The sequence below is a fragment of the Streptomyces sp. NPDC044719 genome (assembly GCF_056433405.1).
This window is the reverse complement of sequence record NZ_JBWKHE010000005.1, coordinates 395843-452977: the sequence shown is the minus strand read 5'-3', so window position 1 is coordinate 452977 and position 57135 is coordinate 395843. Positions and strand designations below refer to the sequence as shown.

Annotated in this window: 53 protein-coding genes and 1 riboswitch (2 of these 54 only partly in view); of the genes, 35 read left to right on the top strand and 18 right to left on the bottom strand. The window is 72.0% G+C overall.

Going from position 1 to position 57135, the window contains the following annotated elements:
- The 4 genes from AC07DF_RS22230 to AC07DF_RS22215 all read left to right on the top strand — a co-directional run.
- On the top strand, positions 1-429 hold the 3' end of the coding sequence (locus AC07DF_RS22230) for an ArsA family ATPase (protein ID WP_478973879.1). Its footprint begins 741 nt before the window's first position; the window shows 429 of its 1170 coding nt (coding positions 742-1170); the start codon falls outside the window, past its left edge; the stop codon is at positions 427-429.
- 57 nt (positions 430-486) lie between these two features.
- Positions 487-987 carry a DUF5304 domain-containing protein gene (locus tag AC07DF_RS22225; RefSeq protein WP_478973876.1) on the top strand — a complete coding sequence of 167 codons (501 nt, stop codon included), beginning with the start codon at positions 487-489 and terminating at the stop codon, positions 985-987.
- Between the two features lie 71 nt (positions 988-1058).
- The gene (locus AC07DF_RS22220; RefSeq protein ID WP_478973873.1) at positions 1059-2012 is read left to right on the top strand and encodes an ROK family glucokinase; all 954 of its coding nucleotides are present in this window, start codon (positions 1059-1061) and stop codon (positions 2010-2012) included.
- Positions 2013-2139: 127 nt separating this feature from the next.
- A complete protein-coding gene (locus AC07DF_RS22215; RefSeq protein WP_478973869.1) occupies positions 2140-2886 on the top strand; it encodes an endonuclease/exonuclease/phosphatase family protein in 747 nt (248 codons plus the stop codon).
- On the opposite strand, the gene AC07DF_RS22210 is transcribed toward AC07DF_RS22215, so the two are convergent.
- Both AC07DF_RS22210 and AC07DF_RS22205 read right to left on the bottom strand, forming a co-directional pair.
- Positions 2883-3521, bottom strand: a complete 639-nt coding sequence (locus AC07DF_RS22210) for a hypothetical protein (protein ID WP_478973864.1) — start codon at positions 3519-3521, stop codon at positions 2883-2885. The genes AC07DF_RS22215 and AC07DF_RS22210 overlap by 4 nt on opposite strands.
- Positions 3514-4311, bottom strand: a complete 798-nt coding sequence (locus tag AC07DF_RS22205) for an alpha/beta hydrolase (RefSeq protein WP_478974639.1) — start codon at positions 4309-4311, stop codon at positions 3514-3516. The genes AC07DF_RS22210 and AC07DF_RS22205 overlap by 8 nt, the downstream gene beginning before the upstream one ends.
- A 201-nt stretch (positions 4312-4512) precedes the next feature.
- Between AC07DF_RS22205 and AC07DF_RS22200 the strand changes: the two genes are divergently transcribed.
- From AC07DF_RS22200 to AC07DF_RS22170, 7 genes are read left to right on the top strand one after another with little or no spacing between them, the layout of a single operon-like run.
- Positions 4513-5334 (top strand): lysophospholipid acyltransferase family protein, encoded by an 822-nt coding sequence (locus AC07DF_RS22200; protein ID WP_478974636.1) that lies wholly within the window; start codon positions 4513-4515, stop codon positions 5332-5334.
- A 27-nt stretch (positions 5335-5361) separates the two neighbouring features.
- The gene (gene macS / locus AC07DF_RS22195) at positions 5362-6588 is read left to right on the top strand and encodes a MacS family sensor histidine kinase (protein WP_478973861.1); all 1227 of its coding nucleotides are present in this window, start codon (positions 5362-5364) and stop codon (positions 6586-6588) included.
- The gene (locus tag AC07DF_RS22190) at positions 6585-7286 is read left to right on the top strand and encodes a response regulator (RefSeq protein WP_478973858.1); all 702 of its coding nucleotides are present in this window, start codon (positions 6585-6587) and stop codon (positions 7284-7286) included. Before macS ends, AC07DF_RS22190 begins: the two co-directional genes overlap by 4 nt.
- A 53-nt stretch (positions 7287-7339) precedes the next feature.
- Positions 7340-8368 carry a 6-phosphofructokinase gene (locus AC07DF_RS22185; RefSeq protein ID WP_478973855.1) on the top strand — a complete coding sequence of 343 codons (1029 nt, stop codon included), beginning with the start codon at positions 7340-7342 and terminating at the stop codon, positions 8366-8368.
- 32 nt (positions 8369-8400) lie between these two features.
- Positions 8401-12084 (top strand): CHAT domain-containing protein, encoded by a 3684-nt coding sequence (locus tag AC07DF_RS22180; protein ID WP_478973852.1) that lies wholly within the window; start codon positions 8401-8403, stop codon positions 12082-12084.
- 46 nt (positions 12085-12130) lie between these two features.
- Positions 12131-12523 carry a hypothetical protein gene (locus AC07DF_RS22175; RefSeq protein WP_478973849.1) on the top strand — a complete coding sequence of 131 codons (393 nt, stop codon included), beginning with the start codon at positions 12131-12133 and terminating at the stop codon, positions 12521-12523.
- A gap of 10 nt (positions 12524-12533) precedes the next feature.
- Positions 12534-13391 carry a hypothetical protein gene (locus AC07DF_RS22170; RefSeq protein ID WP_478973846.1) on the top strand — a complete coding sequence of 286 codons (858 nt, stop codon included), beginning with the start codon at positions 12534-12536 and terminating at the stop codon, positions 13389-13391.
- A gap of 8 nt (positions 13392-13399) precedes the next feature.
- On the opposite strand, the gene AC07DF_RS22165 is transcribed toward AC07DF_RS22170, so the two are convergent.
- Both AC07DF_RS22165 and AC07DF_RS22160 read right to left on the bottom strand, forming a co-directional pair.
- Positions 13400-15280, bottom strand: a complete 1881-nt coding sequence (locus AC07DF_RS22165) for an anthranilate synthase family protein (protein WP_478973843.1) — start codon at positions 15278-15280, stop codon at positions 13400-13402.
- A gap of 104 nt (positions 15281-15384) precedes the next feature.
- Positions 15385-15441, bottom strand: a complete 57-nt coding sequence (locus AC07DF_RS22160) for a trp operon leader peptide (RefSeq protein WP_082319877.1) — start codon at positions 15439-15441, stop codon at positions 15385-15387.
- Between the two features lie 96 nt (positions 15442-15537).
- Here AC07DF_RS22160 and AC07DF_RS22155 point away from each other — a divergent pair, with 96 nt between their 5' ends.
- Together AC07DF_RS22155 and AC07DF_RS22150 are read left to right on the top strand one after the other, a co-directional pair.
- Complete coding sequence (locus AC07DF_RS22155) at positions 15538-16890, top strand: class II 3-deoxy-7-phosphoheptulonate synthase (protein ID WP_478973840.1); 1353 nt, start codon at positions 15538-15540, stop codon at positions 16888-16890.
- 148 nt (positions 16891-17038) lie between these two features.
- Entirely contained in the window at positions 17039-17281 is a 243-nt protein-coding gene (locus tag AC07DF_RS22150; protein ID WP_399020723.1) for a (2Fe-2S)-binding protein, read from the top strand.
- A 7-nt stretch (positions 17282-17288) separates the two neighbouring features.
- On the opposite strand, the gene bfr is transcribed toward AC07DF_RS22150, so the two are convergent.
- Positions 17289-17765 carry a bacterioferritin gene (gene bfr / locus AC07DF_RS22145; protein WP_031107638.1) on the bottom strand — a complete coding sequence of 159 codons (477 nt, stop codon included), beginning with the start codon at positions 17763-17765 and terminating at the stop codon, positions 17289-17291.
- 175 nt (positions 17766-17940) lie between these two features.
- On the opposite strand from bfr, the gene AC07DF_RS22140 reads away from it, so the two are divergent.
- Positions 17941-18591, top strand: a complete 651-nt coding sequence (locus AC07DF_RS22140; protein WP_478973835.1) for a sulfite oxidase-like oxidoreductase — start codon at positions 17941-17943, stop codon at positions 18589-18591.
- Positions 18592-18626: 35 nt separating this feature from the next.
- Here AC07DF_RS22140 and AC07DF_RS22135 read toward each other — a convergent pair whose 3' ends face one another.
- The 5 genes from AC07DF_RS22135 to thiO form a co-directional block, all read right to left on the bottom strand.
- A complete protein-coding gene (locus AC07DF_RS22135) occupies positions 18627-19505 on the bottom strand; it encodes a deoxyribonuclease IV (RefSeq protein WP_478973832.1) in 879 nt (292 codons plus the stop codon).
- A gap of 59 nt (positions 19506-19564) precedes the next feature.
- Positions 19565-21499, bottom strand: coding sequence for a Stk1 family PASTA domain-containing Ser/Thr kinase (gene pknB, locus AC07DF_RS22130; protein WP_478973828.1), 1935 nt, complete (start codon positions 21497-21499; stop codon positions 19565-19567).
- A 250-nt stretch (positions 21500-21749) separates the two neighbouring features.
- Positions 21750-22547 (bottom strand): thiazole synthase, encoded by a 798-nt coding sequence (locus AC07DF_RS22125; protein WP_478973826.1) that lies wholly within the window; start codon positions 22545-22547, stop codon positions 21750-21752.
- A gap of 2 nt (positions 22548-22549) precedes the next feature.
- Positions 22550-22750 carry a sulfur carrier protein ThiS gene (gene thiS, locus AC07DF_RS22120; RefSeq protein ID WP_478973823.1) on the bottom strand — a complete coding sequence of 67 codons (201 nt, stop codon included), beginning with the start codon at positions 22748-22750 and terminating at the stop codon, positions 22550-22552.
- The gene (gene thiO / locus AC07DF_RS22115; protein ID WP_478973820.1) at positions 22747-23916 is read right to left on the bottom strand and encodes a glycine oxidase ThiO; all 1170 of its coding nucleotides are present in this window, start codon (positions 23914-23916) and stop codon (positions 22747-22749) included. The genes thiS and thiO overlap by 4 nt, the downstream gene beginning before the upstream one ends.
- A riboswitch (TPP riboswitch) is annotated at positions 23914-24025 on the bottom strand. It overlaps the preceding gene by 3 nt.
- 52 nt (positions 24026-24077) lie before the next feature.
- Between thiO and AC07DF_RS22110 the strand changes: the two genes are divergently transcribed.
- The 6 genes from AC07DF_RS22110 to AC07DF_RS22085 all read left to right on the top strand — a co-directional run bounded on the left by AC07DF_RS22110 (position 24078) and on the right by AC07DF_RS22085 (position 29251).
- Entirely contained in the window at positions 24078-24428 is a 351-nt protein-coding gene (locus AC07DF_RS22110; protein WP_478973817.1) for an avidin-fold protein, read from the top strand.
- 32 nt (positions 24429-24460) lie between these two features.
- Complete coding sequence (locus tag AC07DF_RS22105) at positions 24461-25702, top strand: NAD(P)/FAD-dependent oxidoreductase (protein WP_478973814.1); 1242 nt, start codon at positions 24461-24463, stop codon at positions 25700-25702.
- Between the two features lie 91 nt (positions 25703-25793).
- On the top strand, positions 25794-26159 hold the full coding sequence (locus tag AC07DF_RS22100; protein ID WP_031131943.1) for an Rv2175c family DNA-binding protein: 366 nt from the start codon (positions 25794-25796) through the stop codon (positions 26157-26159).
- Positions 26160-26551: 392 nt separating this feature from the next.
- On the top strand, positions 26552-27208 hold the full coding sequence (gene thiE / locus AC07DF_RS22095; RefSeq protein ID WP_478973810.1) for a thiamine phosphate synthase: 657 nt from the start codon (positions 26552-26554) through the stop codon (positions 27206-27208).
- 119 nt (positions 27209-27327) lie between these two features.
- Positions 27328-28251 (top strand): methylenetetrahydrofolate reductase [NAD(P)H], encoded by a 924-nt coding sequence (gene metF, locus AC07DF_RS22090; RefSeq protein ID WP_478973807.1) that lies wholly within the window; start codon positions 27328-27330, stop codon positions 28249-28251.
- Positions 28252-28306: 55 nt separating this feature from the next.
- A complete protein-coding gene (locus tag AC07DF_RS22085; protein WP_478973804.1) occupies positions 28307-29251 on the top strand; it encodes an SCO2102 family sporulation regulator in 945 nt (314 codons plus the stop codon).
- Positions 29252-29279: 28 nt separating this feature from the next.
- Here the strand turns inward: AC07DF_RS22085 and AC07DF_RS22080 are convergent, their stop codons facing one another.
- From AC07DF_RS22080 to AC07DF_RS22065, 4 genes are all read right to left on the bottom strand, one after another.
- Positions 29280-30782 (bottom strand): phytoene desaturase family protein, encoded by a 1503-nt coding sequence (locus tag AC07DF_RS22080; protein ID WP_478973801.1) that lies wholly within the window; start codon positions 30780-30782, stop codon positions 29280-29282.
- Positions 30783-31172: 390 nt separating this feature from the next.
- Positions 31173-31802: a TetR/AcrR family transcriptional regulator gene (locus tag AC07DF_RS22075; protein ID WP_478973798.1), complete on the bottom strand. Its 630-nt coding sequence runs from the start codon at positions 31800-31802 to the stop codon at positions 31173-31175.
- 47 nt (positions 31803-31849) lie between these two features.
- Complete coding sequence (locus tag AC07DF_RS22070) at positions 31850-33934, bottom strand: YhgE/Pip family protein (protein WP_478973795.1); 2085 nt, start codon at positions 33932-33934, stop codon at positions 31850-31852.
- Positions 33906-34712 carry an ATP-binding cassette domain-containing protein gene (locus AC07DF_RS22065; protein WP_478973792.1) on the bottom strand — a complete coding sequence of 269 codons (807 nt, stop codon included), beginning with the start codon at positions 34710-34712 and terminating at the stop codon, positions 33906-33908. The genes AC07DF_RS22070 and AC07DF_RS22065 overlap by 29 nt, the downstream gene beginning before the upstream one ends.
- A gap of 156 nt (positions 34713-34868) precedes the next feature.
- Here AC07DF_RS22065 and AC07DF_RS22060 point away from each other — a divergent pair, with 156 nt between their 5' ends.
- The 3 genes from AC07DF_RS22060 to AC07DF_RS22050 all read left to right on the top strand — a co-directional run bounded on the left by AC07DF_RS22060 (position 34869) and on the right by AC07DF_RS22050 (position 37173).
- Positions 34869-35432: an SAV_6107 family HEPN domain-containing protein gene (locus AC07DF_RS22060; protein ID WP_478973789.1), complete on the top strand. Its 564-nt coding sequence runs from the start codon at positions 34869-34871 to the stop codon at positions 35430-35432.
- A gap of 195 nt (positions 35433-35627) precedes the next feature.
- Complete coding sequence (locus AC07DF_RS22055) at positions 35628-36491, top strand: methyltransferase (RefSeq protein ID WP_478973786.1); 864 nt, start codon at positions 35628-35630, stop codon at positions 36489-36491.
- 280 nt (positions 36492-36771) lie between these two features.
- Positions 36772-37173: a DUF3040 domain-containing protein gene (locus AC07DF_RS22050; protein ID WP_184596525.1), complete on the top strand. Its 402-nt coding sequence runs from the start codon at positions 36772-36774 to the stop codon at positions 37171-37173.
- 133 nt (positions 37174-37306) lie between these two features.
- On the opposite strand, the gene AC07DF_RS22045 is transcribed toward AC07DF_RS22050, so the two are convergent.
- From AC07DF_RS22045 to AC07DF_RS22030, 4 genes are all read right to left on the bottom strand, one after another.
- On the bottom strand, positions 37307-39700 hold the full coding sequence (locus AC07DF_RS22045; protein WP_478973782.1) for a transglutaminase TgpA family protein: 2394 nt from the start codon (positions 39698-39700) through the stop codon (positions 37307-37309).
- Entirely contained in the window at positions 39700-41061 is a 1362-nt protein-coding gene (locus AC07DF_RS22040) for a DUF58 domain-containing protein (protein WP_478973779.1), read from the bottom strand. Before AC07DF_RS22040 ends, AC07DF_RS22045 begins: the two co-directional genes overlap by 1 nt.
- Positions 41061-42101: an AAA family ATPase gene (locus tag AC07DF_RS22035; RefSeq protein WP_478973776.1), complete on the bottom strand. Its 1041-nt coding sequence runs from the start codon at positions 42099-42101 to the stop codon at positions 41061-41063. The genes AC07DF_RS22040 and AC07DF_RS22035 overlap by 1 nt, the downstream gene beginning before the upstream one ends.
- Positions 42102-42392: 291 nt before the next feature.
- Positions 42393-43007, bottom strand: coding sequence for a beta-class carbonic anhydrase (locus AC07DF_RS22030; RefSeq protein WP_478973773.1), 615 nt, complete (start codon positions 43005-43007; stop codon positions 42393-42395).
- Between the two features lie 309 nt (positions 43008-43316).
- Here AC07DF_RS22030 and rsmH point away from each other — a divergent pair, with 309 nt between their 5' ends.
- The 12 genes from rsmH to ftsZ all read left to right on the top strand — a co-directional run.
- Positions 43317-44273, top strand: a complete 957-nt coding sequence (gene rsmH, locus AC07DF_RS22025) for a 16S rRNA (cytosine(1402)-N(4))-methyltransferase RsmH (RefSeq protein WP_478973770.1) — start codon at positions 43317-43319, stop codon at positions 44271-44273.
- Between the two features lie 45 nt (positions 44274-44318).
- Positions 44319-44768, top strand: a complete 450-nt coding sequence (gene ftsL, locus AC07DF_RS22020) for a cell division protein FtsL (protein WP_382499112.1) — start codon at positions 44319-44321, stop codon at positions 44766-44768.
- Between the two features lie 5 nt (positions 44769-44773).
- Positions 44774-45034: a hypothetical protein gene (locus AC07DF_RS22015; protein WP_478973767.1), complete on the top strand. Its 261-nt coding sequence runs from the start codon at positions 44774-44776 to the stop codon at positions 45032-45034.
- 5 nt (positions 45035-45039) lie between these two features.
- Positions 45040-46995, top strand: a complete 1956-nt coding sequence (locus AC07DF_RS22010) for a peptidoglycan D,D-transpeptidase FtsI family protein (protein ID WP_478973764.1) — start codon at positions 45040-45042, stop codon at positions 46993-46995.
- A gap of 187 nt (positions 46996-47182) precedes the next feature.
- A complete protein-coding gene (locus AC07DF_RS22005) occupies positions 47183-48703 on the top strand; it encodes a UDP-N-acetylmuramoyl-L-alanyl-D-glutamate--2,6-diaminopimelate ligase (protein WP_478973761.1) in 1521 nt (506 codons plus the stop codon).
- A 28-nt stretch (positions 48704-48731) separates the two neighbouring features.
- Positions 48732-50147, top strand: a complete 1416-nt coding sequence (locus AC07DF_RS22000) for a UDP-N-acetylmuramoyl-tripeptide--D-alanyl-D-alanine ligase (protein ID WP_478973758.1) — start codon at positions 48732-48734, stop codon at positions 50145-50147.
- Positions 50147-51238: a phospho-N-acetylmuramoyl-pentapeptide-transferase gene (gene mraY, locus AC07DF_RS21995; RefSeq protein WP_030248707.1), complete on the top strand. Its 1092-nt coding sequence runs from the start codon at positions 50147-50149 to the stop codon at positions 51236-51238. The genes AC07DF_RS22000 and mraY overlap by 1 nt, the downstream gene beginning before the upstream one ends.
- A complete protein-coding gene (gene murD, locus AC07DF_RS21990) occupies positions 51220-52668 on the top strand; it encodes a UDP-N-acetylmuramoyl-L-alanine--D-glutamate ligase (RefSeq protein WP_478973754.1) in 1449 nt (482 codons plus the stop codon). Before mraY ends, murD begins: the two co-directional genes overlap by 19 nt.
- 145 nt (positions 52669-52813) lie before the next feature.
- A complete protein-coding gene (gene ftsW / locus AC07DF_RS21985) occupies positions 52814-54178 on the top strand; it encodes a putative lipid II flippase FtsW (protein WP_478973751.1) in 1365 nt (454 codons plus the stop codon).
- Positions 54179-54184: 6 nt separating this feature from the next.
- Positions 54185-55282 carry an undecaprenyldiphospho-muramoylpentapeptide beta-N-acetylglucosaminyltransferase gene (murG, locus tag AC07DF_RS21980; RefSeq protein WP_382499101.1) on the top strand — a complete coding sequence of 366 codons (1098 nt, stop codon included), beginning with the start codon at positions 54185-54187 and terminating at the stop codon, positions 55280-55282.
- A gap of 26 nt (positions 55283-55308) precedes the next feature.
- Positions 55309-56103 carry a cell division protein FtsQ/DivIB gene (locus tag AC07DF_RS21975; protein ID WP_478973747.1) on the top strand — a complete coding sequence of 265 codons (795 nt, stop codon included), beginning with the start codon at positions 55309-55311 and terminating at the stop codon, positions 56101-56103.
- Between the two features lie 288 nt (positions 56104-56391).
- Positions 56392-57135: the 5' portion of a cell division protein FtsZ gene (gene ftsZ / locus AC07DF_RS21970; protein WP_189729071.1), read on the top strand. Its footprint extends 450 nt past the window's final position; the window shows 744 of its 1194 coding nt (coding positions 1-744); it begins with the start codon at positions 56392-56394; its stop codon lies off the right edge, out of view.

Genomic DNA, 57135 nt, shown 5'->3' with positions numbered 1-57135 from the left:
GCGTCCCCGGACGCCTGGCTCGCCGGGCCGGTCGCCCAGCAGCGCAAGACGCTGGAGGAGTGGCGGGAGGCGTACGACGTGCGCACCGTCGCCCACCTCGGACGCGACCCGCGCGGCGCCGACGACCTCACCGCCCTCGCGGTGCCCGGCGCCGGGCACACGGGCTCCCCGGTCGAATGGCCCGTGACCGACCGGCTCGGCGAGGACGGTGTGCTCGTCTGGCACATCCCGCTGCCCGGCGCCATACGTGAGGAACTCGACCTCGTCCGGCGGGGCGACGAACTGGTCGTTTCCGCGGGGCGGTTCCGCCGTATCGTCCCGCTGCCCTCCGCGCTGCGCCGCTGCACCGTCGACGGGGCCGCCCTGCGCGAGGGCGAGCTGCGCATCCGCTTCGCACCCGACCCGAAACTGTGGCCGCAGGCCCGGTGAGCGCGGTACGCCCGTTCGGGTAACGTCGTAGGGACGAACCGTAGTCAGGAGTCCGTCATGAGCGAAGAGCTCCCCCCGTCCGACGCCGCCCGCGAAGAGGCCGTGGACGAGGTACGGGCCACCGACGCCGACGCCTGGGCGACCGCGTGCGCCGAGGACCTCGAGGCGGAGAAGGCCCGCCGCCGTGCTCAGTACGGCCCGCCCCCTGCTTCCGCGGCCGAGGAACTGAAGAAGCTCGTCGACGCCGTCGCGGACAAGCTGTCCGGCCTCGAGTCCCCGCTGTTCGGCGCGGTCGCCGGGCCCGCCGCCCAGCAGGTCGTCCGGCAGGTCGTCCAGCAGGCCAAGGACGCCGTGGAACCCGTCATCGAGCGCAATCCGGACGTCTTCGACCACCTCGCGGCGGCCGGGAACGAACTCCTCGCCGCCTACCGCTCCGCCGTGCAGGCCCAGGAGCGGCGCTGGACCGGCCGCGACGACGACACCGACCCCCGTGACCTGGACGAACGCCGCGACCGGGGCGACGACGACGGCCCCGGGGAACGCATCGACCTGGACTGAGCCCCCGGCCGGGCCCCCGGTCTCTCGGGTACCGTTGGCCGTAGCGGGGCTCGACCGAAACTGAGGGATTCATGGGACTCACCATCGGCGTCGACATCGGCGGCACGAAGATCGCGGCCGGCGTGGTCGATGAGGAAGGCAACATCCTCTCGACCCACAAGGTGCCGACCCCGGGCACGGCCGAGGGCATCGTGGACGCCATCGCCTCGGCGGTGGATGGCGCCCGTGTCGGCCACGACATCGTCGGCGTGGGCATCGGCGCCGCCGGCTATGTGAACCGGCAGCGCTCCGAGGTCTACTTCGCGCCCAACATCCACTGGCGCAACGAGCCGCTCAAGGAGAAGGTCGAGGCCCGTGTGGGCCTTCCGGTGGTCGTCGAGAACGACGCCAACGCCGCGGCGTGGGGCGAGTACAAGTTCGGCGGCGGCAAGGGTCACCGCAACGTCATCTGCATCACCCTGGGCACCGGCCTCGGCGGCGGGATCATCATCGGCAACAAGCTGCGCCGCGGCCACTTCGGCGTGGCCGCCGAGTTCGGCCACATCCGCATGGTGCCCGACGGCCTGCTGTGCGGCTGCGGCTCACAGGGCTGCTGGGAGCAGTACGCCTCGGGACGCGCGCTCGTCAGGTACGCCAAGCAGCGAGCCAACGCCACCCCGGAGAACGCCGAGATCCTGCTCGGCCTCGGCGACGGCACGCCCGACGGCATCGAGGGCAAGCACATCTCCATGGCCGCCCGCCAGGGCGACCGTGTGGCCGTCGACTCCTACCGCGAGCTGGCCCGCTGGGTCGGCGCGGGCCTCGCCGACCTCGCCTCCCTCTTCGACCCCTCCGCGTTCATCGTGGGCGGCGGCCTCTCCGACGAGGGCGAACTGGTCCTCGGCCCGATCCGCAAGTCCTACAAGCGCTGGCTGGTCGGCGGCAACTGGCGCCCGGTGGCTGAGGTGAGGGCCGCCGAACTGGGCAACAAGGCAGGCCTGGTGGGAGCAGCGGACCTGGCGAGGGAACCCGACCCGATCATGTAGATACGTGCCTTTGGGGGCGCGGGGCTGTAACACGTGCGGCTCCGCCGCGCGGGCGCGATCAGCCACAGACGACCGGCACTCGCGCACAATCCTCGCGCCCCGAGCCATTGGGCGTAAATTGACCAACATGGCGCCGCTCCCCAACTCCCGTACCGAACCCGACGGTTCCGCAGTCATCAGGGTCCTCAGCTACAACATCCGCTCCATGCGCGACGACACCGACGCCCTGGCCCGTGTGATCCGCGCCTGCGAACCGGACCTGGTCCTCGTCCAGGAAGCCCCCCGCTTCTTCCGCTGGCGCAAGAATCTCGCCCGCCTGGCCCGTGCGGCCGACCTGGTGATCGTCACCGGCGGCGCCACCACCACGGGGCCCGCGATCCTCAGCTCGCTCCGGGCGGGTGTGGAACGCACCGAGGACATCCTCCTGCCCCCCACCCCCGGCCTGCACCGCCGCGGCTTCGCCACCGCCGTCGTCCGGTTCGCCGGCACCCGGCTCGGCGTCCTGAGCTGCCATCTGTCGCTGCAGAAGGACGAGCGCTACGAGCAGGGCGGCATGCTCCTCGACCGGCTCGCCGGGATGGGCGTGGAGCACGCGATCGCCGGCGGTGACCTGAACGAGCGCCCGGACGGCCGCACCTTCCGCCGGCTGACCGACGGTCTCACCGACTGCTGGGCCGCCGCGCCCTGGGGCGGCGAGCACACCTGGACCCCCGCCGACCCCTACCAGCGCATCGACGCGATCTTCGCGACCAAGGGAATCGAGGTGCTGGGCTGCGGAGTGCCGACCGGTCACCCCGGGGTGACCGGGGCAGACCTGAGGGCGGCCACTGACCACCTCCCGGTCCTGGCCGCCCTCAAGGTGCCGGCGGGTTAGACGACCGCCCCGCGCCCCGGATCCTCGTCGTCCTCGTCATCCGTGCGCATCCGCATGACCAGCGTCGCGAACCCGCCGAGGAAACCGCCGATCCCCGCCGTGGCCAGCCACCACGTCATCTCCCAGCCGAGCACCACGGCCAGCAGAAGCAGCACCGGACCGCCGAGCACGCCCAGCCAGGCGAACTTCGCGGTGACGTCGGCCTCGGGCAGCGGGGGCGGCTCCGGCGGCACGAAGTGGCCTTCGTCGTCCTCGTCGAAGTCCTCCTCGGCGGGCTCGGGCGCGGAGTAGTCACGCGGGCCGACGCCGGGCGCGAAGGAGACGGAGCCGCCCAGCGGCGTGGCCGGGGTTGGCGGCTTGACCGGCTTCTCCCCGGGCCCCTTGGCCTCCGGTCCCTCGGACTCGGCGGGCTTCGCCGCCTCTCCGGGCGCCCCGGCCGTGTCCACCCGGTCGTCGTTGGTCGGAGTCTCCAGCAGCGCCAGGTCCTCGATCGACTTGAAGGGCTTGGCGCCCGGCGGGTCCGGCGGCTCCTCGCCGTACGCGGCGACGATCGCGGCCCATGCGGCCTCCTCGTCGAACGGCACGCCCTGCTCGTCCGGCTCGCGGTCCTCGCGGTCCGAGTCGTGCTCAGCCACCTGCGGTCGTCCCTTCCTTGCCGAGACCGGGCTCCTTGCCGAGGCCGGACGCGAGCCGGCCGATGAACTCGACGCTCTCCTCGAAGATCCGGTCCGCGTCATGGTCCAACGTGGCGACGTGGTAGCTCTGTTCCAGGACGACCTCTTTCACATCCGTCGAGGAGATGCGGCTGAGGATGCGGGCGGAGTCGGCGGGCGGCACCACATGGTCCTGCGGGCTGCGCAGCAGCAGCACCGGCTGCGTGACCTGCGGCAGCTCGCTGTCGGTGATCTTGAAGAACTGGCGCAGGGAGTGCGCCGCGTGCAGGGGGACCCGGTCGTAGCCGAGCTCCCGGCTGTCCGGCTTGGCGATGTCGCTGGCGATGCCCTTCGTCGCGGGGACGAGGTGGCGGACCACCGGGAGCGCGTGCGCCGCCAGGCCGTGCACCTTGTTCGCGGGGTTGACGACCACCACGCCGCTGACGGCGTCGCCGTGCTTCGCGGCCAGCCGCAGGGCCAGGGCGCCGCCCATGGACAGACCGGCCACGAACACCTGCTCACGGCGCTCGCACAGGAGGCGCAGCTCGCGGTCCACCTCCGCGTACCAGTCCTGCCAGCCGGTGATCCGCAGGTCCTCCCAGCGGGTGCCGTGCCCGGGCAGCAGCGGCAGGGAGACGGTCAGGCCGCGCTCGGCGAGATGCTCCGCCCAGGGGCGCAGCGACTGCGGTGATCCGGTGAAACCGTGGCAGAGGAGGACGGCGACCTCCCCGCCCTCGTGGCGAAACGGCTCGGCTCCGGAAAGGACCGGCACCTCGGCCTCCTGGTCGTGAGAAGGGACTGACACGATCACGGAATGTCACGGAACGTCATGGAGGGGGTCGCACGTCGTTCGCGGGACCTTCACCGTACGCGACCGCACTGACACCGACCAGGGCCGTCGGCGCCTTTGACGGCGCTCCGGGTTAAGGTCTGACCGACACATACAGGAGGCACTCGGTTGTTGTACGGCGCGATGAAGGTCGCTGTTGGGGGACCGCTGAAGGTCGCCTTCAGGCCCTGGGTGGAAGGCCTGGAGAACGTTCCCGCAGAGGGCGCCGCGATCCTGGCGAGCAACCACCTGTCCTTCTCGGACTCGTTCTTCCTGCCCGCGGTGCTGGACCGCAAGGTCACGTTCATCGCGAAGGCCGAGTACTTCACCACGCCCGGGGTGAAGGGCCGGCTGACGGCCGCCTTCTTCAAGGGCGTCGGCCAGCTGCCCGTGGACCGCTCCGGCGCGCGCGGCGCGGGTGAGGCCGCCATCAAGAGCGGCATAGAGGTACTGGAGCGCGGCGAGCTGTTCGGCATCTACCCGGAGGGGACGCGCTCGCCCGACGGCCGGCTCTACCGGGGCAAGCCGGGCGGCCTCGCGCGTGTGGCCCTCGCGACCGGCGCGCCCGTCCTGCCCGTCGCCATGATCGACACGGAGAAGATCCAGCCGCCCGGCAAGGTCATGCCGAAGCTGATGCGCCCGGGTATCCGGATCGGCAAGCCCCTGGACTTCAGCCGCTACCAGGGCATGGAGCACGACCGTTTCGTGCTGCGCGCGGTGACCGACGAGGTCATGTACGAGATCATGAAGCTCTCCGGCCAGGAGTACGTCGACATGTACGCGACGGCCATGAAGCGGCAGATCGCGGACGCCGCGAAGGCGGAGAAGGAAGCCGAGAAGGCGGCGAAGGCCGCACTCGCGCGCGCGGAGAAGGAACAGGCCGCGAAGGAGAAGGCCGAGAGGGACCAGGCCGAGCGGGACCAGGCCGAGAAGGACCGGACGGAGCAGCGGCGGACCGAGCCCTAGAGGGGCTCGAAGCCGGGGGGCGGGGAGATGGCCAAGCGCGAGCGAGTCATGAGGATGTCGGTCGAGCAGCCCCTGTGGCGTGCCCTGACCGGCTACCGGGTGCTCACGATGCTGTACGCGGTGGGCCTGTTCGCCACCGCCTACGACGAGTTCGCCCGCCCCTGGGTCGCCGTCGCCTACTACGCCGTACTGGGCGTGTGGACCCTGGCCACACTGCCCCGGGTCGCGAACGCCGTCGGCTGCACCAAGCGGTTCCTCACCGCCGACCTCACCATCGCGATCGCCGGCATCCTGCTCACGCCCGTCGCCGACGCGCACGAGCGGGTGCAGGCCGGCGGCCCGACCCTGCCGTCGATCTGGACCGCGGGATCCGTCCTCGCCTTCGCCGTCAAGGGCGGCTGGCGCTGGGCGGCCGTCGCCTCCGGCCTCGTGGCCGTGGCCAACCTGGTCGAGCGCGGCACCCCGGCCCGCGATACCGTCCACAACGTCATCCTCGTCTGCATCGCCTCCATCGCCATCGGCTACGTCGTCGAGGTCGCCCGCGCCTCCGAGCGCACCCTCGCCCGTGCCCTGGAGATCGAGGCCGCCACCAGGGAACGGGAGCGGCTCGCCCGGGACATCCACGACAGCGTGCTCCAGGTGTTGGCGATGGTGCAGCGGCGCGGCGCGGTGATCGGCGGCGAGGCGGCCGAGCTGGGCCGGATGGCAGGCGAGCAGGAGGTCGCCCTGCGCACCCTGGTCTCGGGCGGGCTCGTGCCCGTCTCCCGGGTGTCGGAGGACGCCGCAGAGGGAGCGCTCGTCCGGTCCGTCGACGAGGAACCGGAGGACAGCGGTCCCGTCGACCTGCGCGCCCTGCTCGCGCCCTACGCCGGGGCCAAGGTCAGCCTCGCCGAGCCCGGCGCGCCCGTGCCGCTGGCGCCGGTCGCCGCCCGCGAGGTGGCCGCGGCCGTCGGGGCCGCCCTGGACAATGTCCGCAGGCATGCCGGGGAGCAGGCGCGCGCGTGGATCCTGGTCGAGGACGAACCGGACGAGGTGATCGTCACCGTCCGGGACGACGGCCCCGGCATCCCGGAGGGGCGGCTCGCCCAGGCCGAGGGCGAGGGGCGGCTCGGTGTCGCCCTGTCGATCCGCGGCCGGCTGCGCGACCTCGGCGGCAGCGCGGAACTGATCTCGGTGCCGGGCCAGGGCACGGAGGTCGAGCTGAAGGTACCGAAGGACGTGACCACAGCGCGGGGGAAGGCGGAGCGGCGATGACGGAGACCACGGAGAACCACCGGGACCCGGCCGAGGACCCGATCAAGGTCATGGTGGTCGACGACCACCCCATGTGGCGCGACGCCGTCGCCCGCGACCTGGCCGAGTCGGGCTTCGAGGTGGTCGCCACCGCGGGTGACGGCGACCAGGCCGTGCGCCGCGCCAAGGCCGCCGCACCCGACGTCCTCGTGCTCGACCTCAACCTGCCCGCCAAGCCCGGCGTCCAGGTCTGCAAGGAGGTCGTCGCCGCCAACCCCGCGCTGCGCGTCCTCGTGCTGTCCGCGAGCGGTGAGCACGCCGACGTCCTGGAGGCCGTGAAGTCCGGCGCGACCGGCTACCTGCTGAAATCGGCCTCCACCGGGGAACTCCAGGACGCGGTGCGCCGCACGGCCGTCGGCGACCCGGTCTTCACCCCGGGCCTCGCCGGGCTGGTCCTCGGCGAGTACCGCCGCCTGGCCTCCGAACCCGCCCCCGCGCCCGACACCGACGAACCGAAGGCGCCCCGGCTCACCGACCGCGAGACCGAGGTGCTGCGCCTGGTCGCCAAGGGCCTGAGCTACAAGCAGATCGCCGAACGCCTGGTCATCTCCCACCGCACGGTGCAGAACCACGTCCAGAACACCCTCGGCAAGCTCCAGCTGCACAATCGGGTCGAGCTGGTCAGGTACGCGATAGAGCGCGGCCTCGACGACGAGTGAGGCGCACGTCACACTGACCTTTCGTCAGGCACCTGCGGCGAAGGGACTGTTCCATGCGCGTCGGAGTACTGACCGGAGGCGGCGACTGCCCCGGCCTCAACGCCGTCATCCGGGCCATCGTCCGCAAGGGCGTGCAGGAGTACGGCTATGACTTCACCGGCTTCCGGGACGGCTGGCGAGGACCCCTGGAAGGCGACACCGTCCGACTCGACATCCCCGCCGTACGCGGCATCCTGCCCCGCGGCGGCACCATCCTCGGCTCCTCGCGGACCAACCCGCTGAAGGAGGAGAACGGCATCCGCCGTATCAAGGACAACCTCGCCGAACTGGAGGTCGAGGCGCTCATCGCCATCGGCGGCGAGGACACCCTGGGCGTGGCCGCCCGGCTGTCCGACGAGCACGGCGTGCCCTGCGTCGGCGTCCCGAAGACCATCGACAACGACCTGTCCGCCACCGACTACACCTTCGGCTTCGACACCGCGGTCGGCATCGCGACCGAGGCGATCGACCGGCTGCACACCACCGCCGAGTCCCATATGCGAGTCCTGGTCGTCGAGGTGATGGGCCGGCACGCCGGCTGGATCGCCCTCCACTCCGGCCTGGCCGGCGGCGCGAACGTCATCCTCATCCCCGAGCAGCGCTTCGACGTCGAGCAGGTCTGCGCCTGGGTGACCTCCCGCTTCAAGGCGTCGTACGCGCCGATCGTGGTCATCGCCGAAGGGTCGATGCCGAAGGACGGCGACATGGTCCTCAAGGACCAGTCGCTGGACTCCTTCGGGCACGTCCGCCTCTCCGGCGTCGGCGAGTGGCTCGCCAAGCAGATCGAGAAGCGCACGGGCAAGGAGGCCCGCACCACCGTCCTGGGCCACGTCCAGCGCGGCGGCACCCCCAGCGCCTTCGACCGCTGGCTCGCCACCCGCTTCGGCCTGCACGCCATCGACTGTGTCCGCGACGGCGACTTCGGCACGATGGTCGCCCTGCGCGGCACGGACATCGTCCGGGTCCCGATCGCCGACGCCACTGCCAGACTGAAGACCGTCGACCCGGAACTCTACGCGGAGGTCGGGGTGTTCTTCGGCTGACGGGTCGTCCGGCCGAACGGAACGGGGGAGTCATGGCGCGATGGTGGAGAGCGCTCGGCCTGCGCGCGCTGGTGGAGGCCAACGCGGACCTGCTCGGCGCGGTCTGGCCCGCCGTACGCGACGGCAGCGATCTGCCGGCCCCCGAGTCCGCGCGGGTGCGCTCACTGGCCGCGCTGTCCAGGGCGGTGTCCAAGGCGGCCTCGGGCGGGGAGGACCACCCGCCCGAGTTCGCGGTCGGCCTGCTCGCCGGCGCGGTGCTGCACCGCGCCGTGCCCCGGGCCGCGCCCGTCGCCCTGCTCGCGCTCGTCGACCCGGCGGCGGATGTCGACGCGGAGGCGGCCGCCGTCGGCGCGGCCGCGGCGGCCCGGTTCGCCGCCCGGGGCGGTTCCGACAAGACGCCCCAGTGGCTGCGCCGCTGGTGCCTGGAGGCCGCCCTGGTCTGCGGTACCCGCTGCCTCGACGGCCCGGCGCCCAGCAGCGCGGCACGCGGGGCGGTCCACGAACTCCTCGCGCACACGGCGGCACAACGCTTCAAGACCAGCGGCGACACGGCGGACGAGGACGTGGCGCTCGGCCGGGCCCGCGAGGCACTCGACGCGGCAGCGCCGCACGAACACCACGGCCGCGCCTTCCGCCTCGCCCAGCTGCTCACCTCCCGTTCCCTGCGGCTGCGGGACCCCGCCCTCCTGGAGAACGCCCCCGACCTGGCTCGCTCCGCGCTCGCCGTCCTGGATTTCGAGAGCCTCGCGTGGCTGGCGCAGGCCGGTCTGACCGTGAGCACGCTGCTCGCCCTCACCGCCAAGGAGACCAAGGCCGTCGAGGTGCTCGACGAGGCACTGGCCTTACAGCGCGCCATGAGCGGACATCCCCAGTACCACCTGGTCGGTGACGGCTACCGGTTCACGCACGCGGGCCTGCTGGCCCAGCGCTTCGCCCGCCGCCGCGACCCCGAGGTCCTGGACGAGGCCATCGAGCTCTACACGGAGCTGTACGCCGCCGAGCCGGGCAGACACGCCGCCGACCTCGGCCGGCACCTTCAGTACCGCTACCAGATGCACGGCGACACGGCGGACCGGCACCGCGCGCTGGAGCTGATGGCCGAGGGGCTGCCGGGAGAGGACACCGAGGCCGAGGCGATCACCTCGTACGGCACGGCCGTCCTGCACGAGTACCGCGAGTCGGGCCGCCCGGAGGTGGTCGCCCGCGCCCTGGCCACGGTCACCCGGCTGACCACCCCGCCGGCCGCCCACGCCGAGGACAGCCGTGTCCTCGGCACCCTCGCAGAGCTGCTGCTGGCCCACGGGGAGACGGCCCGACCACCCAGGTACGAGGCGGCCGAAGCAGCCGCCCGCCGCTCCCTCGCTCTGGCGGGCACCACCGAGCACCGTGCCCGCGCGCTGGCCCGGCTCGCCGAGATACTCGTGCGACGGTACCGGGCCACCTCCGAACTGGCCCTGCTGGACGAGGCCGTGGCCTGCTGCCGCGAGGGCTCCGCCGTCCTGACCCCGGACGACGAGGAGCCCGTCCAGCTGCCCGCCGTCCTCGTCATGGCCCTGGTCGAGCGGCACGCGCGCACCCGCCACCTCACCTCGTTGCGCGAGGCGATCGCCGCGGCGGAACAACTGGAGAAGGCGACTCCCGAATTCGGCGCGGAGTATCCCGCCGTCCTCGGCAACCTGGCCGGGCTGATCGTCGAGTACGCCCATCAGACGCAGGACCCCTCCGAACTCGACCGAGGGCAGCACCTGGTGGAACAGGCCCTCGCCGCCACGACCCCCGGCCATCACTGGCGCAGCCACCTGCTGAACGCCCTCGGCGGCGTCCTGCTCGCCCGGACCCGGCTGCCCGGAGCGGCCCCCGACGCCGCCGACACCGTCGTACGCCACTACGAAACCGCCCTGCGGGACACGCCGGACGACCCGCGCAGCAGCGCCGGACTGTACGGCAACTACGCGCACGCCCTGTGGGAACGCCACTGGCGCGGCGGGGAGCGTGCCGACCTCGACCGGGCGCTGGAGGCGGCCCGTACGGCCGTCCGCATGCTGCCGCCCGGCGAGCCACGCCGCGGCGCCGCCCTCACCGTGCTGTCCCGGATCCTCACCCGGACCGCACGCGCCGACGGCTACGACGCCGTACGCGACGAGGCGCTGGCCGTCAACGCCGAACTGGCCGCCGACCCCGCGCAGTCCGGTCCGGTGAGGGCTGGAGCCGCCTTGGAGCTGGCCACCTTCGCACGGGAGTCCGGCGACACAGAAGGGGCGCTGACCGCCGCCCGTGCGGCGATCGACACGCTGCCGCTGCTCGCCTGGCGCGGCGTCGACCGGTCCGACCAGGAGGAGATGCTCGGCGGTATGGCGCGGGCCGGGGCGTTCGCCGGGCTGCTCGCGCTGGCCGCCGGACGGCCCGCCGAGGCGCTGGAGCTGCTGGAGGCGGGGCGCGGGGTGCTCGCCGCCCAGGCCCTCGAACTGCGTACCGAGACCGACGAACTGGCGGCCGCGGAGCCGGCGTTGGCGGCCCGGCTGGAAACCCTGCGCCAGGAGCTCGACCGGGGTGCCGCCGACGGCATGTCGGGGGAGGAGGCGGACCGGCGGCACCGGCTGGCCCGTGAGTGGCAGGAGACTCTCGACGAGATCCGCTCCCGCGACGGCTTCCGGGACTTCCTGCGCCCGCCCCGAGCCGGGCAACTGCTGAGGGCCGGGGAGCAGGGGCCGGTCGTCGTGGTTGTCGGCGGCCCGGGCCGTGGGGGCTACGCGGTGCTGATCGACGGCCCCGAGCTCAAGGCCATGTCGCTGCCGGACTTCTCCGAGACCGAGGCCAGGGAGCGGAGCGAGGTGCTGTTCCACGCGGCCGCCGCTGCCGCCCGCTCCGGCCTGGCCCGCGCCTTCGCCGAACAGGCCGTCGCCGACCTGCTCGACTGGCTGTGGCGCACGGTTGCCGAGCCGGTCCTCGACACCCTCGGCATCACGGGCCCGCCCGCACCCGGCGAGGACCCGCCCCGCCTGTGGTGGTGCTGCTCGGGGGCGCTGTCCTTCCTGCCGCTGCACGCGGCGGGCGGGCTCCCCGACCGGGTTGTCTCCTCCTACACCCCGAGCGTCGCCGCCCTCCTGCGGGCCCGGGCGAAGAAGGCCGCCCAGGCACGCCCGCTCATCGTCGCCGTTCCCGAACTCGACAGCCATGCCCCGCTGCCCGGCGCCCGGCGCGAAGCGGGCCTCGCGCACACCGCCGTCGGCGGCACGCTGCTCGACGGGGACGCGGCCCACATCGACGCCGTACGGTCCGCGCTCGCCGCACACTCCTGGGCGCACTTCGCCTGCCACGGCGTGCAGGACCCCGGGCAGCCCTCGCAGGGGCGGCTGTTGCTGCCGGGCGGCGCGCTGTCGGTGCTGGACGTCTCCCGCCTCGATCTGCCGCACGCCGAGTTCGCCTACCTCTCGGCGTGCGAGACAGCCGTCGGGGGCACCCGCCTCCCGGACGAGGCGCTGCACCTGGCCGGCTCCCTCCAACTCGCCGGCTTCCGCCAGGTGATCGGCACCCTGTGGCGGGTCGACGACGAGTCGTCGGCCGAGATCGCCCAGGACGTCTACGACACCCTGGCCGCAGCCGCCCCCGGCACCCCACCCGCGGCCCACGCCCTGCACCACGCGGTCCGCCGACTGCGCGAGCGCCATCCCGGCCGGCCGCTGAGCTGGGCGGCACACGTGCACACGGGAGCGTGAGCGGATTCCCCCCGGGCACCGGTCCTGTCGCCTCTACGATCGTCGCGTGGAAGCCGATGACGATCTGCATGGCGAGTTCTGCCGGGAGTTGGCGACGCTGCGCCTGCTGAGCGGGCCCCGGCGTGCGGCCCTCGAACAGGCGGTGCGGCGGCTGCGGGAGGGTGCCGACGTCGGCGAGGTGCTGGCCTCGCTCGATGTCACGCTCACCGCCCCCCTGCTCGGCCGCTACGGCGGTCCTGTGTCGGCCGGTCCCGGTGCACCGGGCGAGGCCGTTCCGCGCGGCGGCCCCACCCCGGTCGGCCCACCCGGCCCGCCCGTGCGGGGACAGTACGTCTGCCCGGCCGCCGTCTGCCGCCGGGTCGAGCTGCGCCGCGCCGGGCAGGGCCCGCCGGAGTGCCTGGTGCACGAGCGTGTCCTGACCTTCGTGGCGGACGGCTGAGGGCCGCCCGGTGACGGGATTCCTCGCCGAGCTCGGCCGGAAGCTGGCCGAACGATGGTTCGCGCTGCTGGTCCTGCCGGGCCTGGCCTACCTGCTCATCGCCGCCACCGCCGTACGGCTCGGTCACGGCGGCTGGGACGACTGGCGCGGGCTGTGGGAGGGCTTCGCCGCGCTGACCGAGGGCGAGCCGGGGCGGCAGAACGCGCTCGCCGTCCGGGCTGTCCTGATCGTCCTCGCCGCCGTCCCCGTTTCGGCCGGTCTCGGCATGCTCGCGCAGGCCCTCGCCGTACCGGTCGAACGCGCCCTGTGCGGTGAGTGGCCGCGCCCCTTCACCGCCCCGGCCGCCCGGCTGACCGCCCGCCGCGCCGCCGCCTGGCAGGCGGCCGACGACGCCTACCACCAGGACGGCGCGGCCGAACAGGCCGCCCGGCGCAACGCGCTGTCCCTCATCCCGCCGGAGCGCCCCACCTGGCTCGGTGACCGGCTGCGCGCCCCCGTCGTACGGCTCGGACAGGAGTACGGCGTCGACCTCGCCACCGTCTGGCCCCGCCTGTGGCTGCTGCTGCCCCTGCCCACCCGCGACATCCTCACCACGGCACGCGCCCGTCTCGACGGCGCGTTCGCCCTGGGCGGCTGGGCGGTGCTGTACCTCCCGCTCGCCGCCTGGTGGTGGCCGGCCGCGCTGATCGCCATGACCGCGGCGTTCGTGGCCCGGCGCAGAGCCGCCCTCGCCGCCGAGGCCTACGCCGAACTCGTCGAGTCCGCCGTGGATCTGCACCTCGACCGTCTCCTCACCCGCCTCGCCGAGCCACGCCCGGCCCCGCAGCAGGGGAGGGCACTGACGGAACGGCTGCGCAGGGGGCTGTGAGCCGGTCCCTACACGGTCGGCCGCTCAGCCGGGAGGGTGCCCGTGCCCCGCAGCTGGCCCACCAGCTCCCGCACGATCGCGGCACCGTTCAGGGTCAGCACCGACTCGGGGTGGAACTGCACTCCGGCGAAGCCCTGCCCGCGCAGCGCGTGTACCTCCCCGTCGGCGGCCCGGCTGACCTCGACGCCGTGCGCGGCCAGCTCTTGGTGGGCCTCTTCGTCGCAGCGCGCCACGAAGCTGTTGTAGAAGCCGACGGTCTCCCGCCGCCCGAACAGCTCGATCTCCGTCTGCGCGCCCTGGTGCGGCACGTCCTTCCGTGCGATCTCCAGCCCCAGCTCGGCCGCGATCAGCTCGTGCCCGAGGCAGACGCCGAGCACGCCGTGCTTCTCGGCCCGGATCACCTCGGCCGTCAGGGCGCGCAGGAACCGCATCTTCGGGTCGGCCAGGTCGGACGGATCGCCCGGGCCGGGCCCCAGCACCACCGGCCCCTCGTGCGCGAGCACCGCCTCCCGCAGCCCTGCCTCGTCGTAGCGCCGGACGGTCACCTCCAGACCGCTCGAGCGCAGCACATGCGCGAGCATCGCCGTGAAGGTGTCCTCGCCGTCGACGACCAGGGCGTGCCCGGTGAGCTCCTCGGAGCGCTCCTGCATCCGCAGCCAGAACGGCGCCAGCGACGCCCGGCGCCCGTCGAGCGCGGCACGCACGCGTGGATCCTCGGCGAGCCTCGGCCGCACGGACTCCGCGCGCGGCCTGCCCGGCCGTACGCCCAGGGCCGCCAGCACCCCCGCCGCCTTCGCATGGGTCTCCGCGACCTCGCTCTCGGGGTCCGAGCCGCGCACGAGCGTGGCGCCCACCGGCACCCGCAGCTCACCGTCCGCGTCGATGTCGGCCGTACGGATGAGGATGGGGGAGTCCAGGGTCTGCGCCCCGCCGGAATCCCGCCCGAGCAGGGCCAGCGCCCCGGCATAGTAGCCACGCCCCCCGGCCTCGTGCCGCTCGATCACCCGGCAGGCGTTCTGCACCGGCGAGCCGGTGACGGTCGCCGCGAACATGGTCTCCTTCAGCACCTCCCGCACATCCAGCGAGGACTTCCCGCGCAGCTCGTACTCGGTGTGCGCGAGGTGCGCCATCTCCTTCAGCCGCGGCCCGATCACGACGCCGCCCATGTCGCCGACGGTGCACATCATCTTGAGCTCCTCGTCGACGACCATCGACAGCTCCTCGATCTCCTTGCCGTCGGCGAGGAAGCCGAGCAGATGCTCCGGGGTCGGCCCCTCGGCGGGGTAGCGGTAGGTACCGCTGATCGGGTTCATGACGACGGTGCCGCCGGACATCCGGACGTGCACCTCCGGGCTCGCCCCGACCAGCGTCCGGTCCCCGGTGTGCACGACGAACGTCCAGTACGCGCCCCGCTCGCCCTCCAGCAGCCGCCGGAACAGCGCCAGCGCGTCGGCCCGGCCGAACCCGGGGATCCCACCCTCGTACGTCCGCCGGATCACGAAGTTCGCGCCCTCGCCCCGCCCGATCTCCTCCCGCAGCACCCGCCCGACGATCTCCGCGTACTCGTCGTCGCCGACGTCGAAGCCACCGCCCTCGACCCGCACGTCATGACCCGGGAGCTGTTCCAGGACGTCGGCCAGCGGGATCTCGTACGACTCCTCGGGCGTCAGCACCGCCAGGGGTGTGCCGTCGTCGCGGACGTCGAAGCCGCGCTCGCGGATCTGCCGGAAGGGGACGAGCGCGAGGCCCTCGCCGGGGAGGTCGGCGAGACGGTCGTACGTGGCGACCGGTCCGATCAGGACCTCGACCTGATCATGGTCCTGGCCCGGGGTGCGGCGGCGCAGCAGGGCGAACGGGCGCGGATCGTGAAGGAGCTGTGCCAGGTCCATGGTTCCTCTTCCGTCGATGTCGATCGATGCCGGTGAGGAACGGACCCCGGAAACACCGAAGGCCGCCCCTCGGGCGGCCTTCGCGAAGTCTGTCGTACGCGCAGTCAGTGGGCCGCCGGATGAGCGGTCCACCACCAGGTCTGGATCGAGTGCGCGAACATGCGACGCACCCTATCCCATGTCCGAGGGGTGTACCCGGTGTCTCAATTGCTGGGCATGGGTCAGGACGTCCGACACGACCCCGTAATGTTGAGGTCGTGACCGTGAACGCTAAGACCAGCACCAGTGCTGGCAACACCTGGCGAGACCTGCCCGCGGCGCAGCAGCCCGAGTACCCCGACACCGAGGCTCTGCGCGCAGTCGTTGCGGACCTCGAGTCGTATCCGCCGCTCGTCTTCGCGGGCGAGTGCGACCAGCTGCGTGCCCGGATGGCGGCCGTCGCCAAGGGAGAGGCGTTCCTCCTCCAGGGCGGCGACTGCGCCGAGGCCTTCGACGCGGTGTCCGCGGACCACATCCGCAACAAGCTGAAGACACTGCTCCAGATGGGCGCCGTGCTCACGTACGCCGCGTCCGTGCCCGTGGTCAAGGTCGGCCGGATCGCCGGCCAGTACTCCAAGCCGCGCTCCAAGCCGACCGAGACCCGCGACGGCGTGACGCTGCCGACCTACCGCGGCGACTCCGTCAACGGCTTCGACTTCACCGAAGCGGCCCGGATCCCGGACCCCGAGCGCCTGAAGCGGATGTACCACGCGTCCGCCTCCACGCTGAACCTGGTGCGCGCCTTCACCACCGGCGGCTACGCCGACCTGCGCCAGGTGCACGCCTGGAACCAGGACTTCGTGAAGTCGTCCCCGTCGGGGCAGCGCTACGAGCAGCTCGCCCGCGAGATCGATCAGGCGCTGAACTTCATGCACGCCTGCGGGGCAGACCCGGAGGAGTTCAAGACGGTCGAGTTCTACGCCTCGCACGAGGCGCTGCTGCTCGACTACGAGTCCGCCCTGACCCGGGTCGACTCGCGCACCGGGCAGCTGTACGACGTCTCCGGGCACATGGTGTGGATCGGTGAGCGCACCCGGCAGCTGGACCACGCGCACATCGAGTTCGCCTCGAAGATCCGCAACCCGATCGGCATCAAGCTGGGCCCGACGACCACCGCCGAGGACGCGCTGCAGTACATCGAGCGCCTCGACCCCGAGCGTGAGCCGGGCCGGCTGACCTTCATCGTCCGGATGGGCGCCGACAAGGTCCGCGACAAGCTCCCCGAGCTGGTCGAGAAGGTCACCGCCTCGGGCGCCACCGTGGCCTGGGTGACCGACCCGATGCACGGCAACACCTTCGAGGCGGCCTCCGGGCACAAGACCCGCCGCTTCGACGACGTGCTCGACGAGGTCAAGGGCTTCTTCGAGGTCCACAAGGCGCTCGGCACCCACCCGGGCGGCATCCACGTGGAGCTCACCGGCGACGACGTCACCGAGTGCGTGGGCGGCGGCGACGAGATCTTCGTCGACGATCTGCACCAGCGCTACGAGACGGCCTGCGACCCGCGGCTCAACCGCAGCCAGTCGCTCGACCTGGCGTTCCTCGTGGCCGAGATGTACAGGGACCAGTAACGGGCTCGCCTGTTACCCGGGCATGGACTGGGGCGCGGATCACAGGATCCGCGCCCCTCTCCACTTTTGTGGCTCCGGCCCGACGGGTAAGGTTAGGTTAGCCTCACCGATTAACGGGGACGGCGCCAAGAAACGAACCCGCCGGGAGGTGAGCCGCGTGTACATCTGCAGTTGCTTCGGGATCACCGAGCAGCAGGTCAAGCAGCACGCGGACAGCGGCGCCTGCACCCCCCGCCAGATAGCCTCCGCCTGCAAGGCGGGTACGGACTGCGGGTCGTGCGTACGCCGAATCCAGGCGATCCTCGGCAGGGGCGCGTGTCCTCGCCGGGACATGGCCGACCGGGGTGAACCGGTGCTCTCGGACCTGTCGGATCTGGAAGACGCCGCCTAGGCAGGCCCTAGCTGGGCTGCTCGATCTGCTGCGCGATGTACAGCGCCTCGCCGAGCTTCTCGATGAGCTCGAGCTGCGTGTCCAGATAGTCGATGTGGTGCTCCTCGTCCTCGAGGATCGACTCGAAGAGGTTCGCGGACGTGATGTCGCCCTTGGTGCGCATCACCTCGATGCCACGCTTGAGACGATCGATCGCCTCGACCTCGACCTGCCGGTCGGCCTGGAACATCTCGGTGACCGTCTGGCCGACCCGGACATGGAAGAGCCGCTGGTAGTTGGGCAGACCGTCCAGCATGAGGATGCGCTCGGTGATCTTGTCCGCGTGCTTCATCTCATCGATGGACTCTTCACGCGTGTACTTGGCGAGCTTGGTCCAGCCTTTGTTGTCCTGGATCCGGTAGTGCAGCCAGTACTGGTTGATCGCCGTCAGCTCGCCGGTCAACTGCTCGTTCAGGAATTCGAGGACCTCGGGGTCGCCCTGCATCGCAGAGGCTCCTTCCACGCGTAAGAACTGGCAGGTTGCGCCGCATGATTCCACCGCGGAAGAAGATCGTCCAGTAAGTCTTCACTTAGTAAGTAAGGGCATGCTTAGTTCGGAATGCCCCGTTTTGGAATGGCCCGGGTCAGGGGCATCACCCGAGGTCTGTCAGGATGGACACATGGGTCAGCCGGTGGGACGCGAATCGGGAGAAGGGCGCGATTCAGCAGGAGCGACGCAGCCCGGGCTTCCGCCGGGACAGCGATTGCAGCGCGGCTGGCCGGTCACGCACTACGGGCCCGTCCCCAAGTTCCGGCCCGAGCGCTGGGAGTTCAGGGTCTTCGGCGCCACCGCCGGCGGCGGCAAGCAATGCTGGACCCACGAGGAGTTCACGGCCCTGCCGTACACCACCGTCGTGGCCGATCTGCACTGCGTCACGAAGTTCAGCATGCTGGGCGCCGAGTGGGGCGGGGTCCCCGCGCGCACCATCCTCGACATCGCTCCGCCCGCGGACGACGTCACCCATGTGATGGTGTGGGCCGAGTACGGATTCAGCTCCAACCTCCGGCTGTCCGACTTCGCCTCCGAGCAGGCCCTGTTCGCCACCCACAAGGACGGCGAACTCCTCACCGCGGAGCACGGCTTCCCGCTGCGCCTGATCGTGCCCCACCTGTACGCCTGGAAGGGCCCCAAGTGGGTGCGCGGCGTGGAGTACATGACCGCCGACCGGCGCGGATTCTGGGAGGAGCGCGGCTACCACAACGTCGGCGACCCGTGGCAGGAGCAGCGCTACTCGTACCAGGAGGAGCCCGGGGACGGCCCCGACCTCTGATCTGAAGCTCCCTCTGATCTGAAGCTCTGAAGCCGTCAGCAGTCGCGCAGCTTCTTCAGCCGCTCCACGTCCGCCGCGTGCCCCTCCTTGCCGCCCGGCGTCTCGATGATCAGCGGCACGCCCTCGGTCGCGGGGTGCGTCATCAGGGCCCGGAACGGGTCCTCGCCGATGTGGCCCACGCCGATGTTCTCGTGCCGGTCCTTGTGCGCGCCCACGACGTCCTTGGAGTCGTTGGCGTGGATCAGCTTCAGCCGGCCCTCGCCGACCGTGTCCACCAGCAGGTCCAGCGTCTGGTGCATGCCGCTCGGCCCGGTCAGGTCGTGCCCGGCGGCGAAGATGTGGCAGGTGTCCAGGCACACGCCGAGCATCGGGTGGGCGTCCAGCGCCTCGAAGTACGGGCCGAAGTCCCAGGTCCGCGAGCACAGCGAGGCGCCCTGGCCGGCGGTGGATTCCAGCAGCAGAAACGGGTCGTCGTCATGGGTCAGCTCGTCCAGCAGTGGCAGCAGGTGCTCGCGCACCTGCTTCAGCGCCACGGACCGCTCCCGGCCGCCCGTCGCGCTGCCGGTGTGCACGACCACGCCCAGCGCCCCGATCTCCCGCCCGCGGCGCAGCGAGTGCCGCAGCGACTCCACCGACCGCTCCACCGTCGCCTCGGTGTGCGAGCCGAAGTTGATCAGGTAGGGGGCGTGGACGTACGCCGGGATCGACTCGGCCTCGCACGCCGCGCGGAACGCCTCGTCCTGCTTGGGGTTCCCGGCCGGTGTGGCCCAGCCGCGCGGGTTGGCGACGAAGACCTGGACGGTCTCCGCCTTCAGATCATGGGCGTACGACAGACCGACGGAGTGCAGCCCACCGGCCACGGGGACATGGCCGCCCACCGGATTGCGGGAGGGGCCGGACAGCTGATTGTTCACCCGTTCAGGGTGTCATGCGGCCGGCCCTGCCCCGTCCACGGGCTCCCTGCCCGCGCTCGTCACCTGATCTTGATGGTGATCGTCGAACCCTTGGGCGCGGTCTGGCCGCCCTCGACGGACTGCCCCTTGACCTCGTCGCCGAACAGCCCGAGCAGACCGCGGTCCTCGTCGACCTGGAACCCGGCGCCCTCCAGCGCCCGCGTGGCGTCGTCGACGCTGTCGCCGACCACGTCCGGGACCTCGATCATCTCGGGGCCCTTGGACAGCGTCAGCGTCACCGTGTCGCCCTCGGCCGCCCGGCCGCCGGGGTTCGGGGTCTGCTTGACGACCTGGCCCTTGTCGAACTCGGAGGAGTTGACCCGCTCGGTGGCGACCTTCACCTTGAGCCCGGCGTCCTGCAGCTGCGCCCGGGCGTCGGCTTCGTCCGCGCCGGTGACATCCGGGATGTCGATGGGGCTGCCCTTGCTGACGACCAGCGCGACGGCCGTGCCCGCGCGGACCTTCGTGCCGTCGGCGGGCCGCGCGGAGATCACCGAGCCCTTCGGCACGTCCTCGCTGAACTCCCGGGTGACCATGCCCGGCTCAAGACCGTCCTCCTTCAGCTGGGCCCGCGCCTTGGCCAGCTTCTGGCCCTCCAGGGCGGGCACCCGCACGGTCTCGGGGCCGTCGGACACGGTGATGCTCACCGAGTCGCTGCCACGGATGCGCGTCCCGGCCTTCGGGTCGGTGCTGATGATCTGGCCCCGCTCCACGGTGTCGCTGTAGGCGTGCTCGACCTTGCCGAGATCCAGCCCGGCGTCCTCCAGCCGGCTCTCGGCCTCGGTCTGGGTCTTCGCCAGCAGCGGGGGGACCTCGGTGAACTGGCCCGAGTTGATGTACCAGATGCCGCCGCCGAGGCCCAGCACCAGCAGCACGGCGACGACGATCGCCAGCGGACCGCGCCGGGAGCCCGGGCGGCGCCGGGACGGCGGGGGCGGCGGGGACTCGAAACGGCTGGTGCGGTTGAGCGCCGCCTCGGACGTCTCGTCGTCCTCGTTGACCGGCAGCGGGCGCAGTGTGGTCAGCGCGCGCGGGATCACGCTCGTACGGTCGTCGGCTCCGTCGTGCTCCGCGGAGAGCGCCTGCGGCGGCATCATGTCCAGCTGCTCCGCGCTCAGCCCGGCGCGCCCGTCGCGGACCTGCGCGAGCAGCGCCACCGCGTCGTGCGGGCGGATGTCCGGGGTGCGGGCGGTCGCCGAGGCGACCATCTCGTCCAGCTCGTAGGCCAGACCGGGCACGGCGGCCGACGGCGGCGGGACGTCCTCGTGCAGGTGCTTGTACAGGATCACGGCCGGGGAGTCCGCGTCGTGCGGCTTGTCGCCGGTCAGCATCTCGTACAGCATCACCCCGCACGCGTACACGTCGACGCGGGGATCCGCGGTGCCGTTCTCTATCTGCTCGGGCGCGAGATACGCGACCGTGCCGAGCACGGTCCCCGTGGTGTTCGTCACCGTGTCCACGGCACGGACGAGTCCGAAGTCGGCGACCTTCACCCGGCCGTCGTCCCCTATCAGGACGTTCTCGGGCTTCATGTCCCGGTGCACGAATCCGGCGCGGTGGGCGGCGCCCAGCGCGGCCAGCACCGGCTCCAGGATGTCCAGGGCGGCGCGCGGCTGCAGGGCCCCGCGCTCGCGCAGCACGTCCCGCAGGGTGCAGCCCGCGACGTACTCCATGGCGAGGTAGACGTAGGAGCCGTCGGTGCCCTGGTCGAAGACCTGCACCACGTTCGGATGGGCCAGTCGGGCGACGGACTTCGCCTCGCGGATGAACCGCTCGACGAACGAGCCGTCGACCGCGAGCGAGGGGTGCATCACCTTGAGCGCGAGAACGCGGTCCAGCCGGGTGTCCACAGCCCGGTAGACCGTCGCCATCCCGCCGACGGCGATCCGCGCGTCGATGCGATACCGGCCGTCGAGCACCTGCCCGACCAAGGGGTCCTGAAGGGTCGTGTCCACGGAGGCGAGTGTACGAGCCACGACCGACACCCCGCCGCCCCGGCTGTTTTCGGGGCGCGACTGCAGCCGACCTGTGACGTGTGCCCGCCCGCGCTGCGGGCATACGCACCGCCCAGCTGCGGGCATGCGTGCCGCTGGGGGCGGCACGGGTGGGCGGTGGGGGTCCCCCCGCTCGAGCGAAGCCGAGAGTGGGGGAGGCACCCCGCTACGCCGGGCTGCGCACCCACCCGCCCCAGCACACACGCCCGGCTCACTGAAAAGCAGGCCGCTCCGGATCAAGCACAGCCATCCCCTCACCCGGCGAAGACGCCTCCGCGAAGTGCCGCCGAGGAATACGCCCGGCCCGATACGCCAACCGCCCCGCTTCCACCCCGTTCCTCATGGCGGAAGCCATCAGCACCGGCTCCTGCGCCCGCGTCACCGCCGAGGCGAGCATCACACCCGCACACCCCAGCTCCATCGCCAGCGCCGCGTCCGACGCAGTCCCGGCCCCCGCGTCCAGAATCACCGGCACGCCCGCCCGCTCGACGATCAACTGGAAGTTGTGCGGGTTGCGGATACCGAGCCCGGACCCGATCGGCGACCCCAGCGGCATGATCGCCGCACAGCCCACGTCCTCCAGCTTCCGCGCCAGCACCGGGTCGTCATTGGTGTACGGCAGCACCGTGAACCCGTCGTCGACCAGCGTCTCGGCCGCCTCCAGCGTCTCGATCGGATCGGGCAGCAGTGTGCGCTCGTCGGCGATGACCTCCAGCTTCACCAGGTCGGTGCCCAGGGCTTCGCGCGCCAGTCGGGCCGTGAGGACGGCCTCTCCGGCGGTGAAGCAGCCCGCCGTGTTGGGCAGCACCCGGATGCCGAGCCGGTCCAGGACGGAGAGCACGGAGCCGTGCACCGAGGGGTTCACCCGGCGCATCGCGACCGTCGTCAGCTCCGTCCCGGACGCGACCAGCGAACGCTCCAGCACATCGAGGCTGGGCGCCCCGCCCGTACCCATGATCAGGCGGGACGTGAAGGACGTACCACCGAGGACAAACGGATCGTCGGCCATGGTCAGCCTCCTTGGACGGCGGTGAGGACTTCCACGCGGTCCCCCTCGGAGAGGGACGTGGCCGGCCACTGCGCGCGCGGGACGACGGTTTCGTTGAGGGCGGCGGCCACTCCGGAGGGTGCGGCGGTGAGCGACCTCACGACGGTGTCGAGAGCCGTGCCGGGCCGGACGTCGCGGGACTCCCCGTTGACGGAGATGTTCATACGGGCTGCTCCGTGAGTGCGGTGGCGGTACTGAAGCGCTTCGGGGTGAAGGGGCGGGCCTCCTCGGGGAGTTCGCCCGCCGTCAGGGCGTGTGCCAGGGCGTCGCCGGTCACCGGGGTGAGCAGGACACCGTTGCGGTAGTGCCCGGTGGCCAGCAGCAGCCCCTCGAGCCCGGTCGGGCCGAGCAGCGGCGCGTTGTCGGGGGAGCCGGGCCGCAGTCCGGCCCGGGTCTCCGTGAACGGCAGCTCGGTGATGCCCGGGACCAGCTCGTGCGCGTCCCGCAGCAGCTCGTACACCCCGCCCGCGGTCACGGTGGTGTCCCAGCCGAGCTCCTCGCTGGTCGCCCCGATGACCAGCTCGCCGCTCTCGCGCGGCACCAGGTAGACATGACTGCCGCGCACGACCGCGCGCACGGTCCGGCTCAGGAAGGGCCCGTGCCGCCCCGGCATAGTCAGCCGTACGACCTGCCCCTTCACCGGTCGCACGGGAGGCAGCACGTCCTCGGGGACGCCCGCGAGCCGTCCGCTGAGGCTGCCTCCGGCCAGCACCACCTGTCCGGCGTCCAGGGCGGTCCCGTCGGCCGTGACGACGCCCGCTGCCCGGTCCCGTACGACGGTGAGGCGCTCCGCCCACGCCCGGTGGAAGTCCACACCCGCCCGCTCGCACGCCGTCACCAGCGCCCCGGACAGCCGCCGCGGGTCGATCTGGTGGTCGCCGTCGACCCGCAGCCCGCCGCGCACGCCCGGCGCGAGCATCGGCTCCAGGCGACGGCACTCCCGCCCCGACAGCCACTGCGACTCGAGACCGGACTGCTGCTGCAGGGCGTGCAGTTCGCGCAGATGGGCCCGGTCGTCGGCGTCCAGGGCGACGGCGAGCGTGCCGCAGCGGCGGTAGCCGAGGTCGTGGCCCGTGAGGTCGGTGAGCTCGGCGGCGAAGTCCGGGTAGCGCCGGGCGGAGGCGAGATTCAGACCGAGCAGGGTCTGTTCGCCGTAGTGCAGTTCTGTGACGGCGGCCAGCATGCCGGCCGCCACCTGTGCGGCCCCGCCGCCCGGCTCGGGGTCCACCACGGCCGTGGCGAGCCCGCGTTGTGCGGCCCGCCACGCGGTGACCAGGCCGATGATGCCGCCCCCGATGACGAGGACGTCTGACGTTCGCGTACGCGACATGGGCGTCCAGCCCCTCCCTTCGCCGGCATGACCCGGATCAGGTTCTTACGGTCGGAGGCCGCCAGCCTCCCTCTCAGCCCGGTGCGTCCGGGCTCCCGCGAGTGCTCTACGTTGGCCACCCTAGCCCGATGCCGTATGTCGCAGTAAGGGAGCCTCCGTCCATGGCCCGATCCCTCGACGGTCTCCTCCTCGCCCCGGTCGCCGACCAGGCGCCGTGCCAGGTGGGGACCCGCACCCGGTTCACGTACCACGAGAAGGACGGCGAGATCTGGGCCGAGTACTCGGGCGGCGACGTCGTGCGCGGCCACCTCGTGGGTACCCGGGAGGGTGACCGGCTGGACTTCCGGTACGTACAGCTCAAGCAGGACGGAACCACCTCCTCGGGGCACTGTGTGTCGACGGTCGTGGAGCTGTCCGACGGGCGGGTGCGGCTGGAGGAGACCTGGGAGTGGGAGTCGCAGCGGGGCAGCGGTACGAGCGTTGTGGAGCAGGTCACTGCGCATGAGCGCTGACTGACAAAACGTCAGGTGTCTATGGTGATCAGGTGAGCGAGCAGACGCAGGAAGCAGGTCCGTCCGCCCCGAGGCGCGTGGTCGTGGCGGGTGCGGGCATGGCCGGTGTGCAGACCGCGGTAGCCCTGCGGGAGCAGGGCTTCACCGGCACCGTGATCCTCCTCGGCGCCGAGCCCCACCAGCCGTACGACCGGCCCCCGTTGTCCAAGGCCGTCCTGCTCGGCAAGGCCGAGGGCTCCGCCTTCGACCTCGACTTCGAGGCCCTCGGCATCGAACTGCGACTCGGCTGCGAGGTGCTGGGCCTGCGCCCCGGTGATCACGAGCTGGACACCGAGGACGGGCCGGTGCCGTACGACGCCCTCGTCGTCGCGACCGGCGCCGAACCGGTCCGGCTGCCCGGCTCGGAGGGCGTGCCTGGCGTGCATCTGCTGCGCACCCTGGACGACGCCGAGAGGCTGCGGCCCGTGCTGGCCCGCAAGCACGACATCGTGGTCGTAGGCGCGGGCTGGATCGGCGCGGAGTTCGCCACCGCCGCGCGCGAGGCGGGCTGCGCGGTGACCGTCGTGGAGGCCGCCGAACGGCCGCTCGCCGGGGCGCTGCCCGCCGAGGTCGCGGCCCCGATGGCCGGCTGGTACGCCGACGCGGGTGCGGTGCTGCGCACGCACGCGCGCGTGGAGCGCGTCGAGCCCGGGGCGGTGCTCCTCGACGACGGCACGCGGCTGCCGGCGGGCGCGGTCGTGGTCGGCATCGGCGCCCGCCCCGCCACGGCGTGGCTGGCCGGCTCCGGAGTGGAGCTCGGTGCCCAGCGCGAGATCGTGTGCGACCAGCACCTGCGGACGTCGGTGCGGGACGTGTACGCGGTCGGCGACTGCGCCTCCTTCCCCTCGGGGCGGTACGGCGAGCGCCTGCTGGTGCACCACTGGGACAACGCCCTCCAGGGGCCGCGCACGGTGGCCCTGAACATCGTCGGCCGGGCCTCGGGGGAGACCCCGGCGGTGTACGACCCGGTGCCGTACTTCTGGTCCGAGCAGTTCGGGCGGTTCGTGCAGTACGCCGGGCACCACGCCGGCGCCGACACGACCCTGTGGCGGGGCGACCCGGCGGGGCCGGCCTGGACGGTCTGCTGGCTCCGCGGGGACCGGCTGGTCGCCCTGCTGGCGGTGGGCCGGCCCCGGGACCTGGCGCAGGGGCGTCGCCTGATCGAGTCGGGCGCCGCCATGAATCCGGTGCTGCTGGAGGACCCGGCCAGGCCGCTGAAGGCGGCGACGGCGTAGCCGTCGGGGAAGCGGTCGGGGGAGCCCGTCGTCCGCCCAGGTGGGCCGGGCTGACTTCCGACTGTCAGTGGCGGATGGCAGGCTGGTTTCCGTGACCGAGATTGACGCAAAGATCGATGCTCTCGTCCCCGCCTGGCTCACCCTCCCCGACATCGCCGAACAGTTCGGTGTCGAGGTGACGCGTGTGCGGCAGCTGGTCAAGGACGGCCAGCTCATCGCCGTACGCCGAGGTGAGAACCGCGCGCTGCACGTCCCCGCCGCCTTCATCGACGGGGACAAGGTCGTCAAGGGCCTGTCCGGGACCCTGACGCTCCTGAGGGACGACGGCTTCACGGACGAGGAGATGCTGGAGTGGCTCTTCACCCCCGACCCGAGCCTGCCCGGCACCCCGGCGCAGGCACTGAGTGAGAATCGCGGCACGGAGGTGAAGCGCCGCGCCCAGGCGCTCGCGGTCTGACCCGACCTCGACGAGACACCGTCCGGTGCCGTGCGAGCGGTGCCGGACCTGAATGACTGCCCGGAGCACGGGCCGCGGTCCAGGGGGGCCACGGCCCCGGGGTGGCTCGCGCCCGCTCCGGGCGTGGGCCGCCGGGCCGGGCCCTGAGGGACCCCTGCCGGGGCCTTGGGCTGCCCGGACCGGGGCGGTCTCCGCTCCCCGGTCCGGGCTCGGCTGCCGCCCGGACCGGGTGAGAGACTCGGGACCTGCCCGGAGCCTGCCGAGGTCAGAGTGACCTCGCCACCCCGCCGGCACCGGCACGGGGCGCTTCGGCGCCCTGGTCGCACCCCGTACGCTCCGCCACCGGCACGGGTGTCCGCACCCGCCCGCCACCGACACCCAGGGGGACACGCATGCCCGACACCGCCACCACCGCACGGGCCCAGCTCGCCGACGCCCGGGTCTACCTCTGCACCGACGCCCGCAAGCGGCAGGGCGATCTCGTGGAGTTCCTCGATGCCGTGCTGGCCGGCGGGGTCGACATCGTGCAGTTGCGGGACAAGGGCATGGAGGCGGGCGAGGAACTGGAGCAGCTGGCACTCTTCGCCGACGCCTGTGCCCGGCACGGGAAGCTGCTCGCGGTGAACGACCGCGCTGACGTCGCCCACGCCGCCGGCTCCGATGTGCTGCACCTCGGCCAGGGCGACCTCCCGGTCCCCGCGGCCCGCGCGATCCTCGGCGACGACGTCCTGATCGGCCGCTCCACGCACGCCGAGTCCGAGGCCGCGGCGGCCGCCGCCCAGGACGGCGTGGACTACTTCTGCACCGGCCCGTGCTGGCCCACCCCCACCAAGCCCGGCCGCCACGCCCCGGGCCTGGACCTCGTCCGGTACACCGCCGCCCTCGGCACCGAGCGCCCCTGGTTCGCCATCGGCGGCATCGACCTCGGCAACCTCGATCAGATCCTGGAGGCGGGCGCCCGGCGCGTCGTCGTCGTACGGGCGATCACCGAGGCCGACGACCCGGGCGCGGCGGCCACCGAGTTCGCGAAGAGGCTGCGGGAGAAGTAGTACGCCGGTTGGCCGGAAGTCCAGGGGCCGGATGTCCAAGGGGTGGACAGCAAGTGCGCAAATCGGGCAAAAATCGATGCCCGGTTGGGTGACCGTCCGCCCCTGGCTAACCTGCCGGTATGGCCCTCGGCACCGCATCCATCAGGTCGGACCACGCACGCACCGTCCGAGACATGCTCGCGACAGGCAAGACGACGTACTCGTTCGAGTTCTACGCGCCCAAGACCCCGAAGGGCGAGCGGAACCTGTGGAACGCCCTGCGCCGGGTCGAGGCGGTGGCGCCCGACTTCGTCTCCGTGACCTACGGCGCGGGCGGTTCCACCCGCGCGGGCACGGTCAAGGCGACCGAGGCGATCGCCTCCGACACCACCCTCACCCCGATCGCGCACCTCACGGCCGTCGACCACTCGGTCGCCGACCTGCGCAACATCATCGGCCAGTACGCCGACGCCGGGATCCGCAACATGCTCGCCCTGCGCGGCGACCCGCCCGGCGACCCGATGGGCGACTGGGTGCCGCACCCCCGCGGCCTCGCCTACGCCGCCGAGCTCGTCGAGCTGATCAAGGCGTCCGGCGACTTCTGCGTGGGCGTCGCCGCCTTCCCCGCGATGCACCCGCGTTCCAGCGACTGGGACGCCGACGTCCGCCACTTCGTCGACAAGTGCCGCGCGGGCGCGGACTACGCGATCACACAGATGTTCTTCCAGCCGGAGGACTACCTGCGGCTGCGGGATCGAGTTTCGGCCGCCGGCTGCGACACCCCGATCATCCCCGAGATCATGCCGATCGCCAGCGTGAAGTCGCTGGCGCGCATCCCGTCCCTCACCAACGCCGTGTTCCCGGCCGCCCTGAAAGAGCGGATCCTCACAGCAAAAGACGATCCGGCCGCTGTACGCTCCATTGGGATCGAATTCGCCACGGAGTTCTGTGCGCGGCTGCTCGCCGAGGGAGTGCCCGGCTTGCACTTCATCACGCTCAACAACTCCACGGCGACCCTGGAAATCTACGAGAACCTGGGCCTGCACCACCCATCGCAGGCCTAGACCGTTCGCACCGGTATACGACACACTGCGTAGCGGCCACTGGAGAGGGGCGTACATGGGCTGGGCGGTCCTCTACATCGCGTTCGGCATCGTCGCGCTGTGGCTGCTGGGCGAGGTGCTGTTGCAGTACAAGGCGCGGCTGCGCTGGCGGCTGCTGGCCTTCGCCGGCTTCCTAGGCGTCGTCGTCGGTGTCCTGATCCCGTCGGTCGTCGTGATCGGACTGGGCGCGGCCGCCTTCGCGGTCGGGCAGACCTACGTCACCCTGTCGTTCCGCAGCGGCTTCGCGGCCGGCTGGGCGATGAACGCCCCGATGCTGGGCGGCGGCAAGCGCGGCCGCGGTGAGCGGGGCCGCCAGGATCCGACCCTCGAGGTCTCCGGCCTGGAGGCGGCGGGCGGCGGCTACGGCGACGAGCGCGGCGAATACCGCCACGACGCCGCCTCGTACGACCAGGGCGACGACTACGACCGTGACGACGTCTTCACCCCCGCGCGCCCCGTCCAGCCGACGGCCGCCGAGACGACCGCCGTGTACGAGCCGCAGCCCATCCCGGACGACACAGGCTCCTACGGCGTCTACGGCGACACCGGCTACCAGCAGGCCCCGCCGCCCCACGACCAGTACGCCGCCACGGCCCAGGGCACCGACCAGTCCTACGCCTACGACTACTCGGGCTACGGCCAGCAGCAGGGCTACGACGCCACGGGCCAGCAGCAGTACGCCGCCTACTCCGACCCGTACGTCGGCAATTCCACCTACGGCGGGACCTCGTACGACACCGGCTACGGCGACCAGCAGTACTACGGCCAGCAGCAGGGCTACGGCCAGGACCAGTACGCCGGCACCTACGGCGGCGAGTCCCCGCCCGGCGGTGTGTGGGTCCCGCAGCAGCGCACCGACGAGTACGGGCAGGAGCTGCCGCCGGAGCAGCCGTACCCCTACCAGGGCAACGGGCAGCAGCAGCCGCAGGGCAACGGATTCGACGAGCAGTACCGTTTCTGAAGCCTGAACCCCGCCGGGGGCGGTGGGCTCACTGGGAGCCCCGGAACCCCGGCCCCTCCACGATCAGTCCGGCCACCAGCGCGCCCGACATGCCCGCATGCGGCAGTCCGCCGCCGGGGTGCGCCCAGCCGCCGACGGTGAACAGGCCGGGCACGCGCGTGCTGTTGGACGGATGCAGCAGCCGCCCGCCGGCCGCCGCCAGTGCCTGCACCGGCACGGCCCCGCCCTCCGCGCCGGTCGCCTCGGCGATGTCGGCCGGGGTGCGCACCTCGTGCCACAGGAGACGGTCGCGCAGGTCGGGTACGGCACGTTCGGCCACGCTGATCATGGTGTCGGCGAGGTCGTCGTAGGACGCCTGGCGCCCCTCGGGCCGGGCGGGCACCACCGTCGTGAGGGTGACCGCCTCGTGCTCCCGGTCCGGGACTAGTGCCGGGTCGTCGGGCCGCAGCACCGTGACCGTGGGCTGCGCGTCCGCCCCCGCCGTGCCGAACAGCGCGTCCAGCTCGGCCTCCCGGTCCGCCGTGTGCACCACCGTGCGGTGTGCCGTGCCCTCGGGGCGGGCGCCGCGCAGGCCCAGCAGCACCGTGAGCCGGCTGGCCGACGCCGGCTGTGGCGGCACCTCGCCGTCGCCCCGCACCACGGTCCCCGTCGTCAGCCGGTCCAGTGTGCCGGGCGTGACGCCGGCAACCACGAAGTCCGCCTCCGCGACCGTCCCGTCGGCCAGTTCGACCCCCGAGGCATGCCCGTCCTTCTCCAGCACCCCGGTCACGTCGGCGCCGAAGCGGAACTCGACCTTTCTGGCCACGCACCGCTCGTACACCGCCCGCGCCAGCTCGCGCAGACCCCCGCGCACGTACCAGACGCCGAAGGCGTGCTCCATGTACGGCAGTACGGCCGCGCTCGCCGGGGTGGCCCGGGGGTCCAGGCCCTGGGCGAGGGCGTGGCTCTCCAGCAGGGCGGTGAGCCGGGGGTCGCGCAGCTCCCAGGCGCCGATCTCGGCGAGCGTCCCGGCCCGGCGGGTGCGGAGCAGCCGCTTGTGGGGCACCGCCGGGTAGGGCTCGCGCTCGGCCAGCACCTGCCAGTTCGGCCACAGCGGCTCCTCCAGGAGCGGGCGTCGGGTCCGGTCCCAGGCCTCCCGGGCTCGGACCAGGAAGTCACCCCACCGGTTCCCGGTGCCCGGGCCGAGGCCATCGTCCAGGGCGGTGACGACGCCCGCGCGCGAGGCGTTCGGCAGCGACACCTCGGTGCCGTCCGCGAACACGTGCCGGGACGAGGGGTCGACCTGGACCAGCTCGACGCAACGCTCCAGCGGCTCCTTGCCGGTCTTGACGAACAGATCGCGATAGACGGCCGGCAGCGGGAGCAGGCCGGGGCCGGTGTCGAAGGAGAACCCGTCACGCTCGAAGCGGCGCAGGGCTCCGCCGTACGTGTCCGTCCGCTCGTACACCACCACCCGGTGGCCCGCTACGGCCAGCCGGGCGGCAGCCGTCAGCGCGCCCATCCCGGCGCCGATCACCGCAATCCGTGCCATGCGAAGGACTCTACCGACCCCCACTGACAGAGCGTTCTGGTGCCGCGTGCGCAGGGCTGAGTACCAGTACCTAGCCGGGGAGTTGAGTACGCGCGCGGATGGGGGACGGCCGGCGGGAACGAGAGAGTGGAGCCACGGAAAGGGGCACGGCTCCGGCACCGGCGACACGGGGCGCCGGAACGGGGCCGGCCCGCGATCCGCTCCTTCCGCCGGCCATGTCGGCGGGAGCGAGACACGGGGGAGAACCGGGGGACGACCGAACGGGGGTCCTGCGGGGGACGCACGGGGGAGCAGGAAAGAGGGGGAGCAAGGAAGGCGCCGGTTCGAGGTGGCCCGCGGGGGACGCGGCCACGGCGGACCGGCGCTTTCACGTCCGCGCCTGCCGCGTTCTCAGCGGCAGCCGCTCACCCTCCCCTGGAGCAGCCGGGACAGTGCCGCGTGGACGTCGTCCAGGGAGCGCTCCGCCTGGAAGGACTTCCAGTCGAGCGCGGCCACCAGGACCATGCCGACCAGCGCGGACGCCGTCAGCGGGACGTCGATCTCGTCGCTGAACTCGCCGCCCTCGACGCCCTCGCGCAGTGCGTCCTCCACGACCGCGACGGCCTGCTGCCTGACCACCATCAGCGTGGACTGCCAGGTCCGGTTGGTGCGCCACAGCTCGGCCACGTAGAGCTGGGTGAAGGCCGGGTAGCGGTCGATGAAGACCAGCCCAGCGCGGATCATCGCGTCCAGCGCGTCGACCTTGGTGCCGCCCTCACGGGCGGTCCGCTCGGACGCTTCCCGGAGGGAGGCGGTGAGGAGCCCCACTCCGTGCCGCAGCAGCTCCTCGAAGAGGACGGACTTGCTCGCGAAGTTGTAGTAGACCGTGCCCTTCGCGACCCCGGCACGCTCGGCGATCTCGTCCACGGTCGTGGCGGAGAAGCCCTGCTCGGCGATGAGCGTGACGGCCGCCTCGTAGAGCTTCTGCCGGGTGGCCTCGCGGCGCGTGCTGCCGCCCGACGTTGCACTGCTGCTTTCCATGGCCCTGATTGTCACAGGAACCTTTCCGGGAGACGTGACGGAAGGGCTCACAGGCTCAGCTCCGGGTGCAGCCGGTCCAGGGTCCACACCTGGCGGCGGCGGGCCGCCACGGCGGTCAGCGCGAGGGCGCCCGCGGTGAACGCCGTCAGCACCACGCACGCGTGCCACACCGGTTCCAGACCGCCGCCCGTGATCAGCCTCCTGAGGGCCTCCACGACGTAGCTCATCGGCAGGAAGGGGTGGAGCGCGTTGAAGAAGCCGGGACTGGTCTGCACGGGGTACGTGCCGCCCGCCGACGTGAGCTGGAGCATCAGCAGGGCGAGGACGAGGATCCGGCCCGCCGCCCCGAAGCGCGCGTTCAGCCACTGCACGATCGCCGCGAAGCACGCCGTCACCAGGAACAGGAAGCCCACCGTCCCGGCCGCCCGCGCCATCTCCAGGCCGACCGCCCAGTGCAGCACCGACATCAGGGCCACCGTCTGGAGCACCCCGATCGCCACCACCGGCAGCCAGCCGGCCAGCGCGATCCGCCACGCCGAGGCGCCCGCGGCGAGCGCACGCCGGTTCATCGGCGCGATCAGCATGTACGCCACCATCGCGCCCACCCACAGCGACAGCGGGATGAAGTACGGGGCGAAGCCGGTGCCGTAGTTGGGCGCCTTGTGCAGGTCCTGGGAGGCGAGCCGCACGGGGTCGGCCATGACCTCGGTGCGCCGGTCGCGGTCCTGCTTGTCGTAGTCGGGGATCTGCTCGGCCCCGTCGTGCAGTCCGCCGGCCAGCTTCCCGGAGCCGCCGACGAGCTTGTAGATGCCGCCGTTGAGGTCGTCCGCGCCGGTCTTCAGATCGCCGACGCCCTGGTCAAGGTCGGTGGCACCGGTCTTGGCCGTGCCGATCCCCTTGTGCAGCTTCTTCGCGCCCGCGGCGACCTCGGCCGCCCCGTCGTTCAGCTTGTTGATCTTCTTGACGGCGTCGTCGAGGTCCTCGGAGAGGTGCGGCGCGCGGTCGGCGAGGGCCTGGGACTGCTTCTGGAGGGTGGCGAGGTTCTTGTCGAGCGTGGTCAGGTCGCCGTTCTGGTCCGCGATCAGCGTGTCGAGGTCGTCGGCGATCGTCGCCACGTCGGCGGCCGCGTCCTTGGCCTTCTTCAGGTCCGCGCAGGCGGCGTCGGGCAGCACGGGGTCGTCGCAGCGCCTGGCGTAGACGCCGTTCAGCGTGTCCGACGCCGTACGGGCGTTCTTGGCGGCGGCCGGGGCCCGTTCCGCCAGGGTGTCCAGGTGCTTGCGGATCACTCCGGAGGAGTCGGCGACGAGCTGGGCCGTGTCGCCGATGGTCTTCTCGTTGCCCTTCAGGAAGGGGGCCACCTTGCGGGCGTTCGTGTTGACCTTGTCGGCGAGCCTCTGCGTGCCTTCCGCGACCCGCTTCGTGCCGTCCGCCACGTCGCCCGCGCCCTTGTCCAGCTTCTTCAGGCCCTTGGACAGCTTCCCGCTGCCGTCCTTGGCGTCCTTCAGGCCGTCGGCGAGGTCCTTGGAGCCCTTCTCGGCCTTCCCGATGCCGCCCTTGAGCTTGTCGGCGCCCTTCGCGGCCTTCACGGTCTCGCCGTGGATGTCGGAGAACGACACGAAGATCTTGTCCAGGAAGGACCGTGACGTCTTCGTGGACGCGGCCTGGCGCACCTCGCTGAACACCGTCCGGGAGATCTGCCCGACGATGTAGTTGTTCGCGTCGTTGGTGCGCACCTGGAGGGCGCCGGTCTCCGGGGACTTCCCGGAGCTGGAGGCGATCCGCTCGCTGAAGTCGCCGGGCATGGTGAGCGACAGGTAGTAGGTGCCGTCCTCGACGCCCCTGCGGGCCTCGGCCGCGCTCACCTCCTGCCAGTCGAAGGTCTTGCTGTCGCGCAGCCGCTCCGTGATGTCGTCGCCCGCCGTCACCTTCTTCCCGTCGGCGGTAGCCCCCTTGTCGTCATTCACGAGCGCCACGGGGATACGGTCCAGCCGGCCGTACGGGTCCCAGAACGACCACAGGTACAGCGCGCCGTACAGCAACGGCAGCACCAGCAGCGCGACCAGTGCGGCGCGCGGCAGCTTCCCCCGGCCGAAGCGGCGGAGCTCAAGCGCGGCCAGTCTCGGCGAGCGCATCGGCCTTCTCCTTGTCCTCGCTCTGATGGGTGCTCTGCGGGGTTTCCTGACGGGTGGACACCTTGACGGCGCCCTCGGGTGCCTCGCTGCACACCGCCACGACCGTCGTCCCGGCGTCGGCGAGGGACCTGAGCAGTGCCCAGACCTCGTCGCGCTCGCCGTCCGAGAGCTTGAGGTCGGTGTCGTCGACCCCGAGCAGCCGCGGCCGGGCCACGAGGGCGAGGGCGACCGACAGCCGCAGCGCCTCCAGGCGCTCCAGATCGCGTACGGCGGTACGGGGACCCTTGGGCAGCGCCTCCAGGTCGAGTCCGGCCGCGGCGAGTGCGGTGTCCACCCGCTGTCCTGCCTCGGCCGCCCGCTCGCCGCGTGGCCGCAGCAGCCCGCGCAGGGAGTCGCCGAACCGCCGGTGGAGCAGGGCGCGTTCGCGCAGGTGCTCGCCGACGGTCAGGGCCGGCTCGAGATCGGTGACCCCGGGCACATGGGCCAGGGCGCTGACCCGGCGCGCCGCCGACATCTGCTTGGGCAGTCTGGCCTCGCCGACGGCTGCCGTGCCCTCCGTGATCTTCATCCGGCCCGTCAGCGCGAGCAGCAGGCACGTGCGGCCGGACCCGGACGGGCCCTCGACCGCGATGAGTGATCCCGGCTCGGCGTCGACGGACATCCCGCGGAACGCCCACCCGCGCGGCCCCTTGCTCCCAAGGTCCTCGGCGGCGACCCGCACCCCTCCCGGTTGTTCCCCCACGGGGCTCCCCTGACTGTGCGCGACGATGGTGCGCATGAATTTGAACTGACTGGTCAGTGCAAAAACTACTCCGAACCTACGAGCGAAGCAAAACCGCAGGTCAGAACGGATTGTCAGTGCCATACCTCACGATGGGTCACATACGGCACTCCGTGGGAGGAGCCGCCGTCACACGACGACAGGAGGTTCGTCATGGCCAGCTACCACGCAGCAGCCGCCCGCCGGCGCCGCGCCACCGGCCCTGCCCCCTCACTGACCGGCCCGGCGAGCGACGTACACCCCGTGCTGCGCCGGGCCACGGCCCCGCCCGCCGCCCTCGACCTGCTCGCCCAGGCCCGCTCCGGTCTCGACGAGGCCACCACCCTGGACACACCGAACGAGCGCTACGCGACGGCCCACCTCGCCGCCCTCCGCACCGCCGCCGCCGTCCTCGCCGCCCGGGGGAGGCCCGAGACCTCGACCCGGGCCCGGACGAAGATCCGGAGCGCCTGGGAAGTGCTCCCCGAGATCGCGCCCGAACTGACCGAGTGGAGCGCGCTGTTCGCCGCCGGCGCCCGGCGCCGGGCCCGCGCCGAGGCGGGCATCCAGGGCGCCGCGAGCGTCCGGGACGCCGACGACCTGATACGGGACGTGGCGATGTTCCTCCGCCTCGTCGAGCGGATGCTCGTCCTCCAGCCGGTCCTCCCGCAGCCACGCCCGGACCAGGACCGGCCGGAGAACCCAGGCACTAGGAGGGACATGCCGGACGCCGGCTGACCGGGTGCCGGCGCTCCGGATCCGCCCGGCCCGCACCGGCTCGAGCCATGGCGGGACCGCTCATGCGGCCCGCCCTGTCCGAGGCAATAGGGTGGGAGACGCCTGAAGTCTTCCCTCCCCGCAGCCGGGGCCGGGGGAGGCGCCCCGTTCGCTCCGCCGCGCAAGAGGCGGTGCCGCGCCGAGGAGTCAACTGCCGTGTCGGACCCGATGCGCCCACCCGTCTCCCACCACCACGCTGAACCTGCGTCGCTGCGTTCCGGCCCTTCCCGGTCTCGCGCCTCACTGCGTACGGCCGTGGTCTGGGAGGTCCTCCAGGACGCTCTGGAACGCCGGGTCAAGGCCACGGGCCGGGAGTCGCTGGACGTCCTCGACACCGGAGGCGGCAGCGGCAACTTCGCGGTGCCCGCCGCCCGCCTCGGCCACCGGGTCACCGTCGTCGACCCCAGCCCCAACGCGCTGTTCGCCCTGGAGCGCCGCGCCGCCGAGGCCGGTGTCGCCGACCGGGTGAAGGGCGTGCAGGGCGACGCCCACGGCCTCTTCGACGTGGCCGAGCGCGGCGGCTACGACGTGGTGCTGTGCCACGGCGTCCTGGAGTACGTGGACGACCCGGCCGAGGGCGTCCGCAACGCGGTGGCCGCCCTGCGCCCGGAGGGCGTCCTGAGCCTGCTCGCCGCCGGTCTCGGGGGTGCCGTGCTCGCCCGTGCCCTCGCCGGTCACTTCAAGGAGGCCAAGCAGGCGCTCGACGACCCGAACGGCCGATGGGGCACGGGTGACCCGGTGCCGCGCCGCTTCACCGCCGAGCAGCTCACGGGACTCGTCGAGGGCGCGGGCATGCGCGTCGGCGCCGTGCACGGCGTGCGGGTCTTCGCCGACCTCGTGCCCGGCGTCCTCGTGGACACCGAGCCCGGAGCCCTGGAAGCGCTGCTGAAGCTGGAGGAGGCCGCGGCCGAGCTGTCGGCCTTCCACTCGGTGGCCACGCAGCTGCATGTGCTGGGTGAGACCGGCGGGGCCACTGAGACAGGCGGGGCCGGAGAGACCGGTGGGGCGGTCGAGGCCTGAGCCGCTTCGTGAGGTACCACCCCTGATCAGCGCCTTGACTGTGCATGGAGTACGCCACAGGCCCCCCGAATGGGGGCTTGGCGCCGTATGATCGAGGGAGACCGTTCCGGCATGACGGGTCGGCCGCCGGGGAATGGAAGCCTCAGCGAGCCGGGACGTCCATGGCGGGTTCCGGTTGGTCAGTTGGCGCAGAGGGGCGGGTTTCACGGGGGCGATTCCCTGCCTATCCTGAAGAGACCCCCCGGGTCGCCCCCGGCGACTGCACGATGAGGAGGACTCCGTGCCGCTCTCGGAGCACGAGCAGCGCATGCTCGAGCAGATGGAGCGAGCGCTGTACGCCGAAGATCCCAAGTTCGCGACGGCGCTCGAGGGAAGCGGGCTGCGTACGTACACCCGGCGACGGGTCTACCAGGCGGTCGCGGGCTTCCTCGTAGGTATTGCGCTCCTCATGGCCGGTATGGTCGCCAAGCAGGTCTGGCTCAGCGTCGTGGGCTTCCTCGTCATGCTGGGCTGTGCGGTGCTCGCCGTGACCGGCTGGCGCAAGGCCCCCAAGCCGGGCGAACAGGCGGCAGGCGCCGCCGGACCGCAAGCCCGCCGTCAGGGCGGCCGGCAGAAGCGCTCCATGATGGACCGCATCGAGCAGCGCTGGCAGAAGCGCCGCGACGAACAGGGCGGCCACTAGCCCGGAGCACAGCTCTCCGGGATACGCGAAGACGTGAGTCAGGGGGTGACCACCGACCTGGTGGTCACCCCCTGATGTGTGCCGTGTGCCGTGTGCCGTGTGGCGTGTGCCACGTGCCGTGGGAGCAGCGGGCTCAGCCCTGCTGCCCGGATGCCTTCCGCCACGTCGGCCGCATCGCCAGGACGCGGTCCCGCACCCCCGCCCACCAGGCCGACGCCGACCACAGCACGCGCGCGGTGGAGCGTGGGGCGAGGACCGCGCGGAGCCTGGCACCCCTGCCGACCGCGGCGCTCAGACCCGCTGTCGCACGGCGGACGTCGTCCGCGATGCCCGCCGTCGGGCGGGGCCGGGGCGCGTACAGGACCTGTTCCACCGCGTTCGCAACCCGGTGCACCGAGGCCGCGACCGTCGCATCGAGCCCGCCCCGTTCGACGATGCGGGCGGCCGCCTTGCGCGGGGTCTGCGACTCGTCCGGCGTGATGCCGAAGTCCCACGCGGTGTCGGTCAGCTCCTGCCAGACGGCCAGCGTGTGCGGCGCCGCGTCCGCCTCGCCCCGGCCGTGCGCCCCCAGCCGGACCGTGCGCGTGCGCAGGCGCCACAGCATCGGGGCCAGCGGGAGCGCCAGGACGGCGAGGCCGGCCAGGGCCCAGACCAGGAGCGCGTACCACTTCGGGCCGTCGTCGTCCGTGGGCAGCGCCGCCTGCGGCGACTCGCTCGCACACCCGCCCTCCAGCTTCTTCTGTTCCGGCGTGCAGCTCTCGCTCGCCGAGGGCCTCGCGGAGGGCGCGGCGGACGACGTCTCCGTCGGGCGCGCGGCGTCCGGCACCGAGCTGCCCGGGTCGTCCGGCAGCGTGTACGACGGCATCGAGCCGCGGTTGGGGGTCGGCTCGAAGCGGGTCCAGCCCACGCCCTCGAAGTACAGCTCGGGCCAGGCGTGCGCGTCCCGCAGCCCCACCGACACCGAGCCGTCCGCCTGCGGGGAACCGGGCGCGAAGCCCACCGCGACCCGGGCCGGTATGTCCAGTGAGCGGGCCATCGCCGCCATCGCGAAGGAGAAGTGCACGCAGAAGCCCTGCTTGTCCTTCAGGAAGCGGGCGATCGCCTGCGAGCCGCTGCCGACCTGCACCTGCGTGTCGTACTCGAAGCCGCCCGTCACGGCGAACCAGTCCTGCAGCTTGACCGCCTGGTCGTACGGGTTGGCCGCGCCCTCGGTGACCTTGCGGGCCGTGCTCGCCACCACCGGCGGAAGCGAGTCGGGCAGCTTGGTGAAATCGCGATCGATGGACGCCGGCGGCCGCGGAGCCGAGGCCAGCTGTTCCGCCGTAGGCTGCACGTCCAGGCTCTTGACCTGGTACGTCAGGCCTCGGGTGTTCTGGCCGTGGTCGCCGACCAGTGTCATGCCCAGGGGCTCGTAGCGCCAGTTGCCCCGGATGTTCACCCCACTCGGCGGATACGGCATCGGCAGCCAGTCCTGGGCGTACCAGTCGGCCGCGGAGATCGTGGTGTCGAACTCCGTGCGCTTCACGTCCGGGCCGAGTCCGGCCGGGGTCGGGAACGCGCCGTCGGGGAGGGCGCTGATCGAGCGCCGGGACGGCTTCCAGGTGGTGCCGTCGAAGTCGTCCAGGGACACGATCCGCAGATACAGGTCCGAGACGTCAGGCATCTTCGTCTTCACGGACAGGACCTGCTGGTCCTCGTCCGCGTTCAGGCTGTCCCGCAGCGACACCAGCGGGTTCACGGCGGAGATCGTGCCGCCGCCGCCCGCGCCGGAGCCGGTGCCGGCACCCACCGAGTCCAGCAGGCCGCCGTTCATCGCGGGCAGGCCGAGCGGCACCACCAGGGCGATGCCCAGCGCGACCACGCCGATGCGCCGGCCGGTGCGGACCGGGGCGACCGCGCCGCTCTGCTCCCCTCCGGCCGTGCGCGAGGCCCCGCCGAAGACCCGGCCCCACTGGGAGAGACGGTCCCGCCCCTCGGCCAGGAGCAGCATCAGGTAGCCGGCCGCCGCGACAAGGAACCACAGCCAGTCCGCGCCCCCGTCGGACAGCCCCGCCGCCACGGAGTACAGCGCGAGCAGCGGCAGCCCGGCGGGGGCGGCGCTGCGGAAGGTCACCGCGAGGGTGTCCACCAGCAGCCCGATGATCAGCACTCCACCGATGAGCATCAGCCGTATGCCGTCGGACTCCAGGGGGGCCGGGATCGCGTACCGCGCGATGTCGTCCCCGCCCTGCCGGAGCAGGATCGCGAAGCGGTCGAGGGCTTCCGGCCCCGGGACCAGACCGGCGATGGCCTGTTCACGGACGAAGACGAACGTCAGCAGGAACACCGTGACCACGGCCTGCGCCGCGACCGTCAGCGGCCGGGCCAGCGGCACCCTGCGGGCCGCTGCACCCACGCCCGCCTGCACACCCAGCAGGAAGGCCGCCTGCACGATCCATGTGGCCGGCTTGACCAGGGGCAGCAGGGCGCACGCGGCCATCAGCGTGGCCCCCCACGCGCCGAGCGTCAGTCGTATCCGCCCACTCATCACGGTGCCTCCCCGCCGCCGGCCGTGGCCACGCCCCTGCGCTCCCGGTCCGCCTGTCGCCACAGGTCGTCCAGGGAGGCCCCCCGCGGCACGCCCAGAGTCGTCCAGCCCGCCTCGCGCAGCATGCGCAGCCGCTCCCCGCTCCCGTCCAACGGACCGGGCACGTCGCTCGGTTCCCGCATCCAGGTCTCGCTGTCCAGCACGAAGGCGACCGCGCTTCCACTGCGCTGCCGCATCCTGGCCACCACGGCCGCCTGCTCCTCGTCCAGATCGCCGAGGAAGGCCACCAGCAGCCCCTCGTTCCCGCCGCGCAGCACGTCGTAGGCCCGGGACAGGCCCGCGCCGTCGGAGTGGTCGATCACCGCGAGGGTGTCCATCATCAGCCCCGCCGCGTCCGCCGACCCCTGGCTCGCTCCCGCGAAGCCGTCCCCGCCCTCGCCGGGCACCGCGTTGCCGGTGTCGGTCAACAGCCGTACGGAGAAGCCCCGTTCGAGCATGTGCACCAGCACGGACGCGGCGCCCGACACAGCCCACTCGAAGGCCGCGTCCGGGCCCGCGCCCTGGAAGGCGATGCCCCGGGTGTCGAGCAGCACCGTGCAGCGGGCGCGCTGCGGCTGCTCCTCGCGGCGCACCATCAACTCGCCGTAGCGAGCCGTGGAGCGCCAGTGCACCCGGCGCAGATCGTCGCCGTAGCGGTACCCGCGAGGGATCACGTCGTCCTCGCCGGCCAGCGCGAGCGAACGCTGCCGTCCGTCGCCGTAGCCCTTCGCCTCACCGCTGAGGCGCACCGGCGCCAGCGGCTCCACGCGCGGGATCACCGTCAGGTTGTCGTACGTCGAGAAGGACCGGGTCAGCTCGCACATGCCGAACGGGTCGGTCAGGCGCAGCTGGAGCGGACCCAGCGGGTAGCGGCCGCGCAGGTCGGAACGGACCCGGTAGGACACCTCGCGCCGGCCGCCCGCCTCCACCCGGTCCAGCACGAAGCGCGGCCGGGGGCCGAGCACGTACGGCACCCGGTCCTGGAGCATCAGCAGGCCCGTGGGCAGCCGCGAGACGTTGTCCATCCGCAGGTGGACCCGGGCCTCGCTGCCGGCGGGCACGCGCGCGGGGGAGAGCCGGCGGCTGCCGGCCACCCGGTAGCGCGTGCGGTACAGGACCGTCGCGCACACCAGCGGCAGCACGGCCAGCAACAGACCCACCCGCAGCAGATCCGCCTGCCCGAGCACGTACGAGCAGACCGCGGCCGCGACGCCGGCGGCCAGGAAGGAGCGTCCGCGGGTGGTCAGGCCGGCCAGGGCGGTGCGGATGCCGCCCTTCTCGTCCTGGCCGGCCTCCGCGTGCCCCGTCCCCGCGGTGGTCATCACAGCCTCCGCGGCGGCTGCTGGGGATACGCGGGCACCCCGCGGCCCAGGCCGCCCAGTCCGCTCTGCTGCTGCGGCGCCGCCGGCACCGGCGTGCGCTGCAGGATCTCCTCGACAACCTGCTCGGAGGTGCGGCGGTTGAGCTGGGCCTGGGCGGTGGGCAGCAGGCGGTGGGCCAGGACGGCGACGGCCAGGGCCTGCACGTCGTCCGGCAGCGCGTACTCCCGGCCGCTGAGGGCCGCGGACGCCTTCGCCGCGCGCAGCAGGTGCAGCGTCGCGCGCGGGGAGGCGCCCAGTCTGAGGTCGGGGTGCGTGCGCGTGGCGCCGACCAGCTCCACCACGTAGCGCCGGACCGGCTCGGCGACGTGCACCCCGCGTACCGCCTCGATCAGCTTGAGGATCTCGTGCGCGTGGGCCACGGGCTGGAGGTCCTCCAGTGGCGAGACGCCGCCGTGCACGTCCAGCATCTGCAACTCGGCCTCAGCGCTGGGGTATCCGACCGAGACCCGGGCCATGAAACGGTCGCGCTGGGCCTCCGGGAGCGGGTAGGTGCCCTCCATCTCGACCGGGTTCTGCGTCGCCACCACCATGAAGGGGCTCGGCAGCTCGTAGCTGCTGCCGTCGATGGTGACCTGGCGCTCCTCCATCGACTCAAGGAGCGCGGACTGCGTCTTGGGCGAGGCGCGGTTGATCTCGTCGCCGATCACGACCTGCGCGAAGATCGCGCCCGGCTTGAACTCGAAGTCACGGCGCTGCTGGTCCCAGATGGACACACCGGTGATGTCCGACGGCAGCAGGTCGGGCGTGAACTGGATGCGCCGCACCGAGCAGTCGATGGACCGGGCCAGTGCCTTGGCAAGCATCGTCTTGCCGACTCCCGGGACGTCCTCGATCAGCAGATGTCCCTCGGCGAGCAGTACGGTCAGCGAGAGCCGTACGACCTCGGGCTTGCCCTCGATCACGCCTTCCACCGACTCCCGCACCCGCTCCACCACGGCGGTCAGATCAGTGAGGCTCGCTCGATCGTCATAGGTCGTCACCCGGCCCTCCTCGGCCTTTCCCGTGCTCCCAGGGAGCACGGGATACCCCATTTTCCCGGACCGACGCCGCATGACGCGCGCCGGCCCACCCCGAATCACGGACCCCACGCGTGAAACGCTCAGCGTGACGTCACTCCCGCATTCTTGCTGCCGTTACCGTTTCGTGTCACTCGACTGTGGATAACTGGCCGCGATATGTCGGCCTTGCGACCTTTTCGAACGTGTGACTGACAGGATTTCGACAGCTGCGGTGGGCCGGCTCCGGGGTGTGGCCGAGGGCGGGTGACCAGGTCAGGAGGCGGGATCGATCTCCCGCAGCAGGCCGGTCCCGACGTCGTAGACGAATCCGCGGACGTCGTCGGTGTGCGGCAGGAACGGCGAGGTGCGCACGCGCCGCATCGACTGCCGTACGTCCTGGTCGACGTCCTGGAAGGACTCCACCGCCCAGGCCGGGCGCTGGCCGACCTCGGCCTCCAGGTCGCCCCGGAAGTCCTCGGTGAGGGTCTCCATGCCGCAGCCGGTGTGGTGGACGAGGACGACGCTGCGCGTCCCCAGCTTGCGCTGGCTGATGGTGAGGGAGCGGATCACGTCGTCGGTGACGACGCCGCCGGCGTTGCGGATCGTGTGGCAGTCGCCGAGTTCGAGACCGAGCGTGGAGAGCGGGTCGAGGCGGGCGTCCATGCAGGCCACGACGGCCACGTGCAGGGCGGGCTTGGCGTCCATCCCGGCGTGGCCGAAGTCGGCGGCGTACCGGGTGTTGGCTTCGACGATCCGGTCGGTGACCGTGCCGCTTCCGGTTATGGCGCTCTCCGAACCCATGGGAACTGATGCAGAAGTCGTCATATCCATGACGTTACTGGTCACGACTGTTCCGGGCTCGCTGTGAGAGAGGACAAAGAACGCCATCGGGCCTTGTAGTGAGGTAACCCACAAGGGTGGTGTGCCTGCCGGTCGCGACGCGCAGGCCGGTTGATTGACCGGGAGACACGGTGGACTAAAGTGACGCGAAGCGGGAGGCGAGGCTCTCCCCGCTGGACTGATTTCCCCGGAGACCCGGCGACGCCCGGCGATCTCCCCACGTGCGCGGCGCGTACGTACGGCTCGGCCTCCTCCCGCTCCCGGTCGGCTGACGCTTCCGGCGCCGGCAGGCCTCCCCTTCGGCAGCGGGCGGGGACCCGGCGGTGCGTAAGCCCGTGCCGGATCTGAGAGGCACCCTTGAGCCAGAGTCGACACGTCCCGGTGATGCTCCAGCGGTGCCTGGACCTGCTGGCACCTGCCCTGGAGGGCCCGGACGCGGTGGTCGTCGACTGCACCCTCGGCCTCGGCGGCCACAGCGAGGCGCTGCTCGAGCGGTTCCCCGAGGCCCGGCTCGTCGCCCTGGACCGCGACAAGGAGGCGCTGCGCCTGTCCGGCGAGCGCCTCGCCCCCTACGGGGAGCGCGCCACCCTCGTCCACGCCGTGTACGACGAACTGCCCGAGGTGCTGGACAAGCTCGGCATCGCGCGCGTGCAAGGCGTTCTCTTCGATCTCGGCGTCTCCTCCATGCAGCTCGACGAGGCCGACCGCGGCTTCGCCTACGCCCAGGACGCCCCGCTCGACATGCGGATGGACCAGACGACCGGCGCCAGTGCCGCGGAGGTCCTCAACACCTACCCGCCGGGCGAACTCGTCCGCATCCTGCGGGCGTACGGCGAGGAGAAGCAGGCCAAGCGGATCGTCGCCGCGGTCGTGCGCGAGCGCGAGAAGGAGCCGTTCAGCAACAGCGCGCGACTGGTCGAGCTGATCCGGGACGCCCTGCCGCAGGCCGCCAAGCGCACCGGCGGCAACCCGGCCAAGCGCACCTTCCAGGCCCTGCGCATCGAGGTCAACGGCGAGCTCTCCGTCCTGGAGCGGGCGATCCCGGCCGCCGTGAAGGCGCTCGACGTGGGCGGGCGCATCGCCGTGCTGTCGTACCACTCGCTGGAGGACCGGCTGGTCAAGCAGGTGTTCGCGGCGGGTGCCGCCACCACCGCGCCGCCCGGACTGCCCGTCGTGCCCGAGCGTTACCAGCCGCGGCTCAAGCTGCTCACGCGCGGTGCCGAACTCCCCACGGAAGAGGAGATCGCCGAGAACCGGCGGGCGGCACCGGCGCGGTTGCGCGGGGCGCAGCGCATCAGGGAGGACGTCGAGTGAGCCACGTGCAGGGCGGCCGGGTGTTCCGGACCCGAGGGAGCGTGAGTGAGCAGTAAACCCGAACTGAAGGGGAGGGCGGCCCGTCTCGCGCGGCTCTTCCCGACCGGCACCGCGCGGGCGGCCCGCATGCCGTTCGTGCTCCTCGTTGTCCTCCTCCTCGGCGGCGGTCTCATCGGCCTCCTGGTGCTGAACTCGGCCCTCAGCGAAGGCGCGTTCCAGCTCGACGACCTCCAGCGCGAGACCAAGAGCCTCACCGACGAGGAACAGGCCCTCCAGCGGGACATCGACGCCTACTCAGCCCCCGAGGCCCTCCAGCGCCGCGCCCGTGAGCTCGGCATGGTGCCCGGCGGAGACCCCGCCTTCCTCGAGCGCGACGGCACCGTCAAGGGCGTCCCCAGCGCCGCCCCGGGCGCCTGGCAGAGCGCCGCGCACATCCCCCTCGTCCTCGCCCCCGAGGCCATGCCCAACGGCCCCGCTCCGACCCCCGGCAGGTGACGGAAGTGTCCGACAGGGAACCCCCGCGCCGCCGGGTACCGGGCCTCGCCGGGCCCGGCTGCCCCCGTGAACCCGGTGTTCGTCCGGCCCTCGGCGCGGTCTGCGCCCGCGGGCGCGCGGCGGCTCGGGTCTTCGGCCGGATGGCCGGGGTGCCCGCCGGGCGGCCGCTGCTGTGCGCCGCCGGGCCCGAGGCCCGGCGCCGGCCCGGCCGTGCGTCCGCCGCCGTGTCCGTCAGCCCCCCGACCGCTCCGACCCCCGGCAGGTGACGGAAGTGTCCGACAGGGAACCCCCGCGCCGCCGTGTGCCCGGCCCCGCCAGGCCCGCTCGGCCCGATGCCCGGCGGCGTCCCGGCCCCGGTGCCCGTCCGGCCCGGCGGCCGTCCCAGGCCCGGCCGGGGGCGCCCCGGCCCCTGCGGCTGGGCAGCCCCCGGCCCCGGCTGCGCCTGGTCGGGCTCGCGCTGACGCTGGTGATGATCGCCTTCGTGGTGCGGCTGTTCCAGGTGCAGGCCGTCGACGCCGGCACCTATGCGGCCAAGGCCGAGCAGAACCGCTATGTCGGGCAGGTGCTGGCCGCGGACCGGGGCGAGATCACCGACCGGTCCGGTGTGGCCCTGGCGACCAGTGAGGACGCCTACGACATCACGGCCGACCCCACGATGTTCGCCCCGGACCAACTGAAGATCGGTGACGGGCCCGAGCAGGCCGCCGCGCTCCTCGCGCCGATCCTCGGCCAGGACCAGGAGACCCTGGTCAAGAAGCTGCGGCCGAAGAACAAGTCCCTGCGCTACACCAAGCTGGCCTCCCGCCAGACCCCGCAGGTCTGGAAGCAGATCAAGGACCTGAAGTCCGCGCTGGCCAAGAAGTCGGAGACGGAGAAGAACACGCACAACGTCCTCGCGGGCGTCTTCTCCGTCGGCACCAGCAAGCGCGTGTACCCCAACGGCGACCTCGCTGCCGGGATACTGGGCTGGGTCAACGGCGAGGGCAAGCCCGGCGGCGGCATCGAACTCCAGCTGGACAAGCAGCTGGCCGGCAAGGACGGCAAGATCCGCTACGCCCAGTCCGGCGGCCGTCTCGTCCCCACCGTGGGTTCCACCGAGACACCCGCCGTGCCCGGCAGCGACGTCGAGCTCACCATCGACCGCGACATCCAGTGGGCCGCCCAGAAGGCCATCACCGACCAGGTGAAGGAGTCCGCGGCCGACCGCGGCTACGTGATCGTCCAGGACACCCGCACCGGCCAGATCCTGGCCATGGCCAACTCACCCGGCTTTGACCCCAACGACCTGTCGGACGCCGACTCGGCCGCGCTCGGCAACGCGGCCGTCCAGGACGCCTTCGAGCCCGGCTCCACCGCCAAGGTCATGTCGATGGCGGCCGTCCTCCAGGAGAACACCGCCACCCCGATGACCCACGTCGTCGTGCCCAACCGGCTGCACCGCGGCGACCGGCTCTTCAAGGACGACATCGACCACCCGACCTGGTACCTGACGCTCAACGGCGTCCTCGCCAAGTCGAGCAACATCGGCACCATCCTCGCCACCGGCCAGCTCGGCAAGACCCAGGCCCAGTCCAACAAGGTCCTCTACGACTACCTGCGCAAGTTCGGCCTCGGCAGCTACACCGGCCTGGGCTTCCCCGGCGAGACCAAGGGCATCCTCGCCCCGCCCGACAAGTGGTCGACCTCGCAGCAGTACACGATTCCTTTCGGCCAGGGCGTCTCCATCAACGCCATGCAGGCGGCGTCCGTGTACTCGACCATCGCCAACGGCGGCGTCCGCGTCGAACCCTCGCTCGTCCGCGGCACCAAGGGCCCCGAAGGCCGCTTCACCCCGGCCCCCGAGCCCAAGAAGACCAGGGTCGTCAGCGCCAAGACGGCGAAGACCCTCGCCCAGATGCTGGAGTCCGTCGTGGACGACGAGGAGGGCACCGGAACCAAGGCGCGCATCCCCGGCTACCGCGTCGCGGGCAAGACGGGCACGGCCAACCGCGTGGATCCGGCCACCGGCAAGTACCACGGCTACACCTCGTCCTTCGCCGGCTTCGCGCCCGCCGACAAGCCCCGCGTCACCGTCTACTGCGCCATCCAGAACGCCACCCAGGGCAGCTACTTCGGCGGCCAGATCTGCGGCCCCGTCTACAAGAAGGTCATGGAGTTCGCACTGAAGTCCCTCCAGGTCCCGCCGACCGGAGCCAAGGCCGCGAAGCTGCCCGTCTCCTTCAACTGAACCCCCCGCCCTGATCAGCACCGAGCACCACCGAGCCACCAGGACCGCCCCCGTGACAACGATCACCCCCGACCCCGGGAACCAGAGCCCCGCCGCCCCCTCACTTCGCCCGGAGGCGGGTACGCCCGGTACGCTCACCGCCGTGCCACACGCTGATCAGTCCCAAACCACCCAGAAGGGGCATCCCGTGACATACCCCGGGCCGCCCAGGCCGGTGCAGGTCTCCGCCACACCCCTCGCGGAGCTCTCCGATCAGCTGGGTGCTCCAACGCCGGAGAGCGCCGCCGAGGTCACGGGCATCACCCACGACTCACGCGCCGTGCGTCCCGGCGACCTGTACGCCGCCCTCCCGGGCGCCCGGCTGCACGGCGCCGACTTCGTCACGCAGGCCGCCGGCCTCGGCGCGGCCGCCGTGCTGACCGACCCGACCGGCGCGGAGCGCGCCGCGGCGTCCGGGCTGCCGGTCCTCGTCGTCGACGACCCCCGCGGGCGGATGGGCGAGCTGGCCGCGACGATCTACGGCCACCCCGGCCGGGACCTGCTCCAGATCGGCATCACCGGTACCTCCGGCAAGACCACCACCGCCTACCTCGTCGAGGGCGGCCTGAAGACCGTCAGGTCCACCGGCCTGATCGGCACGGTCGAGATGCGCATCGGCGACGAGCGCATCAAGTCCGAGCGCACCACCCCCGAGGCCACCGACCTCCAGGCCCTGTTCGCCGTCATGCGCGAACGCGGCGTCGACGCGGTCGCCATGGAGGTCTCCAGCCACGCCCTGGTCCTCGGCCGGGTCGACGGCTGCGTCTTCGACATCGGCGTCTTCACCAACCTCAGCCCGGAGCACATGGAGTTCCACTCCGGCATGGAGGACTACTTCCAGGCCAAGGCGCAGCTGTTCACGCCGAAACGCGGCAAACTCGGCGTGGTCAACGTCGACGACGAGTACGGCCGCAGGCTGGCCAACGAAGCCACCGTCCCGGTCGTCACCTACTCCGCGGAGGGCCACCCCGACGCCGACTGGCGCGCCGAGGACGTCGAGGTCGGCCAGCTGGACTCGACGTTCACCGTCATCGGGCCCAAGGGTGAGCGGATCAGCGCCAAGTCGCCGCTGCCGGGCCCCTTCAACGTGGCCAACACCCTCGCCGCGATCGTCGCCCTCGCCGTCGCCGGCCTCGACCCGCAGGCCGCCGCCGACGGTGTGGCCGCCGTACCCGGCGTGCCGGGCCGTCTGGAGCGCGTGGACGCCGGACAGCCCTACCTCGCGGTCGTCGACTACGCCCACAAGACCGACGCCGTCGAGTCCGTGCTGCGCGCCCTGCGCAAGGTCACCGAGGGCAAGCTGCACATCGTCCTCGGCTGCGGCGGCGACCGGGACAAGACCAAGCGCGAGCCCATGGGGGCCGCGGCGGCCCGGCTCGCCGACACCGCTGTACTGACCTCCGACAACCCGCGCGGCGAGGACCCCCTCGCGATCCTCGCCACGATGCTCCAGGGCGCGGCCTCCGTGCCCGCGCACGAGCGCGGCGAGGTGCAGGTCTTCGAGGACCGGGCCGCCGCGATCGCCGCCGCCGTCGCCCGCGCCGAGCCCGGCGACACCGTGCTGGTCGCGGGCAAGGGCCACGAGCAGGGCCAGGACATCGCCGGGGTGGTCCGTCCCTTCGACGACCGCCAGGTACTTCGCGAAGCCGTCCAGAAGACCCAGGGATGAAAATCCAGAAGACCCAGGGGATGAACTTGTGATCGCCCTCTCCCTCGCCGAGATCGCAGAAGTCGTCGGCGGGCAGACACACGACATACCGGACCCCTCCGTCCAGGTCACGGGCCCGGTCGTCCGTGACTCCCGCGAGGCGGTGCCGGGCAGCCTGTTCGCCGCCTTCGCCGGCGAGCGCGTGGACGGACACGACTACGCGGCGGCGGTCGTCGAGGCGGGAGCGGTGGCCGTGCTCGGCACCCGGCCCGTCGGCGTGCCCGCGATCGTCGTGGACGACGTCCAGACGGCCCTCGGCGCCCTCGCCCGGCACGTCGTACGACGTCTCGGAGCCACTCTCGTCGCCCTCACCGGCTCGGCGGGCAAGACCAGCACCAAGGACCTCATCGCGCAGGTGCTCCGGAGCAAGGCGCCGACGGTGTTCACGCCGGGCTCGCTCAACAACGAGATCGGGCTGCCGCTGACCGCGCTCAGCGCGACCGAGGAGACCAGGTTCCTCGTCCTGGAGATGGGCGCCCGCGGCATCGGGCACATCAGCTACCTCGCCGGTCTGACGCCCCCGAAGGTCGGCCTCGTCCTCAACGTCGGCAGCGCCCACATCGGCGAGTTCGGCGGCCGTGAGCAGATCGCACAGGCCAAGGGCGAACTGGTGGAGGCACTGCCGTCCGAGGCCGACGGCGGTACCGCGATCCTCAACGCGGACGACCCCTACGTACGGGCCATGGCCACCCGTACGAAGGCGAAGGTGATCTTTTTCGGAGAGTCCGGCGAAGCGGACGTCTCCGCCGAGAACGTGCGACTCACGGACACCGGACAGCCCTCGTTCAGGCTTCACACACCCTCCGGTGCAAGTGACGTGACCATGCGCCTGTACGGTGAGCACCACGTGTCGAACGCGCTCGCCGCGGCCGCCGTCGCCCACGAACTGGGCATGTCCGCAGACGAGATCGCCGTGGCGCTCTCCGAGGCGGGCTCCCTCTCCCGCTGGCGGATGGAGGTCACCGAGCGCCCGGACGGCGTGACGATCGTCAACGACGCCTACAACGCGAACCCCGAGTCCATGCGAGCCGCTCTGCGCGCGCTCGCGGCGATGGGCAAGGGGCGGCGGACCTGGGCGGTGCTCGGCAAGATGGCCGAGCTGGGGGACGAGGCTCTCGCCGAGCACGACGCGGTCGGACGGCTCGCCGTCCGGCTCAACGTCAGCAAGCTCGTCGCGGTCGGTGGCAGGGAAGCCGCCTGGCTGCAACTGGGCGCATATAACGAGGGTTCGTGGGGTGAGGAGTCGGTGCACGTGTCCGACGCACAGGCGGCGGTCGACCTGTTGCGCAGCGAGTTGCGCCCGGGAGACGTCGTACTCGTGAAGGCGTCCCGTTCGGTCGGCCTCGAGAGCGTGGCGCAGGCGCTCCTCGAGTCCGGTGCCGAGGGTGAGGTTTCCGCCCGATGATGAAGCAGATCCTGTTCGCAGGAGTCATTGGCCTCTTCCTGACCTTGGTCGGTACCCCGCTGCTGATCAAGCTGCTCGCCCGCAAGGGCTACGGCCAGTACATCCGCGACGACGGCCCGCGTGAGCACGCCAGCAAGCGCGGTACGCCGACCATGGGCGGTATCGCCTTCATCCTGGCGACGGTCGCCGCGTACTTCCTGGCCAAGGTGATCACGGGCTATCTGGACCCGGAGGCCGACGCGGCACCGACCTTCTCGGGTCTGCTGGTGCTCGGCCTGATGGTCGGCATGGGTCTGGTCGGCTTCCTCGACGACTACATCAAGATCGTCAAGCGGCGTTCGCTGGGTCTGCGGGCCAAGGCGAAGATGGCCGGCCAGCTGATCGTGGGCATCGGGTTCGCGGTGCTGTCGCTGCAGTTCGCGGACAACCGCGGCAACACCCCCGCCTCCACGAAGCTGTCGTTCATCACGGACTTCGGCTGGACGATCGGCCCCGTGCTGTTCGTGGTCTGGGCGCTGTTCATGATTCTCGCGATGTCGAACGGTGTGAACCTGACCGACGGTCTGGACGGTCTGGCCACCGGAGCCTCGGTGCTGGTCTTCGGTGCCTACACCTTCATCGGCGTCTGGCAGTTCCAGGAGTCCTGCGCCAACGCGCAGACCCTGACCAACCCGGGCGCGTGCTACGAGGTGAGAGACCCGCTCGACCTCGCGGTGGTCGCCTCCGCGCTGATGGGCGCCTGTCTCGGCTTCCTGTGGTGGAACACCTCGCCGGCCAAGATCTTCATGGGTGACACCGGTTCGCTCGCACTCGGCGGTGTGCTCGCCGGCCTCGCGATCTGCTCCCGCACCGAGCTGCTGCTCGCCATCCTCGGCGGCCTCTTCGTCCTGATCACCATGTCCGTGGTGATCCAGGTCGGGTCCTTCCGCCTCACCGGGAAGCGGGTCTTCCGGATGGCGCCACTCCAGCACCACTTCGAACTCAAGGGCTGGTCCGAAGTGCTCGTCGTGGTCCGCTTCTGGATCATTCAGGGCATTTGTGTGATCGTCGGACTTGGCCTCTTCTACGCAGGATGGGCAGCGGACAAGTGACCTCCTCGGAGCCCTTCGACTTCCAGGGCAAGCGCATCACCGTCGCCGGGCTCGGCGTCTCCGGCGTCCCGGCGGCCAAGGTGCTGCACGGCCTCGGCGCGATCGTCACGGTCGTCAACGACGGCGCCGACGAGCGCGCCCGGGCGCAGGCCGCCGAGCTGGAGGCGCTCGGCATCACCGTGCGCCTCGGTGACGGCGACACGCTGCCCGAGGGCTCCGAACTGATCGTCACCGCACCCGGCTGGAAGCCGGACAAGCCGCTGTTCGCGGCGGCGGCGCAGGCGGGTGTCCCGGTCTGGGGCGACGTCGAGCTGGCGTGGCGCCTGCGCGGCCCCGACGCCGCTGACTGGCTGGCCGTCACGGGCACCAACGGCAAGACCACCACCGTCCAGATGCTCGCCTCGATCCTGACGGCGGCGGGCCTGCGCACGGCCGCCGTCGGCAACATCGGCGTCTCGCTCCTGGACGCGGTGCTCGGCGAGGAGCAGTACGACGTGCTGGCCGTGGAGCTGTCCAGCTACCAGCTGCACTGGGCGCCGTCGCTGCGCGCCCACTCGGCCGCCGTGCTGAACCTCGCCCCCGACCACCTCGACTGGCACGGCTCCATGGAGGCGTACGCCGCCGACAAGGGCCGTATCTACGAGGGCAATCGCGTCGCCTGCGTCTACAACGTGGACGCCACCGACAAGCCGTCCACCGAGGACCTGGTCCGCGAGGCCGACGTCGAGGAGGGGTGCCGCGCCATCGGCTTCACCCTGGGCACGCCCGGCCCCTCCCAACTCGGTGTCGTGGAGGGCATCCTGGTCGACCGCGCCTTCGTCGAGAACCGGCAGAAGAACGCCCAGGAGCTGGCCGAGGTCGCCGACGTGAACCCGCCGGCCCCGCACAACATCGCCAACGCCCTCGCGGCGGCGGCCCTCGCCCGGGCCTACGGAGTGCCCGCCAAGGCCGTACGGGACGGTCTGCGGGCCTTCACCCCGGACGCCCATCGCATCGCGCACGTGGCCGACGTGGACGGCGTCGCGTACGTCGACGACTCCAAGGCCACCAACACGCATGCGGCGGAAGCCTCGTTGGCGGCGTACGAGCCCATCGTGTGGATCGCGGGCGGGCTCGCGAAGGGTGCCGTCTTCGACGAGTTGGTCGCCAAGTCGGCGAAGCGTCTGCGCGGTGCCGTGCTGATCGGCGCGGACCGCGCGCTCATCCGCGAAGCCCTCGCGCGACACGCCCCGGAAGTACCCGTCGTCGACCTCGACCGGACCGACACTGGGGCGATGCTCCAGGCTGTCCAGGAGGCGCGGCGGCTCGCACAGCCCGGCGACACGGTGCTGCTGGCCCCGGCCTGCGCCTCGATGGACATGTTCACCAACTACAACAAGCGTGGTGACGCGTTCGCGGAGGCGGTTCGCGCACTCGGCGCGGGCACCTGACGGTCGGTCTCGGCCACGGCGGGTGCTTCGGGACCCTTGGAGGGACGCGTGACTCGGATGTGGCCCGAGACGAACCGGCGGACACCCGCCGCCGACCCGGGGCCGACGCCCCCGCCCGTCCCACGCGCTCTCACGGGAGACGTCCATGCCCGGTAGCCGTACCGGAGGGCCGCCCGCGCAGCGGCCCGTCCGCCGGCCCGTCACGCCCCGGCCGGTGCGCGAGAGCGGCGTCCTGGGCCTGTACCTGCGGGCGCGCAGGGGCTGGGACCGGCCGCTGACCGCCTACTACCTGATCTTCGGCGGCAGCCTGCTGATCACGGTGCTGGGGCTGGTGATGGTCTACTCGGCCTCCCAGATCACCGCGCTGCAGATGTCGCTGCCCGGCTCGTACTTCTTCCGCAAGCAGCTGCTCGCGGCGGTGATCGGCGCGGGGCTGCTGTTCGCCGCCTCACGGATGCCGGTGAAGCTGCACCGGGCGCTGGCCTACCCCATCCTCGCGGGTGCCGTCTTCCTGATGACCCTGGTGCAGATCCCGGGGATAGGAGTGTCGGTCAACGGCAACCAGAACTGGATCGCGGTCGGCGGCTCCTTCCAGATCCAGCCCAGCGAGTTCGGCAAGCTCGCCCTCGTGCTGTGGGGCGCCGACCTGCTCGCCCGCAAGCAGGACAGGAAGCTGCTGACCCAGTGGAAGCACATGCTCGTCCCGCTGGTGCCGGCCGCCTTCATGCTGCTCGGGCTGATCATGATCGGCGGCGACATGGGTACGGCGATCATCCTCACGGCCATCCTGTTCGGTCTGCTCTGGCTGGCCGGCGCGCCCACGCGGCTGTTCGCCGGGGTGCTGTCGATCGCCGCCGTGCTCGGCCTGATCCTCATCAAGACCAGCGCCAACCGCATGGCCCGGCTGCAGTGCCTCGGCGCCACCGAACCCCAGTCCGGTCCCGTCGACTGCTGGCAGGCCGTACACGGCATCTATGCCCTGGCCTCGGGCGGAATCTTCGGTTCCGGGCTGGGTGCGAGTGTGGAGAAATGGGGCCAACTCCCCGAAGCCCACACCGACTTCATCTTCGCCGTCACCGGTGAGGAACTGGGCCTGGCGGGGACGCTGTCGGTACTCGCCCTCTTCGCGGCTCTAGGCTATGCGGGTATCCGCGTGGCCGGACGCACGGAGGACCCCTTCGTGAGGTATGCCGCGGGAGGCGTGACCACCTGGATCACGGCCCAGGCCGTGATCAACATCGGTGCGGTGCTCGGTCTGCTGCCGATCGCCGGCGTCCCCCTCCCGCTGTTCTCCTACGGAGGATCCGCCCTGCTGCCGACCATGTTCGCCATCGGGCTGCTGATCGCCTTCGCACGCGACGAGCCCGCTGCGCGGGCAGCGCTTGCGATGCGGCAACCCCGCTTTGGTAGAAAGCGGGGGGCTGGGGGCACCGGTTCCATTCGGAGTCCCCGGAGATGGAACACGATGCGACGGCGTGCCTCGGCGGCGCGCTCGTCCGGAGAGCGGTGAATTTCGGTGCATGTCGTACTCGCCGGCGGAGGAACCGCGGGCCACATCGAGCCCGCGCTCGCCCTCGCGGACGCCCTGCGCAGGCAGGATCCGAGCGTGGGCATCACGGCCCTGGGAACGGAGCGCGGCCTCGAGACACGTCTCGTGCCCGAGCGTGGGTACGAACTCGCGCTGATCCCCGCCGTACCGCTGCCGCGCAAGCCCACCCCCGAGCTGATCACCGTCCCGGGACGGCTGCGCGGGACGATCAAGGCGACCGAGCAGATCCTGGAGCGCACCAGGGCGGACGCCGTGGTCGGCTTCGGCGGCTACGTCGCCCTGCCCGGCTACCTCGCGGCCAAGCGCCTCGGCGTGCCGATCGTCATCCACGAGGCCAACGCCCGCCCGGGCCTGGCCAACAAGATCGGCTCGCGGTACGCCAGCCAGGTCGCGGTCTCCACCCCGGACAGCAAGCTGCGCAACTCCCGCTACATCGGCATCCCGCTGCGCCGCTCCATCGCCACCCTGGACCGGGCCGCCGTCCGCCCCGAGGCCCGGGCAGCCTTCGGTCTCGACCCGAACCTGCCCACGCTGCTGGTCACCGGCGGCTCCCAGGGCGCCCGCCGCCTGAACGAGGTCGTCCAGCAGGTCGCGCCCTGGCTCCAGCAGGCCGGAATCCAGATCCTGCACGCGGTCGGTCCGAAGAACGAACTGCCGCAGGTCCAGCAGATGCCGGGAATGCCCCCCTACATCCCGGTAAGTTATCTGGACCGGATGGACCTCGCGTACGCCGCGGCGGACATGATGCTCTGCCGCGCGGGCGCGATGACCGTCGCCGAACTCTCCGCCGTCGGGCTCCCGGCCGCCTACGTCCCGCTGCCCATCGGCAACGGCGAACAGCGGCTCAACGCCCAGCCGGTGGTCAAGGCCGGCGGCGGCCTGCTGGTCGACGACGCGGAGCTGACCCCCGAGTGGGTCCAGCAGAACGTGCTGCCCGTGCTCGCCGACCCGCACCGGCTGTACCAGATGTCCCGCAGCGCCGCCGAGTTCGGCCGCCGGGACGCCGACGACCTGCTCGTCGGCATGGTGTACGAGGCGATCGCCGCCAGTCGTGCACACCGCTAGGACCGCATGACGGAAGGCAGGGGAGCGTGGCCGGATCGACCACCGCCGAGCGCGGTGAACGCCAGCAGAAGTCGTCCGGCCCGCCGCTCCGCCCAAGGTCGAGGCGGGCCCGGCTTCGTGTGATTGTCATCCTGGGCCTCGCCCTGGTCTTCCTGGGCTTCCCCACGGTCTGGCTGTTCTACGGCTCCGACTGGCTGCGTGCCGAGCGCGTCTCGGTGTCGGGCACCAGGGTCCTGACACCGGCTCAGGTCCGGGCCGCCGCCGACGTTCCCCTCGGGAAGCCGCTGATTTCCGTCGACACCGAAGCGATCGAGACACGACTGCGCCGGAAATTGCCCCGAATTGACTCGGTTGACGTGGTCCGTTCCTGGCCCGAGGGAATCGGGCTGAAAGTGGTCGAGCGGACTCCGGTTCTGATTGTCCAAAAGGGCGGAAAGTTCGTCGAAGTGGACGATGAAGGTGTCCGTTTCGCCACGGTGTCCGAGGCCCCGAAAGGCGTGCCCGCACTGGAATTGACACTGTCCCGGTCCAGCTCCGCGGCCGCGAGCCTGCGCCGCTTCGGCGAGGCCCGGCTGGTGCGCGAGGCGGTCGTCGTCGCCCGTGCCGTTCCGGCCGCCGTCGCCCGCGGCACACAGACCGTCAAGGTCCGTTCCTACGACGACATCTCGCTGGAGTTGAGGGACGGCCGTACGGTCGTCTGGGGCAGCAGCGAGAAGGGGGCGGTCAAGGCCCGTACGCTCACCGCCCTGATGAAAGCCTCGCCCGGCGCGCGTTACTTCGACGTGAGTGTTCCCACCGCGCCCGCGTCATCAGCGAGTTGACGCACATCCGCGCAGGCCAGCACCCTGGTTGGGCAGTGCTACGGCTGATCACATAGGGTGAAAAGAAAAACGGGAGGTTCGGCGTGTTCGTTGAACGTGCGCCACTTGTCGACTTAGTGTCCTGTTCAGAAGACTCCAAGGAACAGACACACTGGTAACCCTAAACTTCAGGGTTAGGGTTCGGGTCGGCGATACGGACCGTCCCATTCGGCATCAGTCGTCGGGTCGCGGGGCGCAGCGCGCCACGGTGATTCGGCGACACGTAACTCGAGGCGAGAGGCCTTCGACGTGGCAGCACCGCAGAACTACCTCGCAGTCATCAAAGTCATCGGTGTCGGCGGCGGTGGTGTCAATGCCATCAACCGGATGATCGAGGTCGGTCTCAAGGGCGTCGAGTTCATCGCCATCAACACCGACGCGCAAGCTCTGTTGATGAGCGACGCCGACGTCAAGCTGGACGTCGGCCGTGAACTCACCCGCGGACTCGGCGCCGGAGCCAACCCGGCCGTGGGCCGCAAGGCCGCCGAGGACCACCGCGAGGAGATCGAGGAGGTCCTCAAGGGGGCCGACATGGTCTTCGTGACAGCCGGTGAAGGCGGCGGCACCGGCACCGGCGGCGCGCCCGTCGTGGCCAACATCGCCCGCTCGCTCGGCGCTCTCACCATCGGCGTGGTCACGCGCCCGTTCACCTTCGAGGGACGGCGCCGCGCGAATCAGGCCGAGGACGGCATCGCCGAGCTCCGCGAAGAGGTCGACACCCTCATCGTCATCCCGAACGACCGGCTGCTGTCCATCTCGGACCGCCAGGTCTCGGTGCTGGACGCCTTCAAGTCGGCCGACCAGGTCCTGCTCTCCGGTGTCCAGGGCATCACCGACCTCATCACCACCCCGGGCCTCATCAACCTCGACTTCGCCGACGTCAAGTCGGTCATGTCCGAGGCGGGCTCGGCGCTGATGGGCATCGGCTCGGCGCGCGGCGACGACCGTGCGGTGGCCGCGGCCGAGATGGCGATCTCCTCGCCGCTGCTGGAG

Excerpts from the sequence above, each read along its gene's own strand:
- ftsW (WP_478973751.1), top strand. The coding sequence starts at position 52,814 with ATGCCCGGTAGCCGTACCGGAGGGCCGCCCGCGCAGCGGCCCGTCCGC.
- AC07DF_RS22165 (WP_478973843.1), bottom strand. The coding sequence starts at position 15,280 with ATGGACCTGGCACAGCTCCTTCACGATCCGCGCCCGTTCGCCCTGCTG.
- murD (WP_478973754.1), top strand. The coding sequence starts at position 51,220 with ATGGGCAGCGGACAAGTGACCTCCTCGGAGCCCTTCGACTTCCAGGGC.
- mraY (WP_030248707.1), top strand. The coding sequence starts at position 50,147 with ATGAAGCAGATCCTGTTCGCAGGAGTCATTGGCCTCTTCCTGACCTTG.
- AC07DF_RS22075 (WP_478973798.1), bottom strand. The coding sequence starts at position 31,802 with ATGGAAAGCAGCAGTGCAACGTCGGGCGGCAGCACGCGCCGCGAGGCC.
- AC07DF_RS22045 (WP_478973782.1), bottom strand. The coding sequence starts at position 39,700 with ATGAGTGGGCGGATACGACTGACGCTCGGCGCGTGGGGGGCCACGCTG.
- AC07DF_RS22065 (WP_478973792.1), bottom strand. The coding sequence starts at position 34,712 with ATGCGCACCATCGTCGCGCACAGTCAGGGGAGCCCCGTGGGGGAACAA.
- AC07DF_RS22200 (WP_478974636.1), top strand. The coding sequence starts at position 4,513 with ATGAAGGTCGCTGTTGGGGGACCGCTGAAGGTCGCCTTCAGGCCCTGG.
- AC07DF_RS22085 (WP_478973804.1), top strand. The coding sequence starts at position 28,307 with ATGGGCTGGGCGGTCCTCTACATCGCGTTCGGCATCGTCGCGCTGTGG.
- AC07DF_RS22190 (WP_478973858.1), top strand. The coding sequence starts at position 6,585 with ATGACGGAGACCACGGAGAACCACCGGGACCCGGCCGAGGACCCGATC.
- AC07DF_RS22180 (WP_478973852.1), top strand. The coding sequence starts at position 8,401 with ATGGCGCGATGGTGGAGAGCGCTCGGCCTGCGCGCGCTGGTGGAGGCC.
- AC07DF_RS22030 (WP_478973773.1), bottom strand. The coding sequence starts at position 43,007 with ATGGCGTTCTTTGTCCTCTCTCACAGCGAGCCCGGAACAGTCGTGACC.
- AC07DF_RS22220 (WP_478973873.1), top strand. The coding sequence starts at position 1,059 with ATGGGACTCACCATCGGCGTCGACATCGGCGGCACGAAGATCGCGGCC.
- thiE (WP_478973810.1), top strand. The coding sequence starts at position 26,552 with ATGCCCGACACCGCCACCACCGCACGGGCCCAGCTCGCCGACGCCCGG.
- bfr (WP_031107638.1), bottom strand. The coding sequence starts at position 17,765 with ATGCAGGGCGACCCCGAGGTCCTCGAATTCCTGAACGAGCAGTTGACC.
- AC07DF_RS22125 (WP_478973826.1), bottom strand. The coding sequence starts at position 22,547 with ATGGCCGACGATCCGTTTGTCCTCGGTGGTACGTCCTTCACGTCCCGC.
- AC07DF_RS22225 (WP_478973876.1), top strand. The coding sequence starts at position 487 with ATGAGCGAAGAGCTCCCCCCGTCCGACGCCGCCCGCGAAGAGGCCGTG.
- AC07DF_RS22140 (WP_478973835.1), top strand. The coding sequence starts at position 17,941 with ATGGGTCAGCCGGTGGGACGCGAATCGGGAGAAGGGCGCGATTCAGCA.
- AC07DF_RS22080 (WP_478973801.1), bottom strand. The coding sequence starts at position 30,782 with ATGGCACGGATTGCGGTGATCGGCGCCGGGATGGGCGCGCTGACGGCT.
- AC07DF_RS22070 (WP_478973795.1), bottom strand. The coding sequence starts at position 33,934 with ATGCGCTCGCCGAGACTGGCCGCGCTTGAGCTCCGCCGCTTCGGCCGG.
- macS (WP_478973861.1), top strand. The coding sequence starts at position 5,362 with ATGGCCAAGCGCGAGCGAGTCATGAGGATGTCGGTCGAGCAGCCCCTG.
- AC07DF_RS22110 (WP_478973817.1), top strand. The coding sequence starts at position 24,078 with ATGGCCCGATCCCTCGACGGTCTCCTCCTCGCCCCGGTCGCCGACCAG.
- AC07DF_RS22060 (WP_478973789.1), top strand. The coding sequence starts at position 34,869 with ATGGCCAGCTACCACGCAGCAGCCGCCCGCCGGCGCCGCGCCACCGGC.
- thiO (WP_478973820.1), bottom strand. The coding sequence starts at position 23,916 with ATGTCGCGTACGCGAACGTCAGACGTCCTCGTCATCGGGGGCGGCATC.
- AC07DF_RS22215 (WP_478973869.1), top strand. The coding sequence starts at position 2,140 with ATGGCGCCGCTCCCCAACTCCCGTACCGAACCCGACGGTTCCGCAGTC.
- thiS (WP_478973823.1), bottom strand. The coding sequence starts at position 22,750 with ATGAACATCTCCGTCAACGGGGAGTCCCGCGACGTCCGGCCCGGCACG.
- AC07DF_RS22040 (WP_478973779.1), bottom strand. The coding sequence starts at position 41,061 with ATGACCACCGCGGGGACGGGGCACGCGGAGGCCGGCCAGGACGAGAAG.
- AC07DF_RS22185 (WP_478973855.1), top strand. The coding sequence starts at position 7,340 with ATGCGCGTCGGAGTACTGACCGGAGGCGGCGACTGCCCCGGCCTCAAC.
- metF (WP_478973807.1), top strand. The coding sequence starts at position 27,328 with ATGGCCCTCGGCACCGCATCCATCAGGTCGGACCACGCACGCACCGTC.